Origin of the sequence: Mesorhizobium album, from assembly GCF_033977205.1 — a bacterium.
Taxonomy (GTDB): Bacteria; Pseudomonadota; Alphaproteobacteria; order Rhizobiales; family Rhizobiaceae; genus Mesorhizobium; species Mesorhizobium album.
On record NZ_JAVIIW010000023.1, the window covers coordinates 54413 to 108805 of the forward strand.

Genomic DNA, 54393 nt, shown 5'->3' on the forward strand with positions numbered 1-54393 from the left:
CGAGGCCGAAGTGAGCCGCTACGGCACTCTGCAGATCGCCGTCTGATCGGCGCACGATCTCGACCCGACCGCTCTCGGGACCGCGATAATGCCTTCCGCATTACGAATGGGGCAACCGACGGCATGGGCGGGGGGCTTTGGGGGGCCGCCGGTTACCAGCACGGGGGGCCATGGAATCAGAAAATGCATAGGCCCTAATGCATCATGCCAGCAATCCGCGTCCTTGGGAACTGGTTCCAGCTTAAAATTCAACCGCATATGGCCAAGAGTGCACGTTTGCGATGATCTTCACGCGGGCGTTGCGACAGGAACCAGATCGGCCGTGCCGCGTCATAGAGATAGGTCTTGTCGCAACCCAGGAGTGAAGTCGATGGTCAGGCTCCTTCTCGTCGTCGCGGTGGCGCTCGCGCTCGCCTGCGGCGGGACGCTGGCAGCCAGGCTGGACCTCGACACGGTCAATCAGGCCCAATTCGCCGAGGGCGAGCCCAACGGCGTCAGCCCGATGCTGGTCAAGGCGCAGGTGCTTCTCGATCGCGCCCGCTTCTCGCCCGGCCTGATCGACGGCCGCCTTTCGAACAATTTCACCAAGGCCGTCGCGGCCTTCCAGGCGGCGAACGGATTGCCCTCCGACGGCAAGCTGACCAAGCAGACGTGGGACAAGCTCACGGCCGCCTCCACCAACCCGGTGCTCGTGACCTATGAGACGACGGGCAAGGATGTGCGAGGACGCTTCACCAGGCGCATCCCGGCCCGCATGGAGCGAATGGCGCATTTGAAGCGGCTCGGCTACCGCAACGCGCGCGAGAAACTGGCGGAGCGCTTTCATGTCAGCCAGGAATTGCTCAGCATGCTGAACCCACGAGCCGGATTCAGGAAGGCCGGCAGTTCCCTGGTGGTGCCGGATGTCGGCCGCGGCGATCCCCCCACAGAGATTGCAAGTGTCGAGGTCGACAAGGCATCTCGCCGGGTCCGGGCGCTCGATCCGTCCGGCAAACCGCTAGCCGTCTATCCCGCCTCGATCGGCAGCGAGGAGAAGCCGGCGCCGAGCGGTGCGGCGGAGGTGAAGCGCGTGGTGCACAATCCGACCTATCATTACGACCCGAAATTCGCCTTCAAGGGGGTGAAGGCCAAGCGGCCCTTCACCATCGCCGCCGGGCCGAACAATCCCGTCGGATCGGTCTGGATCGACCTCTCGATCGAAAGCTACGGCATCCACGGCACGCCCGACCCCGGCAAGATCGGCACGACCTTCTCGCATGGCTGCATCCGGCTGACCAACTGGGACGCCGAAGACCTCGCCGCCATGGTCAAGCCGGGCACGAAGGTCGACTTCAAGGACGAGACCGCGCAGGACGGGCAGGCTCAGTGAAATGCAGGCCGGTCGCGAGCCCTGCATAAGCCCAATTTATCGTCACCCCTAGTTTTTCAGAACGTTACATGTCCATCTGTCGCCTGTAGCTTCGGCGGCGCCTTTGAACACGGTGTGGATTTGGTGGTTCGATGCAAGCACATGCGAGAGTGGTGATCGTCGGTGGTGGGTGCGTCGGCGCAGGCATCCTGTACGGCCTGGCCAAGCGCGGCTGGACCGACGTCGCGCTGCTCGAGCGCACCCAGCTGACCGCCGGCTCGACCTGGCATGCCGCGGGCCTGATCCCCTCCTATGCCCGCAACATCAATGTCGGCCGCATGATCAAGAAGACCATCGAGATCTACGAAGGCCTCGAGGCCGAGACCGGGCAGCCGGTCGGGTGGCACAAATGCGGCCAACTGCGCATCGCCAACTCCAGGGACCGGCTCGACGAATTCAAGAGCTATATGAGCGTGGCCGACGTCCAGGGGATCCGCGCGCAACTGCTGACGCCGGCGGAGGCCCGAGAGCTCTGCCCGCTTCTCGACAACGACCACATGCTCGGCGCGCTCTATCATCCGGATGACGGCCATATCGCGCCGGCCGACGTGACCCACGCCATGGCCAAGGGCGCGCGCGATCTCGGCAGCACGGTCTATCTGAACACCGAGGTCACCGGCTTCAAGCGGACGCCCGGTGGCGAATGGCTGGTCGAGACGAACCGGGGCGGCATCACCTGCGAGCACCTGATCTGCGCGACCGGCAATTACGCGCGCCAGACCGGCGCGCTGCTCGGCCTCGAAATCCCCGCGATCCCGATCCTGCATCAGTACTGGATCACCGAAACCGTGCCGGAGATCGTGGAGCGCAAGCGGCAGGGACGGCCCGAAATGCCGATCCTGCGCGACGAAGGTTTCGAGGGCTATCTGCGCGAAGAAGGCGACGGGTTGATGTTCGGTCCCTACGAGCGTACCGAAAACCTCAAGCTGTTCGCCGAGAATGGCGTCCCCGCCTGGTTCGGCGCCGATCTCGTCGAGGAGGATTTCGAGGCGGTGTCGTGGAACTGGGAGCAGGCGCTGCAACTCGTCCCGGCGCTGGGACGGGTAGGCATCAAGGCCAATGTGCGCGGGCCGTTCCAGATGACGGCGGACGAGCTGCCCTTGATGGGCCCGGCCTGGGGCCTGCCCAATGTGTGGCTGGCCGAGGGCGTGCCGGGCGGCATCCTGTGGGGCGGCACCATCGGCTATTACCTGTCGGAGCGGATCGTCGAGGGCAGCAACAGTCTCGACACCTCCGATCTCGATCCGCGCCGCTTCGGCGAGTATGCCAACAAGGCCTGGACGCGCGAGAAGGTCCGCGAGGCCTGGGGCACACATGCGGAGCAAAAATATCCGGGACAGGACATGCCCGCCGCCCGCCCGCAGAAGACCGCGCCGTCCTATGACCGGCTGACCGAGCTCGGCGCCGTCTGGGGCGTGCTCAACGGCTGGGAGATGCCCAATTGGTTCGCGCCGAAGGGCGTCGAGGCCAAGGACCAGTATAGCTGGCGGTGGACGCCCAAGGGCGTGTTCGTCGGCGAGGAGGTGCAGGCCGTGCGCAACGCCGTCGGCCTAGTCGAGATGACGCCGATGACCAAGTTCGAGGTGTCGGGGCCAAACGCGGCCGCCTGGCTGGACAAGATCCTCGCCAACCGGCTGCCATCGATCGGCCGGGTGACGCTCACGCATCATCTAACGGCGGGAGGCGGCGTGCAGGCGGAATACATGGTGGCGCGCCTCGCGGAAGACAGTTTCTATCTCATCTCGACGCCGCGCGCGGAGCGCTGGAATTTCGACGATCTTTCAAAACTGCTTCCGGCCGACGGCAGCGTCAGCCTGAAGAACGTCACCAACGACCGCGGCTGCTTCACGGTTGTCGGCCCCAAGGCACGCGAGGTGCTGCAGCCGCTGACCGAGATCGACCTTTCGAACGAAAGCTTCCCCTGGTTCAGCGTGAAGACCGGCGGCGTCGCGCTGGCCAGCGACGTGCGGCTGCTGCGCGTCAACTACGAAGGCGAACTGGGCTGGGAGCTCTACCATCCCCTCGCTTATCAGCGGCAATTGCTGGATGCGATCCTGAAGGAAGGCGAGAAGCACGGCATGCGGCTCATTGGGCTGCATGCGCTGGAGTCGCTCAGGCTGGAGAAATCCTATCGCGCCATGTACCGCGACATGAATCCGGAGCTCAACGCGCTGGAGAGCGGGCTCGAGCGCTTCATCCGCCTCGACAAGGGCGATTTCATCGGGCGCGACGCGGTCCTGAAATACAAGGCGAGAGGCGACCCGCGTCGGTCGGTGACGCTCAAGATTGAAACCGACGGCGCCAGCACGCTTGCCTCCGAGGGGCTCTATATCGATGGCGCGCTGGTCGGGCGCATAACGTCGGGCGGATACGCCTACGCGCTCGGGCACGACGTGGCGCTGGCGCTTTTGCCGGAGCGCTTCAGCAAGCCCGGCACGAAGCTCGATGTCGCGATCCTGGGCGAATGGAAGATCGCCGAGGTAATCGCGGATTCGCCCTACGACCCCGGCAACGAAAGGCCACGGATGTGATCGGCTAGGGCTGATCGATGCGATGGATGTCTTCGCCGAATTCGCCTACCGTCTGACGGTTCAGGCCGATGGGGACTTTGACGCCGCCGAGTGGCGCTAAGCCGCGATATAGGGAATCCGGCTTACGTCCACCTCGCGGGCCGCATGCCAGGCATCATAAGACGCCTGCATGCGAAGCCAGAGGCCGGGGCCATTCCCGAAGAGCTTCCCGAGGCGCGCCGCCATGTCCGGCGTTACCGGCTTCCGGCCCGCTAGTATGGCGTGGAACTGCTGACGGGAAATCCCGAGCATTCCGGCTACGGCCAGCTTACTCTTGCCGGCATCTTCCAACAGATCCGCCACAAGCTCGCCGGGGTGAGACGGGCAGCGCTCCGGGTCTGCCACGGCCGCGATATCGGCGGAGCCTTCCGGGCTCTTCAAAGTCGTGAAATTCATCATGACCGTATTCTCCTAGTGGTATTGTTCGAAGTCAACGCGGTAGGCGTTGCCGCCCTCGAACTCGAATGTGATGCACCACGGGCCGTTTACGTGGACGATGTAGCGGGTCGGGTCGAAACCGTTAAGGGCGTGGAAGTCGAAGCCCGGAAGATTGATGTCGGCCACCGTGACCGCCGCATCAATGGCGTTGAGCCGAACCAGAATGCGCTTGTGCATTCTGGCGTCGATGGTCGACCTGCTCTTTGACCAGAGGTTTGCGAGGGCCTTGCTTTTAAAGGTCTTGATCACGGTTGATACTGTAATCAATTTGATTACAGTATCAACTCATAGATTACAGCTAGCTCGAATTTTTTCACTTCGCAATTGCGGGCGGATCGTTCTGCCCCGCCCTGCGTTGAGTGACACGCAAGGAGGAACCAACGATGGACGACGATCGGATCGAGAAGATCAGACAACGCGCCTATGAGATCTGGCAGCGCGAGGGCGAGCCGCATGGCGACCACGAGCGGCACTGGCATCAGGCCGAGATGGAAATCGACCGAGAGGCCGCCCTGCCGCTGACGGCGGACGATGCGCTGCCCGAAACGCGCAACGTCGACAGCTCGGATCCGCTCACGGTCGAAGCTCTGGCTGCACGCACCGGGATCAGCAGCGGAGAGGCGCAGGAACTGCTCGACCGGCTGGGCAACGACCGGGCCGCGATCGAGCAAGCGGCGCGGGCCATCCAGGCGCGGAAACGGCCTTAAAGCGCGTCGCGATCTCTCAGATATGCTCCATGCGCTTTGGTTTTTTGATTTTGCGCATGTCTTTATCCTGAAACCGGTTCTTTCGGGAGACATGCTTTAACTGCAAGGCGCCAGACACCAGCCTGTTTCATACGAGACCGGCCCGGAAATCCGTGTTTCATACGAGACCGGCCCGGAAATCCGCTTGTTTGTGACACACAGCTCGATTGTACTTTCCAGAACGAAACCTTGTTTTGAGGAGGCAAGGCGATGAACTGGAAGACAGCGGCGGTTTCCTGCCTGGCGAGCTTGACGATGTGCGGCCAGGTGCGGGCCTGGGGCCAGGAGGGACATGCGGTGATCGCCGAGATCGCGCAGCACAGGCTGAGCCAAAACGCCTATGAGGTGGTCGAGCAGCTCTTGCGCTCGCACCTCAGGCTGAAGCCGCCGGCAACCGTCTCGCTGGCCTCGGTCGCGAGTTGGGCCGACGACTATCGCGCCGAAGGCCACAAGGAGACCTCGAACTGGCATTTCGTCGACATCCCGCTCGCCTCCAAGCCGGGCGACGCAACGGCCAGCAGCACGACCTACGATCCGGCGCGCGACTGCAAGGACGACGCCACTTTCGGCACCTGCCTGATGAAGGCGCTGCCGGCGCAGGAAAAAATCCTTGCCGACCCGAAGAAGAGCGACGAGGAGCGCTGGAAGGCGCTTGCCTTCGTCATCCATCTGGTGGGCGACGTCGCGCAGCCGCTGCACTGCGTCGAGCGCCTGGACGGCAATCAGGGCGACCAGGGCGGCAACACGCTGACGGTGACTTTCAACGTCTCGCGACCGAAGCCGGACGGCTCCACCTATCGCGACCTCACCACCTTCCATGCGGTGTGGGATTCAAGCCTCGTCCTGTTCAAATACTATGACTGGGGCAAGGTGGCGCTCGACATCGAGACCGATGTCATCCCGCATCTCGCGCCGCTGCCGGCCGCTGACCAGGCGCCGGAGAAATGGCTGGCCGCGTGCCACCAAACAGCGGAGGAGGCCTATCGTGCGCTGCCCAAGGGCACCTCGATCAAGGCGGACAACCCGCATGCGGTGATCCTCGACCAGGCCTATTTCGATAAATTCTCGCCGATTGCGGTCCAGCAGTTGGCGCTTGGCGGCCTGCATTTGGCCGCCGTGCTCAACGAGACGCTGGCTGTGGACAAGTAGGCGGCGCCGACTGCGGACCGGCTAGGTGCGGACGGCTGCTTGTCCGCACAGCCCCGACGGATGCATACTGCGGCACGGCAATCGCGCCTGAGGATGGGCAGAAATGGCCATGAACGACGAGAAGGACAATCCCGGCGTAGCGGTGTTCCCGCCGCTGCTGTTCCTCATGGCGCTGATCCTGATGCTGGCGCTGCGCTATGTCTTGCCGCTGGCGATCGGCGGGAGGCCGCTGACCATGGTGCTCGGCATCGTGCTTGCGGCGCTCGCGATCGCCGTCATCGCCTGGGGGCGCAGGACCATGCAGCGCGCCGGCACCAATATCGAACCCACAAAGCCGACGCTCGCCATCGTCACCGGCGGCCCCTTCCGCTTCGTCCGCAATCCGCTCTATCTCGGCCTGATGGGCCTGCTCCTCGGCATCGGACTCATGTTCGACACTTGGTGGGGCGTGCTTGCCGTCGTCCCGGTCTTCCTCATCCTGCATTTCGGCGTGGTGCTGCGCGAAGAGGCCTATCTGGAGCGCAAGTTCGGCGAGCCCTACCGCGCCTACAAGGCGAGCGTGCGCCGCTATCTCTGAGGCGATGCCCGACGTTGGGCGCACAATACCTTCAGGGCGTCAGCCCTTCATCGAATTGCTGAAGATCTGCACACCGAGCCGCTCGTTGCGGCGCCAGCGCACTACGGCGCGATAGGCAGCATCGTCGTCGGGAACAACGAGCGTGAAGCGGTCCGGTATCTCCATCTGCGGACCGACGCGCAACTCGGCGCCGTGCTCGTGCTGGTTTCGGACGGAGCACCTGATCCTGGCGTCTGCGGTGACGATCGTGGCTTCCTTCAGCACGAATTCCCGCGCATGAAGACGGCGCTCGACATGGGGAAAGGAGGTCATGGCGCACTTATCCCGGAACTTCCTCGGCGGGGCTTGGCTTCCCCGCCGCGACGCCGCACTTTAGCAGCGAGGCGTTTCCGTTCCGTTAGCAAATGCTAATCGCGCGTGGCCTGCCGGGTCTCATTTCCGCACACATACCGGCCTGGCCGGGCGTGGTGCGCCGCATTGGCGGCAGGTCGGCTGTCCCGCTTGCGCTGCGCATTTTGGGCGACATGCATTAAACCCAGTATTCGACACTGACCGGCACGGAGACATCAGCAGCATGATGCACAGCGATCAGGTTCATATCGACGCCGACATCGTTTGCGAGATGATCTCTGACCAATTCCCACAATATAGGCATGAACGGATCGAACGGCTTGGCACGATCGGGACAGTCAATGCGATCTTCCGGATTGGATCGAGCGTGGCGGCAAGGTTTCCCCTGCGCTCGGCGGACCCGATCGAGTGCGTCGATATATTGCACAGTGAGGCCGCGGCCATGGCGGAGTTTGCGGAGCATGCTCCGTTTGCCGCTCCTCAGCCGATCGGTATCGGCAGACCCGGGCCGCGCTATCCGATGCCGTGGGCGGTGCAGAGCTGGATAAAGGGAGATGTTGCCACGCCAGATGGGCTTGCAAATTCGACGACCTTCGCGCTCGACATTGCCAAGCTTATCGCGTCACTGCGCGCGGCGGACACAAAAGGCCGCCGCTTCGATCGGCGAGGAAGGGGCGGCCATCTTCCTGACCATGACGACTGGATGTCGATCTGTTTCAAGAACAGCGAGGATATCCTCAACGTGCCCCGGCTCCGTCGCAAGTGGGCGCAGCTGCGTGAACTGCCACCGTCCGGGCCCGACGTTATGAACCACGGGGATCTCATTCCCGCCAATCTCCTCGTGCGCGGTGAACGCCTTGTCGGCGTGCTCGACTGCGGCAGCTTTGGATCGGCCGACCCTGCGCTGGACCTTGTCGCCGCGTGGCATCTTCTTGATCGCGATCGGCGCGAAACCGTGCGCATTCATCTGCGATCAAGCAAGGTCGAGTGGAAACGCGGAGCGGCGTGGGCGTTCCAGCAAGCGATGGGCCTGGTATGGTACTACCAGAAAACCAACCCGGCCATGAGCGCGCTCGGCCGCAGCACGCTCCGTCGCATCTTCGATGGTCCGGAAATTTGAGCGTGACTTCGAATAAGCGCTTTCCTGCCATTTGGCGCGCCGACCGTCCCGTTCGAACTGCCAGAAGGGAGGATTGCACCGAAATGGGTTGCTCGCGAACGGCGTTACCGACCGACGACGCGCATCACAATTGCGAGAGCTGTGCTGGAGTTCCGGGGCACCAGACGTTTCCAATTAGGGCACATGTGGGGCTGAGTACAGGAGCAAACCATGTATGCACGAACCATAGCCGGCCTCGCGTTTTTGGCAGCCTTCGGAGTCACTCAGCCTGTCCTTGCGGCGCCTGACTGGAAGGCGGTGGCACAGGCGCTCGGGAAATCCGGCACAGAGGCAAAAGGGGGCGTCTACCGGGTCGGGCTGCCTCGTTCGGACCTGAAAGTTACTCTCGACGGAGTGGAGCTCAAACCGGCCTTGGCGCTCGGCTCGTGGCTCGCGTTCAAACCTATGGGCGATCACGACGCCATGGTGATGGGCGATCTCGTGTTGACCGAACCCGAGATCGGCCCGGTCATGGCGAAACTGATTGAAGGCGGCATAGAGGTCACAGCGCTCCACAATCACCTGCAGCGGGCCCAACCGGCGACGATGTACATGCATGTCCTCGGTCATGGCGATCCGGAAAAGTTGGCCACGGTGCTGCATTCGGCGCTGAGGGAGAGCGCAACGCCGCTTTCGGACGCATCTGCGGGTGCCACCACCGGCTCGACCGCCATTGATCTCGATATATCCATGGTCGACCAGGCACTTGGCCACAAAGGCAAGGTCAGTGGCGGTGTCTATCAGGTCAGCATTCCGCGTGCGGAAACCATCAAGGACAGCGGCACGGAGGTGCCGGAGGCCATGGGTACCGCGATTGCCATCAACTTCCAGCCGACCGGCAAGGACAAAGCAGTGATCACTGGCGACTTGGTGCTGATCGCGTCCGAAGTCAACCCGGTGCTACAGGCTCTGCGCGTGGGCGGAATAGAGGTGACAGCCGTGCACAACCACATGCTCGACGACGAGCCCCGGTTGTTCTTCATGCACTTCTGGGCCGATGGCGACCTGGAGAAGTTGACCCAAGGGCTGAAGATGGCGCTCGCCAAAGTGCACCTCAGGAACGGTGTTTGACCATGGGTAGCTGCCTTGCGTCAGCCGATTGATACCAATGAGTTGCCTCACGCGAAGAAAGGCGGCCGCGCCGCGGATATCTACGCGGCGCGGGCCTTTCGAGATTTTGGCGACGGCTTTGCCGCAGTGCTCCTGCCGGCATACCTGGCAGCGATCGGGCTTGGACCTCTGGAGATTGGCGTTGTCGCCACAGCCGCTCTCTTGGGTTCGGCGCTATTGACGCTGGGTATCGGGTTCCTTGCCGCGCGCGCAGACCGGCGCATCCTGCTTATGGCTGCTTCCGGCCTGATGATCGCAACTGGGCTGGCGTATACGCAGTCAAGCACTTATGCACCCATTCTACTCGTAGCCTTCCTCGGCACGATCAATCCTTCTTCCGGCAGCGTCAGCATCTTTGTCCCGCTGGAACATGCCGTCTTGTCGCGTCTCGTCGCGGATGCGGACCGCACGAAGGCTTTCGCGCGCTACAGCTTGTTGGGCGCGCTGGCGGCGGCGGTTGGCGCACTTGCCGCAACCAGCCCCGACTTCCTGGTGACGATCGGCATGTCGCGTCTGGCGGCGCTCAAGGCAATGTTTGTTCTTTATGCAATCCTGGGCGTGGTTGGGGGCCTGATATATGCGCGCATTCCAGCCGATCCGAAAACCTCTCGTCAGGACCGGCCGGCCCCGGCACTTGGGCCGTCGCGTGTCATTGTCTACAAGCTAGCGGCCCTGTTCAGCATTGACGCATTCGCCGGCGGTTTCGCTGTTCAGTCGCTCGTTGCTCTATGGCTGTTCAGCAAGTTCGGCCTTTCGCTATCGACTGCAGGGGTTTTCTTTTTCTGGTCGGGTGTCTTGTCGGCGGTTTCATTTCCGATTGCCGCGTGGCTGTCGGGCCGCATCGGCCTGGTGAACACGATGGTGTTCACTCATATCCCCTCGAGTGTCTGCCTCATCCTGGCGGCCGTAGTGCCAAGTCGTGACGCCGCCCTCGCATTTCTCCTCATACGCGCAGCGCTGTCCCAGATGGACGTTCCGACACGTTCCTCCTATGTGATGGCCGTTGTCACACCACCGGAGCGGCCTGCGGCGGCGAGCGTTACGTCGGTGCCGCGAAGCCTTGCGGCCGCCGCGAGCCCAGCGATTGCCGGCGCGCTGTTTGCTGCAGGGCTCGAAGCGTGGCCTCTCGTGATTTGCGGTACCCTCAAGATCCTCTACGACCTGGCATTGCTTTGGGCTTTCCGCCACATCAAGCCGCCCGAAGAAAGATGAGGCGGCATCTACTCGCAAGAAAGGCGGCAACCGTGAATTTGAGATTCTGAATTACTGACTGCCGGGTTTCGCGTTGGTGGTCAAACAGCGCCCCCTTCATCCATGCTCGTGGTGATGCCCCTCCGGCTCGGTCATGGCGAACTGCAAGTCCTCGCTGTCGGCGCCGGCCGCAAGGTGCAGCCTGGCGCTGAACTCGTGCGGCTCGGCCGGCGCGACAAGGCTCTGCAGGTAGTGATGGTCGCCGCCGACCGGCGACAGCGGCAGGCGCTCGACCGTGCCGCCCGGCCGCTCGATGGCAACGTTCGCTCGCAGGCCCTCGGCATGGCGCGACAGGCGCAGCCGCATGCGTTCGCCCTGCGGCGTGTCGACGATCTCCAGCAGTCCGCTCGCCAGCTTGCCCGACACACGAAACGGATCCGGCGCATGATGGTGCCCGCTCTCTGCCTGCCGCTCGGCAAACCGGACGGTGGCTACGTCGAGCGCCGGGATGTGAGCGAAAAGCTCGGCTTTCAGCGACCCGGCAATGTTGTTCGCGGCGGCGAGCAGCAGCCCGTCGTTGACGACGATCGCAGCGTCGACATGCAGCTTGTGGCCGAGCCAGCGGGCCTTCGCCTCGACCACTTTCTCGATGCCCGCGACATGTTCTGCCGCGTGGTGGATCTCGTCGATCAGGCCGGGCTCCACGCCGTCCAGCATGCGGGTCAACACCGAGCGCGCCGACTGCCAGACGATGCCGATGATGGCGATGGTGATGAAGAGGCCGATGATCGGGTCGGCGAGAGGAAAGCCGAGCCAGACGCCGATCGCGCCGACAACGACCGCGAGGCTTGTGAGCCCGTCGGTGCGGGCATGATAGCCGTCGGCAATCAGCGCGGCGCTGTTGATCCGGCGCCCGACGCGGATGCGGAACACGGCCACCGCCTCGTTGCCGAGGAAACCGATGACGCCGGCCGCGGCAAGCCAGCCGAGGAACTGCACCGGGCGAGGATTGAGCAGGCGATCGATCGCCTCGTATCCGGCGACGATCGCGCTCGCCAGGATAATGAGCACGATGGCGATGCCGGCGAGGTCCTCGACCCGGCCGAGGCCGTAAGTGAAAGTCTTTGTCGGCTTGCGGCGCGCCAACATGAAGGCGATCCAGAGCGGTATGGCGGTGGTCGCGTCGGCGATGTTGTGGATGGTATCGGCGAGCAGCGCAACGCTGCCCGAGGCCATAACAACGGCAAGCTGCAACGCGGCCGTCACCGCCAGGATTAAGAACGACCATTTGATCGCCCAGATACCGCGATCGGTGGTCGCGATCGTGGCGTCGATCACACCATGCGTATGACCATGCGGACCGTGATGGTCGTGGCCATGGTCATGACCGTGCGTCCCGAACCCGAACCAGTCCAGAATCCTATCCCACATCGAGGCCTCACAGATATTTGGTGAGCTGCTTCAGCTCCTTGAGCGTGTCCCTGGTGGGCTCGCCGCCTTCGACCAGGCAATGCTCCATGTGATCGTGGATCAATTCGCGTTTGGCATTGCCGACTGCGCTTTCTACAGCGTGGAGCTGTTGCGCGAGGTCGAGGCAGGAGCGACCCTGCTCGAACATGGTCAGCACAGCGGCGAGATGGCCGTGCGCGCGCTTGAGCCGGGCGATGATGTCGGGATGCGAGCTGTGTATCGTCATGGCGATATCCTATCCCCCAGGGTAGGATATTAGCAATGGACAACCACCCGAAGCCAATGCCTTACGGATTTGACCGTGAATCCTCGAGGCATCCGTTAGGCATCGCTTGGAAACAATCTGGAACCACAGCGTCACGCACGCCTTTCTTCTGGCAGGAGGAATTTTCCGATGTCAGACAATGAAAGCTCACGCGACGCCGCTGATCACGTCTCGATCGGCGAGGACTTCGACGTCGCCCGTTTCGCGCGGAAGTTCCAGCTTACGATCCCTGAAGCTCGGCAACTCTTTGCCAAATATGGCAATGATCGCGCGGTGCTGGAGCGCGAAGCCCACGCGCTTGGTTCGCGCGCGAACGGCAACGACACGACGGATTAGGGCGCACCTGCCTGCTGCCGGCGAAGTGCTGCGACACAGGCGATGTCGCTGCTCATTCAAGTAACCCGAGGGAATCGAATAGCAGCGGGCTTCAAAGCCTTAGTGCCGCTTGAAATACTGCACCTCGCGCTCGTGCTTCTCAGCGGCCTCGCGCGATTTGAAGGTGCCGAGGTTCCTGCGCTTGCCGGTCCTCGGATCCACTTTGCGCGAGTAGAGACGATACTCGCCGGATTTGAGCTTGCGGATCATGGCGGCCTCCTCTGCAATCTCGTAACTCTAACCCCCGACTTTAACCTCCCGCTGGCCGTACGGGTTCCGGCAAAGTCGAACGTGATCCATTTCACGGAAGGATCTGGCCGAATGTCGGAATCGACGCGGGAGCGACATAATTCGGTCGGATTATTTGCACTCAAATGACTTCCGCGACGTTATGGGTGCGTCGCGAGCGTGCCGGACTGGAGGAGGGTGAGATGGTAACGGCGAAGCTTCACGGTGTTGAACTCGTCAAGGGCCAGAAGTGGACGGTGCGCGTCACCGCCTACGGCACCACGCTGATCTTCCCCTTCGAGGCCGAGCAATATGCGCGCTCTTACGCCGACGGCCAGGCCTTCCGCCTTGGCGTCGAGGTGGTCGAGCTGAAGGACTGCGCCTGACTGTTATCGGCGCACAGACGCAACGAGGCAGGCACAAAGCCCCACATTGACGGTTGCCGCCAGCGCGAGCGTCGCCAGGACGAGATTCCCGCCGCCTGCACCCAAGAGGAGCGCTCCGATGGAGGGAGCCGCGGCCTGCATGATCAGGCTGGGCGTTGCGAGCTTGCCCATGAGCGCTGCGTATTGTTGCGGGTCGAACAGCACCAGCGGCAGGGCGCCGCGCGCTATCGTATGAATGCCGTTGCCGGCGCCATAGAGGATCAACGCCAGGGCGATGAAGGTCTGACTCGTCAGGAGCAGCCAGACCCCAGCCGCAAGCAGCGATACCGATGTCAGCATCGTCCAGATCGGATGATGGCGGTTGCGGCCGATCAGCATTTCGGCCACGCGCGCGCCGACCTGCGAGGGCCCGACCAGGGCGCCTAAGCCGACCGCGGCCGCCAGGCTGACCCCGCGCAGTTGCAGGAGGCTGAGCAGATGCACCGAGAGCATCGAGGCAATCAGCGCGGCCACCGTCTGGATGGAGGCGAGCAGGACGAAACGTGTTCGCGCCCGGCCTGTAGCTGATGCCTGCTTCCGCTCGGCCTTTGCCGGCGACGGCGCCGCGCCTGGCGGCGGCGGTATCACCCAAAGATGGAGCGGCAGGCAGATCAGAAGATGGATCGCCGCGTAGGCGACACAGGCGACGCGCCATCCTGCGTGCTCGACGAGGAAGGCGCTGAGTGGCCAGCAGACCGTGCTGGCAAAGCCGCCGAACAGCGTCAGGTTGGTGATGGCACCGCGCGCCCCCTGCCCATAGAGGCGGCCGAGCGTGGCGAAGCCGGCATCGTAGAGGCCGCTCGACATGCCCAATCCCATAAGCAGCCAGGCAAGCAAGTAAAGCGGATAGGCGGCGGCCGTCGCCAACAGCGAATGCGCGGCCGCCAGCAGCAGCGAACTGGCGGCAAGCACTGGCCGGCCGCCGTGACGCTGGATCAGCCGTCCCGTGATCGGAGACACCAACCCGGCAAGCAGAAGCCCACAGGAGAGTCCGGCCACGACCGAGGGCAGCGACCAGCCCGTGTCGGCGGCGATCGGCGCGGCAAGCACCGCAGGCAGATAGAAGGACGACCCCCAGGCGAGGATCTGCGTGACGCCAAGAGCCGAAACGAGGGCGTGGCGATTGCGGGCCGGCGTAGGCGCTTTCAATCAGCCCTGCCGCGGCACGTATGCGACCCTCTCGCCATCTTCCTTGACGAACTCGCTCACCGGATTGTCGAGCAGCGGCAGCACCGCCTCGGACGGCCGGCAGAGCCTTGTGCCCTTCGGCGTCTCGACGATCGGTCGGTTGATCAGGATCGGGTGGGCGAACATGAAGTCGATCAGCTCGTCGTCGCTCCATTTCGGATCGGCGAGGCCAAGCTCGGCATAGGGCGTCCCCTTCTCCCGCAAAAGCTCGCGCGGAGTGATGCTCATCGCCGCGATCAGTTCCATCAGCCGCTCGCGGCTCGGCGGCGTCTTCAGATATTCGATCACCACCGGGTCCTCGCCGCTGGCGCGGATCATGGCCAGCGTGTTGCGCGAGGTGCCGCAAGCGGGATTGTGGTAGATCGTGACCGTCATGGCTTTGCCTTCAGAGACTGAGATTGCTGAAAGATTCCGGGTCGCAACAGCCAGCCCATCAGCGCCAGCGCAATCAGGGCACCGAGCAGCTCGGCGACGATGAAGCCCGGCAGATCGACCGGCCTGATGCCGGAAAAAGTGTTGGTGAGCGAGCGTGCCAGCGCCACGGCCGGATTGGCGAAGGAGGTGGACGCCGTGAACCAGTAGGCGGCGGTGATGTAGAGGCCGACCAGCCATGGCACTGCCTTTTGCTCGAAGCGAAGGCCGGCGAGAATGACGGCGACCAGCCCGAATGTCGCGACCGCTTCGGAGAACCATTGCGCGGGGCCGGCACGCAGCTTCGTTGCAACTTCTAGGATCGGCAGGGCGAACATGAGATGCGCCGCGAACGTGCCGGCAACGCCGCCGATGAGCTGCGCGACCAGATAGGCCGCAAGATCGCGGACCGGCAGCGTCCTGTTCAGGCAGAACACCAGCGAGACGGCCGGATTGAAATGCGCTCCCGAAACCGGCCCGAGGATGGTGATCAACACCACCAGCATGGCGCCGGTGGCGAGCGTGTTGCCGAGCAGCGCCAGCGCCACATCATGTGTCAACGTCTCGGCCATAATTCCGGAGCCGACAACGGTTGCGACCAGAAGACCAGTGCCAAGGGCTTCGGCAACAACCCGGCGCGGAAAATCGAAGGAGATCATTGCCGGGTCCCCTCGCCCGGCTGGCAGCAAGGTGCAGCAAGCGCCGGCGCGCAGATTTCCGGGCGGCCCGAGCAGCAATCCTCCATCAGGAACCGGATCAGTCCGGACAGCGCGTCGAATTCGGCGCTGTAGACGATCGAACGCGCGTCGCGCCGCGCGGTCACCAGACCGGCGCGCTCCATTTCCTTCAGATGGAAGCTGACATTGGAGGGCGAGACCTCGACCTGGTCGGCAAGCGCACCGGCGGCGATGCCGTCCGGTCCAGCGACGACCAGCAATCGCAGCAGCCGCAGCCGCGTCTCCTGCGACAGCGCGCCGAAGGCGATCAGGGCTTGACGTTCATCCACGTTTCAATAATCCTTGAAATATCGAAATGAGGAATAGCCGACATGCTTTCCCCTGACAACCGGAAAATCGCCCCTGCCCTTCCACTGGAGCCATCCGACCTGACAATCGGCGACCTGCTCGATGCGCTGGCCGACCACAAGGACAAGCCGCTGGTGTTCCGCTATGACGGACGGCCGGTGAAGCCGGGCTACCACGTGACGGAGGTCAAGGCGGGGCAGTTCTCGGCGCTGGATTGCGGGGCAAACCCCGAATCCTGGTCGGAAATCTTCGTGCAGCTATGGGACGTCGACGAAGGCGGACCGGTCCACATGCCGGCCGGCAAGTTCGCTGCCATCATCCGCAAGGTTGCCGATCACGTGGCGCTCGACCGGTCCGCCAGGCTGACATTCGAAGTCAGCGACGGGATCCGGCCGATGGGGCTTCACCGGGCAACGCAGCCGACACTGGTCGGCGATGCCGTCGAGGTCGAGCTGTCGCCGCGGCCTGCAAGCTGCAAGCCGCGCGATCGATGGCTGGAAGAACAGAAGGCGGCGAGCGCATCCTGTTGTTCGCCCGGGATCGGCAAAGCCTGCTGTGGCTGAAATTTCGTCGTGCTCTTCGAACTCAATTGAATTTATAGCTGAAGCCGAATTGGACGGAGTCCGTCCGCAGCGCGTGGCGTTGTTCCCCAAAGATCGGGGACACTTGGGCTACCGCTTTGCCATAGTCGGCATGGCGGTATTCGACCCGCACCGACCAGTCCCTTGCAAGGGCGTACTCAAGACCGGCGCCAACGATGACTCCGGTGCGGGTTTCGGAAAATGAGAACTTGGTGAGAGGTGGCAACTCGGCCATCCAATAGTCAAATTTCGCCACGCTGACGCCGGCAGTGCCGTATAGCAGCATCCGATCGAAGGCAGCCCCCACCCGCGCCCGTGCCGAGCCTTGCCAACGCGAGGTCGCCGAGCCCCCGAACGCGGGCAAGCCACCCACCGTCTGGCTGGAAGCCTCGGCGTTCGAAAGACCCCAATCGACTTCGACGCCGATCACGAAAGGCGCGTCGATCTGCCAGTTGTAGCCCAGATGCAATCCACCGGTCACGCCGCCGCCGGAGTATGCGGTGGGGCCGAAAAAGGAGTTTCCGGGACTGCCGATATCCCAGTGTCCGGATGGCCCAAGCCAGCCTATGTCACCTCCGACATAGGCGCCGCTCCAGTCGAAAGCCTCCGGTGCGGCCTGGACGTCGGCCGCCAGGGCCGCCGACCGACCGGCAAGCGTTGCCAGCGCGCAAACGAACGCCACGCCCGAGATGAAATTTCCATGTCGCATAGAATATGTCCCCGCAGGATTTCAGAAATGACGCGACAATAGGCGACGAACCGGCGGCGGGCTTGGAACCCACACGACCGCGCCTTGGACCGGACGCGACCGGAGCTCGATGGTTGACGGAACTGTTGCGTCCGGGTGACAGGCCGAGATTCAGCGAGCGGCAAGCGCCGCCTGCCGCACGTCGGTCGGCGTCGCCCCAAAGCGGTGGCGGAAGCGGCGGTTGAAATAGGAGATGTCGGCGAAGCCGGCGTCGTAGGCGATAGCGCCCACCTCGACAGCCGCCAGGCGTGGGTCGCAGAGCGCCCGGTGGACGCTGAGCAGGCGCAGCTCGAGAAGGTAGTCGGCGAAGCTGGTTCCCTGCCCTCGGAGAAGCTTCCGGACATAGTCTGGCGTAACGCCCTGGCGCCTGGCGACATCTTCGGCCGAAAGGCCGGGCAGATGGAGATTGGCGGCGACGTCGCCCTTGATGGCCTTGAGCCGGGCCGCGCGCAGGCCCCGGCCACGGGCGATCTCCACAGCCTCGCCACTGTCGGCCAGCGTCAGCGCCAGGAGGTCCTGGATATGCGCGGCCAGCCCGAGCTGCAGTTCCGGCGATGCGAGAGCGCCGGCATTGTTGATCATGCCGGCATAGCCGATGAGAAGGCGAAGCGACTCTCGGCCGGCGTCGATCGAGCTCACCAACAGTCGGTCGAAGCCTGGCGCGATCGAGGCAAGCACCGCCCGTGGCACGTAGAGACTGAGATAGCGACCGGAATCGACCAGCGTGTGGATGGCGGGCTCACTGGTCAGCATCATCACCGCCTGGCCGGGCAGGGTCAGCGCCTCGCGGTTGCGCTGCACCGAGTGGCCGCGCCCGGCAAGCACCGCAATCAGCATGACCATGTCGCCGGCGTTCTTCAGGTGTTGCCGCCTGATCCGGTAATGGGCATTGCTGCGGGCGCCGGTCGACAGGCTGACGCCCGGCAGCGACCGCAAGGTCACCTCGGCTCGGAACGGCTCATCGCCAAACGGCTCGATCTCCAGGTTGAAGAGCTTGTGCCCATAGAATTCGAGCCAGGTGCCCAGCCTGTCGCGCGGCGGCACGCTCATAGTCGACAGATGCAAGGGCGCTCCAGGCGCAATCTTCCCGGTATCTGGCAAGCCCACCCACCCCGCCCCTCGCGGCGACACGAAACGCTGTCTATGTTTCGGCGGGATAGGCCGCCTTGTCAAACGGGTCCGATGATCTTCCCCGCCTCGCCGCGATCGCCGAACCGGCCGAAGCGAAGTAACAACGACGTCCCTGGCTGCCGAGGGGCGCGACCGACCGCCGGCCGGAACAGGTCCTGACCACACGTAATTTAGCGATCCCTTGTATTTCTTGAAAATCAGGATCATGCTCGGACATGCGCAGCGGGTTCGAAAGGGCAAAGGCGTTATGGAATATGCAGTCTGCTACGACCACAGTGGGACCGCGTTGGCGTGGTCGATCTTCCTCGATATCACGGCGTTTTTCCTGATCATGGCAGCATTTGCCGCCGCGCGGCTGATCGCGATATCGCGCGCAGATTCGGTCGAACCGCTTCAGATCGCTTAATAGCCTGAGCGTCGATCCCAGAGCGGTTCACCGTTTCACGGAGACGCCGAACCGCTCTATCTTTTTGACGCAATTCCGGACGGAAAACCGCGCCGCACTTTTCCTGGAATTGCTCTAGTCCTGGCGGGTTCGCCGGCCGGCTTCACCAAACAGCGCCGAGCAGTCGATCTCGTCGCGGAAAAGCGCGTCGGGATCGAAGACCAACCACGCTGCATGCGTGCGCAGGTACTTCAGCCTGGCGTTCTTTTCAGCGCGCACCTTGCGCTCCGCCTCGGCAAGCGCGGCAGGGGACGCCCTATCGGTCTTGTCGGGATGAGACCCCTTCGACATAGCGACATAAAACGCAGCCGCCACATCTGGCGTTCCGTCGGGAATGGCGCGGTCTCCATGCCCGCCCCGGCGACCGAACGCCGCAAGGAACTTTCCATCGGCCGGAATAGTTCCTGGATCAACGGGTGCGAACATGGGAAATGCGTCGCTTCATTTCTTAAAAGGGATGGGTTACCTGATCTCGACGGTCAGCGTCCTTCTTTTGGCGATCGTCAGCTGGTCGAGTGCATCAAAAGACCTTTTGTTGACTGCATGCCTGCTCGCGGGCGCCACGACGTCTATTGTCGGCATGTTTTGCCGTTGGCTGTCCTACGAGATCGAAAAACGACAAGAAGAGAGCGCCAACAAACCCACGATTCGACGATGAAGACACCCACGGCAGACCGTGGCGCAGGTGCTTGGAGACGGGGCCGCCCGGCCCAAATTAATTCCAGTAGCGGAACACCCTGCCCATTCTGTTGGGCATCATGAAAATCTCTTCCGCATGCGAAAACCCGGCATCCCGGCCCATGCCGAGCCATGTGTCGACGGTTTCCGGGAAATCGGCCAGAAGCATGTGCCTTTCCATCGACGCGAATTCCTCGTCGGAAACAGCCGACCATTCATCGCGCAGCAGCGAAAAGCGTGCGAGCCAGGCGGCGCGATCCTCTCCCTCGAACAGCGCCGGCTCCCAGATGGCGAACAGACCCAACCCTCCCAAGGCCCTGTGGGCGTCCCGCATCAGCCTCGCCTTGGCTTCCGCCGGAAGATGATGCAGCGACATGCCGATCCAGATAACGTCGACCGGCTCCGACCATCTCGCCAACGCCTGCGCGAAATCGCTGCAACGCAGCTCGACGGGACAAGGGAGACCGTCGAGCGTTTGAGCCGCGAGCCGAAGCGATGCCTCCGAAAGGTCGATGCCGACATAGCCCCCGATAGCGGTTGTCATCAACATCGCGGCGGAGGCGCTCGCATCTCCGCACGCCACGTCGAGGAACCGGAACGACGCGGGCGCATGCTCGACAAGCAAGCCGCGCAGAACGCGATAGACCTCGCGATGGTACATGAGGTTCGCGCCCACGATCCTGCGGTAGGTCTCGAGCTCCCTATTGAATATGTCCTGCGAGCCGGCTACCTCGTTGTCCGTCGTCACCGGCGCGTTTTCAGTCAACGCACTTGGCATGATGTCCTCCCATGGAACCTCGATGGTGCACGGCTAAGAGGCGCCGCCCGCGGCATGGAGATGCAAGGCGCGGAAGACCGCCGTGTGGCCAGGGGTCGCCACGCCCAACTTCATGCCCAGTTCGTGCATTCGCCCGGACAGCCAGGCGACCTCAATCGGCTTTCCCCTTTCGAGATCGTTGGCCATCGACGACTTTCCGTGCGGAGGCAGAGCGGCCCACCTCGTCATGACACGGTCCTCGAACCCTTCGGCCATCGGATGACCGGCTGCTGCGGCAACTGCCATGCCCTCGTCCCGCAACTGTTCGATGAAAATCCGTGCTTCGGGATTGCTGAGGATCGGACCGATCCCGGAACGCATGAGCGACGTTCCGCCGGAGAAGGCCGCGAGCGTCACGAACTTCTCCCAGAGCACGCCGTCAATATCGGCAACCGGCTTCAGCTCCAGCCCGACAGACCGATCGCAGAGTGTCTGAAGCTCCCCGATGAGAGGATCGCGGTGCCCGCCGACGAAGATATGCGGCAGCCCGCCCGCATGGACGACTTCCCCGGGGCTGCCGATAAATCCGGAAAGGTAGGTAGCCCCGCCGATCACTCTGTCGCCGGGAACATGGCGGCTAAGAATTTCGATGCTGTCGATGCCGTTTTGCAACGTCACGACGCGGGTGTTCCTGGCAATCAGCGGTCCGAGCGACGCTGCGGCCTCCTCGCTGTCGTAGAGCTTGACGACAAAGATCACGAGATCGACGGGACCGATGTCGGCCGGCGCATCGCTTGCGGACACGACAGGCAGAAAGACGTTGCCGGTACCGCTTTGAATTCGCAGGCCGCCTTGGCGCATTGCCGCAAGGTGCGCGCCGCGAGCAATAAAGCTGACGTCGCCTCCCGCCTCAGCGAGCCTCGCCCCGACATAGCCGCCGATGCCGCCCGCTCCCATCATTGCGATCCGCATGCCGTCTCCTCGACGCCAGCTGCCGCCGCCATGGGCCGCGCAACCCGGAACGCGCGAACGACCACAATTTATATTAGCAGGTCCTTTATAAATCGGCCAGCCGGCCAGAGCCGCGCCGGCAGCCCTGGCTGCGCCGGTGTATTCCCGGCTTCGTCCTTATGGATGCATTCCATTCATATTAGCAGGAGCGTATATTTCTTCGTCAGCCGGTGCCCTCTTAGCGAAGTCCCCGTACTAAGTCCCCGCCGGTCAGGCCCGGTGGCCCTTAAATCCCCAAAATCCGCAAGGCCACCGGGCCGCTCCCGTGTCAGGCTCCTCTGCTTTTCGCCAAACTTTTGACTGAAGTCGAACTGCCCAACGTGGAAGTCGCGGCTGCGCCGTTAACCCGTCCCCAGGAGGCCGGACCAAGGTCGGTGTCGCAATCGCCGCGGCTGGCCTATAATCTTTGCCGGCGGCGGGGTGAATCATGCTTATGTTCAGGGAGACATTGAAACGACTTGTGCAAGTCTGGAGCGGGCTGTCCCTGGCCTGGCAGTTCGTGATCGCCGGAGGCATCGGACTTCTGGCCGTGATGCTGGTGGTGGGTCTGTGGGTGACATCGCAGATCCGCCAGGGCGTCATGCACAACTCCGCCACCACCACCGCGCTCTATGTCGACAGCGTGATCGCGCCGCTTTTGCCGGACCTGCGCAAGAACCAGGAGCTGGACTCCACCGTCAAGCGGGCGCTGGACGAGACGCTCGGACAGGGAGCGCTCGGAAAGCGGCTGGTGTCGTTCAAGCTGTGGCGTCGCGACGGCACCGTCCTCTATTCGAAGGATTCCGACCTCATCGGCAGGCGGTTCAAGCCCAACGCCAACCTCGTCGCCGCCTTCGCCGGCAACGTCATGGTCAAATACAACCAGTTGGACGACGAGGAAAACGACAAGGAACGGGCGCTCGGCCTGCCGCTGCTCGAAATCTACAATCCGGTGCGCGAGCCCTGGTCCGGCGACGTTGTTGCCGTCACGGAGTTCTACGAGGTCTCCGACGACTTCGAGGCGAACCTAGGCTCGGCGCTGAAATGGAGCTGGCTGGTCGTGGCGGCCGCCACTGCGGCCTCGCTGGCGTTCCTTTCGGGCATCGTCTTTCGCGGCAGCCGCACCATCGTCACCCAGCGGGCGGCGCTGGAGGCCAAGGTCGCCGAGCTGCAGGCGGCGCTGGCGCAGAACTCGTCGCTGCGCCAGCGCGTGCAGCGCGCCTCGCGCCGCGCCACAGCCATCAACGAGCGCTACCTGAGGCGCATCGGCGCCGACCTGCATGACGGGCCGGCGCAGCTGGTGGCGCTCGCCGCGCTCAGGATGGACAGCCAGGCGCTGGTCGACCCTGCCACGCCGAAACCGCAGCGCGAGGCCGAGATCGCCCATATCCACAAGACGCTCGGCGAGGCGATGCGCGAGATACGCGGCATCTGCAACGGCCTGGTGCTGCCGCAGATCGAGACCCAGGCGGTGGCCGACATATTGCGGCTGGCGGTGGCCGAGCACGAGCGTCGCACGGACACCAAGGTGCTGCTGACGCTGCCCGAGCGCTTGCCGGAACTCGGCACGTCGGAGAAGATCAGCATCTATCGTTTCGTGCAGGAAGGGCTGAACAACGCCTACCGGCACGGCAAGGGCAAGGGCCAGCAGGTGAGGGCCACGATGAAGGGCGGCAAGTTGGTGGTCGAGGTGCAGGACACCGGTCCGGGTTTCGACCCCGTGAGGAGCGAAGGCCTAGGGCTCGCCGGCCTCAGGGAGCGCATCGAAAGCATCGGCGGGCAGTTCGAGACGCTCTCGGGCCCTGGAGGAACGAGACTGGTAATTACATTGTCTGTCGAGGAGCAGCCGTGACCGCACCCATCCGTATCGCTATTGTCGACGACCATCCGCTGTTTCGCGAGGGCGTGGCGCGCAGCCTCGGCGAGATCGGCGGGTTCGAGCTTGTGGGCGAAGGCGCCAGCGCCGAGGACGCCGAAAGGCTGGTTCGCGCCAGCGCGCCCGACATCCTGATGCTCGACATCTCCATGCCGGGCGGCGGCCTCAACGCGCTGGCCAGCATCCTTTCGGCGGCGCCCGAGCAGAAGATCGTCATGCTGACCGTATCCGAGACCAATGCCGACGTGGCCCAGGCTCTGAAGGCGGGCGCGCGCGGCTATGTGCTGAAAGGTGTCGGCTCCAAGTCGCTGGCCGAGATCCTTCGCGATGTCGCCAACGGCCAGAGCTATGTCTCGCCGACGCTTTCGGCCCGGCTGCTGTCCGACCTGCTGCAGCCCACCGGCCGCAAGCCCGACCCGCTCAGCCAGCTCACCGGCCGCGAGGCCGAGATCCTGAGGCTGGTGGCGGAGGGCCTGAGCAACAAGGAGGTCGCCGCCCGGCTGTCGCTGCAGGAAAAGACAGTCAAGCACCACATGACCCGAGTGCTCGCCAAACTCAACGTGCGCAACCGCACCGAAGCGGCGCTGCTGATGCATGAAGCGAAGGACAGGCAGTAGGGATTAGGCAGTTGGGGATAGGGAAAAGGACTCTACTGCCTAATCCCCACTGCCTATTCCCTAAACGCAATCACCCCCGCCTCCGGAAGACGGGGGTGACATGCGAGGGCGGGAAAAGGGGGTAGCTTCTCTCGACCCTCACAGGCTTAGCAGACGGGCCAGATCCTCCTGGGTCGCCAGGCGGTCGATGATGGTGCGGCCTTGTGCATCGGTCATCTCGAAGCGGCCGTTCGCGATCTCCTCCTTCATGCCGTTGCGGTGGACGACGGTGATCTTGTTGCCGTCGACCTCAACCGTATCGCCGGTCGCCGCATTGACATGGCTGGCATTGCGGCCTGGATTGGTGTTGCCCTTGCCGCTGTTGTTGCCGGGGCCGGCGTTGGCGTTGCCGCCTCCGGCGTTGCTGTTGCCTGAGTTGCCGCCACTGCTGTTGCCGCCGTTTCCGCCGCCGTTGCCGCCGGCATTGCCACCGCCGTTGCCATTGCCGGCATGCGCTGTGGCCGCGACGATTTTGGCCGTGCCGTCGATCGTGAATTTGCAGGGCGCGACAACAAGCGCCAGCGCGGCCGTGGCGCGCAGCGTGAGACGAGCAAGCGGTTTGAAGGCGGGTCTGCGCATGCTGTCCTTGTTATGCCGGTCCCGCCTCGGCCCTGCCGAAGTTCCGCTCTCAGCCAGGCCGAGGCGGAACCGGTGTCTTGACCGGGGAAACATTCACGGTTTGGTAAGGCTACGGAAGCGGCCCACGACCCATGCCATGTCCGGTCGGACCTTTTCTGCCGCCACTTCGGGACCAACGTCGCAACCAAAACGCGTCGCGAAAAGCCGATTCACGCGGCACGCTTTGGTCTTTGTTTTGCGCCTGTCGTGTTCCCAAAACCGCTGCCCACTTTTGGGCGACATGCTTGGAGGGAGAAGAAATTCGAACCTGAGACTGCCGCCGCGTTAACCAAATCACTTGGAAATTGGCCGACAATTCTTTAAGACTGTGCCTCGCGAGAACCGCGCGGACGCCCAAACGAGCCGCGGCATGCTGCGGGGCAGTTGTCCTCCGGGGACATAAAGAAGCGCCGTAACATTTTGATTTTGCATATGGATTGTTTCCCCGGGTCTGCGGGGCCATACGCCAAGGGTCCGCTCATTCGGCATCTGTCCCAAGGGCCCATAAAAGTACCCCCGCCAAAAGGCGGGGGCAAGGTGAGCAGCGGGAGTTCCGTCATAAGACGATCAGGACCGAAGAGACGAAGCAAAAGGTGGCAACCTGATTTTGCAGCGCTGGCCTTTGGTCCCTTAAAGATCTAATCCAGATAGAACCTCGCTCTCACAAACTCTTCAGACGATTGAGATCGGCCATTGTAGCCTTGCGCTCGACGATGGTGCGACCGAACTTGTCCTCCATTTTGAAACGTCCGTTCTCAATCTGCTCCTTCATTCCGTTCGGGTGCGTGACCGTTACACTGTTGCCGCTGACCTCGACTTTGTCCCCGGTCAACGCATTCACGTGGTCGTCGACTTCTGTGGCGCTGGCATTTGCGGTGCTGGCGCTGCTTGCGCTGCTGCCCACTCCACCGCTGTTGCTGTTGCTGCTGTTTCCGCCGCTGTTGCTGTTTCCGCTATTGCCGTTCGAGCCGCCGTTTCCGTTGTTTCCGCCGCCGTTACCGCCGCTGTTTCCACCATTTCCGCCGCCGTTGCCGCCGGAACCACCATTTCCGTTTCCACCACCGCCGCCATTGCCGCCGCCGCCTTTGCCGGCATAGGCCTTGGCCACGATAGGACCGTCGATGGAGAGATGAAGAGGCGCGACAACCAAAGCCAGCGCAGTAAGCGCTCGCAAGACATGCCTGCAGCCCATGCGCGCTAAGCGCATCCCATTCTCCCCATGCCAGCCATCCAGCCCTTCGGCCGAACTACCCCACTGGCAATGTCGCAGCATCAGCATCCCCCAATCAGCGTGTCATGGGGAAGTGGCCCACGACCCTTGTCTTGTTTGCTCGGACCTTTTTCATAAAGTCACCAGACCTAAGTCTTATCTCAACCGCCGGATGTGGTCCGGTGCGATCGCGCGCAGCTTCATTTCCCCGCGCGAATCCTTCACTCGAGCGACGGGACCGGCGCACTCGCCGTCACGGCCGCGCCGAAGGCGGCCACGATCACGGCGGCGATGCCGGCCCATTGCAGGACGCTGAGGCTCTCATGCAGGAACAGGAAGCCGATCAGCGCACCGAGCGCCGGCTCCAGGCAGACGAGCATGCCATAGACCTTGGCCGGCATGCGGGTCAGCGCCATCATCTCCAGCCAGAAGGGCAGCGCGCTGGAGAACAGGCCGACGATCGCCGCGCCCGCCATCACATGCGGGTCGGCGAGATAGGGCTGGGCGGCGGAGAAACCGAAAGGCAGCGCAAGTACCGCGGCAATCGCCATGCCATAGGCGGAGGTGCGGGCGCCGAGCTCAGCGCCGGCCTTCTGCGCGAAGACGATGTAGAGCGCCCAGCAGCCGCCGGCGGCAAGGGCCAGCAGCACGCCCGCCGGGTCCAGCCCGCGGCTGACATCGGCGAAGGGCGACAGCAGCACGATGCCGGCGAGCGCCAGCACCACCCAGACGAGGTCGACGAGGCGCCTCGAACCCAGCGTCGCGACCAGCAGCGGGCCGGTAAATTCCAGCGCCACGCAGATGCCCAGCGGAATGCGTTCGAGCGCGGTGTAGAAGAGAAGGTTCATGACCGAGACGGTGACGCCGTAGGCGGCGAGCCAGGGCAGGCCTCTGCGCGACGGCATCACCTTCCAGGGCCTCAGCACCGCTGCCAGCAAGAGGGCGCCGATGAGGAGCCTGAGCATCGTCGTGCCCTGAGCACCGACGATCGGGAACAGGCCCTTGGCGAAAGCCGCGCCCACCTGCACGGAGAGCATGGCGCCGAGCAGTCCGAGGATGGGCAATGCGCCCGCCTGAACCTCGGGTTTTGCGGTTTGCGTCGACGTCACCCTCTCCACCCCCTGCCCTTACGGTCCGAGGCGGAGATAAAGCCTGGCGATCGCGCTGTCGTGAGGCAGCCTGGCCCGGATGGTGGGACAGGCGCCCATCACGCCGCCGTCTGATTTGCTGCGCCGCACAAAGGGTTGAAATTCAAGGCTCTTTTCGCTGAACTGCCGAAGCATCGACGTTACGAATGCGTTATTCTTTCAATACCTCGAAATACCCGCTATGGTTGCCGGTATATTTCTTCAGCATCCTCCGCGGCAGATACTCTCGGAAATCAGACCAACTGCCCATGAATATATAGGACCATTGGATAGACCCGCGAGTCGTTAAATTAGTCAACTGCGACATACAACCGTCTACATCACGCCTTTATTTCAAATTCGTAAGGATTTTGTGTTGCGCTGCAACATCGGCCGCGACAATCGTTGGCCGGGGGCGTGCTCGGTGGAGGATGCCATTACATTGACCTGGACTGGCGTACCGCTGGCCGGAATTGGCGCCGTCGCCCCGGACGGGAATTCGTCAACAGGCCAAGCCGATCGATTTTGCGCGTCCAGCACCGGGTTTTGCGGCGGACGTGGCGGAAACCGCTGATGGCGAACGCGCGCGACATCCAACTGGACACGCTGCGGGCTGTCGCGGTGACGCTGGTGCTTTACGCGCATTTCCTGGCGCCCGGCGGCTCGTCCTTCCTCGGCCATCTCGGCGTGCGGCTGTTCTTCGTGCTCTCGGGCTTCCTGATCACGCGCCTTTTGCTGGAGGCGCGCGACACCGCCGAATTCGAGGCCGGACCGGCGCTGCGCTCCTTCTATGCCAGGCGGATGATCCGCATCTTCCCGCCTTATTTCGCGGTGCTGGCCCTCGTCTGGCTCACCGATCTGGAGCAATCCAGATCCTCGCTCGCCTGGCATGCGCTCTACCTCTCGAACTTCTGGTATGCGCAGCGCAACGAATGGACGCCTTGGTTGCTCTGCCATTTCTGGAGCCTCAGCATCGAGGAGCAGTTCTATCTTGCCTGGCCGCTGATCGTGCTCCTGGCGCCGCGCAGGCGCATCGAGGCGATCACCATCGGCGTCATTGCCTTCTCGCTCGCCTACCGCTTCTACTGGCCGATCGCCGCCGACCCGGCGCTGGCGCGAGACCTTTTGCCGCCGGCCTCGATGGATGCGCTTGCCTGCGGCGCCCTGCTTGCCGTCCGCCGCGCGAGAGGCGCCGACATCCCGCGCTGGATGCGGCTCGCCGCGCCGGTTTTCGCTGCGGTTTTCCTGCTCGTCGTCTGGTCGGATCCTGGGCCGGCGAGCTCGGCCTGGGAGTGGCCGCGCTGGCTCCTGGTGCAGGTGCTGCCGCCGGTGCCGCTGGTGACGGTCGTCGCCGCCTGCTCGAACGGCCTTGGCGGCGCGCTCGGCAGGCTGGCCGAACTGCCGCCGCTGCTCTTCCTCGGCCGCATCAGCTACGGCGTCTATCTCTACCACCCGATCCTGCTGGCCTATGCCGTCAAGGCGCAGCCGTGGCTCCCGCTCAACGTCTCGCAACAGGGGCCGGGCCGATTCCTGGTCGCCGGCGCCGCCACGCTGATTGCGGCCTCGCTCTCCTGGGTATTTTTCGAGAAGCCGCTCAACAGCCTCAAGCGCTATTTCCCTTATGTCGCACGGCCGCGCTCACGCGCGCCGGGCGAAGCCCGCCTGTTCGGCGCCGCCCCGGCGCTCGACCTGCAGCGAACGGAGGCGAGGCGATGATGGCGACCGCCGCTCCCTTCATCTCCGTGCTGCTGCCGGTCTACAATGCCGAGCCCTACATCGCCGCCGCGATCGGATCGATCCTGCGGCAGGATTACGGCCGGCTGGAAGTCATCGCCATCGACGATGGGTCGACCGACAGGTCGCTGCAGCTCCTCGAACGCTGCCGCCGCGACGACAGCCGCGTCTCCATCATCTCGCGCGAGAATCGCGGCCTCGTCGCCTCGCTCAACGAGGGGCTTGCGGCCGCGCGAGGCGAGCTCGTCGCGCGCATGGACGCCGACGATTTCGCCTATCCCTGGCGGCTGTCGCGCCAGGTGGCGCTGTTTGCCGCGCGGCCCGAGCTCGGCTTCTGCGGCTCGGTCGTCGATATGCTGCAGCACGGCCGCATCGCCCGGGGCAGGCTCGATCCGGTGTTCCGCCTCGACCTCCCCGTGCTGTCGAAATTCTTCACGATCTTCATGCACCCGACAGTGGTCTACAACCGCCGGGTCATCGACGACGCCGACCTCCATTACGACGCCGGCTACCGGCATGCCGAGGATTTCGACCTCTTCCGGCGGCTCGCCGACCGCTATCCGGCGGCCATGATCGAGGAGAGCCTGCTCGTCTACCGCGTCCATTCCGGCAGCGTAACCAGCCGGCACATCGGCGAGATGCGGCGCACGCATCTGAGGATCGTCGGCGAGAATCTCGAGCGCACGGGCCTGGCTGAGGACAGCGCGGACCTGCGCGCTATCGGCGAGACGGTCACCCTCGACACCGTGGCCCGGGCGGCAGCCTTCATCCGCGCGCTGGAGCAGCGGATCGCCGTGCTGCCCGCGGCGGGGCGGCCGAGCTTCGAGGCCGGCGCGCTCAACCTCTTCTATTTCCTCTACCAGCTCGTCAACGACGAGGAGCAACCGGCTTTGACGCATGAGCTTTTGACGCTTGCCGCGAAATGGAACGTCATCCGCCGCCGCGAGCAATATGCGCTGCGCCCCGGCGCCTGGGCGCCCTGGCTGAGCCAGGTCTCAATGTGGGCGGGCAAGCGCGCCGACCGGATGGCCTACCGCTTCAAATCCACGCCGGCAGCGGCGGTGCTGGCGCGCTATCGGATGGGGGCGGCATGAGCGGGTTGGGCTTGCAGGGTGGCAACGACGAACGTCGGCGGGACAGCACCCCCCTTTGTCCTGCCGGACATCTCCTCCGCAAGGGGGGAGATTGTCAGCCTCGTCGACGGCACCCACTCGTTCAACGCTGGAGATTGGCGAAAGCCGAGATGACGTCCAATCTCCCCCCTTGCGGGGGAGATGTCCGGCAGGACAGAGGGGGGTGGGAAGGATCGCGGCGCATCGAATTTATCCGCCGGGCTGACGTAGCCGCAGAGGCCCCGCCATGAACGCCGAGCGCCATCCGCCGTTGTGGCACCCGGCCCTCCCGGCCCCTCCCTGGCCCAGGCAGCGGCCGCAGGTCTCCTTCATCGTCTGCACGCGCGACCGTGCGGCGGTGCTTGAAGCCTGCATCGATTCGATCCGCGCCGCCTGCCGGGCGCATCCCGCCTTTGCCGCGGAGCTGGTGGTGGTCGACAACGGCTCGCGCGACGGCACGGCGAAATACCTCTCACGGATCGCCGCGACGTCCGACGTTGCGCTGACCGCGATCTCGGAGCCGCGTCCCGGACTGGCGGCGGCGCGCAATGCGGGACTGGCGCAGGCGCGCGGGCGCGTGCTGGTCTTCGTCGACGACGACTGCAGGCTCGACCGCAACTACCTCGTCGACCTCGAGCGGCACTATGCGAGCGGCGAGAGATGGCTGATCCGCGGCGGCCGTGTCGAGATCGGCGACGCGCGCGACCTGCCCTTCACCATCAAGCGCTGCGACAAGCGCGAGCGGCTGACGCCGTCGGTGCATCCGGGTGGATTCGTGCTCGGCTGCAACATGACCATGCATCGCGACGTCGCCGCTCGTATCGGCCCCTTCGACGAACGCTTCGGCGCCGGCGGGCCGCTGCGCTCGGCCGAGGATACCGACTATCTGGTGCGCGCCATGCTTGCCGGCATGGCGGTAGAATATGTGCCCGACATGACGATCTTCCATCACCACGGCAGGCGCGGCCGCAAGGCAATCGACCGGCTGCACCGCGACTATCATTTCGGCAACGGCGCGCTCTGCCTGAAGCACATCCGCCGCGCACCCTGGCTGCTGCGCCATTTCTACTGGGCGACGCGGGGGGCACTGCGCGAGCTCGTCGGCGGTCCGCGCTTCGACCAGGAGCTCAGGCTGTCGCACTGGCCGATCGTGCTGATGAATCTCGCGGGCGCGGCGAAGTTCGCGCTTCTGCCGCTCACCGGACGGCCGCAACAGCGGCCGCTACCGGCCAAGGAAACCGCCGAGGCCAGCGCGGAGGCCGGCGCGCGATGACTCGGCCCAAGGCCCCAGCCCTGCCGATGCTGCGGCGCGCGCTCGGCCGCCGCCAGCTCGGCCTGCTGCCGGTCGTCGTCGCGCTCGGACTTGCAAGTGCGGCGCTCGAAGGTTTCGGCATCGGGCTCATCATCCCGCTGCTCGGCATCATCATGGGGCATGGCGAGCCGACCGGCATGGCCGGCCTCTCCGCCTTGCTGCAGAAGGTCGGCGCCGGGCTCGGCGAGCGCGAGCGGCTGATCGCCATCTCGGCCGCGATCCTCGGCTCGATCCTGCTGAAAAACCTGCTTGCCTTCGCCAATTCGGTGCTGACCGCCCATATCTACGGCAAGGCCAGCCAGACGATCCGCGGTGCGCTCGCGGCGCGGCTGCTCGAGGTCGGCTATCCCTTCTTCCTGAAGGAGAGCCCGGGGCGGCTGCTCAACATCATCTCCAACGAATCCTGGCGGGCGTCGGACGCCATCCAGGGGATGCTCGGCGCCGTCGTCAGCGCTTCGGCGGCGCTGATCCTGCTTGCGTTCCTGCTGCTCCTCTCCTGGCAGATGACGCTCTTGGTGATGCTGGGACTGGCGCTCGTGCAAGTCGCGCATATGGCGCTGTCGGCGCATCTGAGGGCGCCCAGCCGCAGCGTCGCGGCGCGCAACAGCGCGCTCGCCTCGCAGATGCTGCATCTGGTGCATGCCGGGCGTCTCATCCGCATCTTCGGCCAGGAAGCGCGCGAGAAGGCGGCGTTCGAGAAGGCGTCGGACAGCGTGCGGCGGGCGGCCTTCCTGCTCTCCAGCCGCCAGGGCGCGCTGGCGCCGCTGACGGAAGTGCTGCACGCCATGCTGTTCCTGGCGGTGGTGATCGGCGCCTGGCTTGCAGGCTTGAGCTTCCCGCTGGTCGCGGCCTTCCTCATCCTGCTCTACCGCCTGCAGCCGCATGTGAGAGCCCTGCAGATGACCTGGAGCCAGTTGCAGGGGCTTTCCGGCTCGCTGGAAGAAGTGACGTGGCTGCTCGACCCCGAAGGCAAGCCCGCGCCACCCGAAGGCAGCCGCCCCTTCGCCGCTTTAAGCGAAAAGATCGCCTTCGAGGGCGTGAGCTTCAGCTATGCCAATGAGGAGCAGCGCGCGGCGGTGCTCAATGCCGTGAGCTTCGATATCCGGAGCGGCCGCTCGACGGCGCTGATCGGCCGCTCCGGCGCCGGCAAGACGACGATCGTCAACCTGCTCTGCCGCTTCGTCGAGCCGGATGGCGGCAGGATCCTCGTCGATGGCGCGCCGCTCGGCGAGATCGACCCGGCCGAATGGCGCCACCACATCGCCTTGGCCAGCCAGGAGCTGGAGCTGGTGGACGGCACGATCCTCGACAACATCACCTACGGCAAGGACACCGCCAGCGCGGAAGAGGCGCGCCGCGCGGCCGAGCTCGCCGAGGCGCACACCTTCATCGAGACGCTGCCGCAGGGCTACGCAACCGTCGTCGGCTATCGCGGCGTCAATTTGTCGGCCGGGCAAAGGCAGCGCATCGCGCTCGCCCGCGCGCTGCTGCGCGACCCGGATATCCTCATCCTCGACGAGGCCACCAACGCGGTCGACGGGCTTTCGGAGGCGGCGATCGTGGAGACGCTGAAATCGCGCGCCGGCCGCCGCACGACGATCGTCATCAGCCACCACCACTCGACGATCTCGTTCTGCGACGACCTGGTGATCCTGGAGCATGGCAGGGTGAAGAAGCAAGCGGCGTTCGCGGAACTGGCGGCGCGCAGCATGGATGAGCTGTATCAGCCGGAGTGAGGGGGTGGATCGCGGCGTATCTCCTTCGTCATCCTAGGGCGGAGCAAGGAGCGAAGCGACGCGCGCAGACCCCAGGATCCATGCCGTGACGCTAAGGCGTTGCAACGGTTCAGAATTCTGACTCGTCGCGTTCCAGGGCGAGGGTCACGGCATGGATCCTCGGGTCAAGCCGGTCAAGCCCGAGGATGACGAAGCGGTGGGGAGCCGGAGGGCCGAGCCCGCCGGCGTCAGGTCATATTCACCCCGCCATCGCCAGCGGCACGGCGCTCTTGTTGGGGATCTGAATGTCGATCTCCAGCGTCGACATCGTCGCGCCGCGGTCCATCGAGACCTGGAGGTAGTCCTGGTCGATCTGCACATGCTTGGCGATGACGGCCATGATCTCCTCGCGCAGGATGGAGACGAGGTCGGGCTGGCCGCGGCTCTGGCGCTCATAGGCGAGCAGCAGTTGCAGCCGCTCGCGCGCGACAGGGGCGCTGGTGCGCCGCTTGAAGAGGTCGAGAATGCTCATGCCGCCCTCCTTCCGAGAAGCCGTTCGAGGAAACCCTTGCGCTCGAAGGGGACGACCACCGGCAGGTCCTCGCCTTCCAGGCGTCTTGCCGCTTCGAGGTAAGCCTTGGCGGCAGCGTTGATCGGCTCCGACAGCGTGACCGGCGAGCCGAGGTTCGAGGCGCGCAGCACATCCTGGCTTTCCGGGATGATGCCGAGCAGCGGCGTGGACAGGATCTCCAGCACGTCGTCGATCGACAGCATTTCGCCGCGCGAGGCGCGCGCCGCGTCATAGCGCGTGACCAGCACGTGCTTCTGGATCAGCTCGCCCTGCTCCGCCTTCATGGTGCGGGCGTCGAGCAGGCCGATGATGCGGTCGGAGTCGCGCACCGAGCTCACTTCCGGATTGGTGACGATGACCGCCTCGTCGGCGAAGCGCATGGCGAGCTGGGCGCCGCGCTCGATGCCGGCCGGGCTGTCGCAGAAGACATAGTCGAACACCGAGCGCAGCCGCGCGATGACTTCGGCCACGCCCTCCTCGGTCAGCGCGTCCTTGTCGCGCGTCTGCGAGGCGGGGAGCAGGTAAAGCGTCTCCAGCCGCTTGTCGCGGATCAGCGCCTGCGAGAGCTTCGCAGTGCCCTGGATGACGTTGACGAGGTCGAACACCACGCGGCGCTCGGCGCCCATGATGAGGTCGAGGTTCCTGAGGCCGACGTCGAAATCGACCAGCGCCACCTTCTTGCCGGTCTTGGCCACGGCAGCGCCGAGCGCGGCCGTCGAGGTCGTCTTGCCGACGCCCCCCTTGCCCGAGGTGACCACGACTACCTTGCCCATATATCCAGCCTCCATTGGCGTTTTTATTCATGACCGTGCCGGGCACGGCGGATTCCTTGTGAGCTTCGCACGCGAAACCGGTCCGAAGCTTGCGTGATCAGCCGAGCGGCACCACGCACAACGCGTCGTTTTCGAGGAAGGCCTGCACGGCCTTGCCGCGCGAGACGCCTTCCATCTCCTCGGCCGTGGTGTACCAGCCGTCGACGGCAAGCAACTCGGCCTCGTTCTTGCGGCAGAAGATGCGCGCCGAAATATTGCCTTCCGAGCCCGCGATCGCGCGGCCGCGCAGCGTGCCATAGACGTGGATCGAGCCGCCGGCGACGATCTCGGATCCGGACGCGACCGAGCCCAGCACGATGACATCGCCATGCGGGTGGAAGATCGACTGTCCGGAGCGGATCGGCGCCTTGATCATCAGCGTGCCGGCCGAAGGCTCATGCCGCGCCGGCTCGGCGCCCTGCCCTGATCTTACCGGCTCGGCCTTGGTTGCTTCCGGCTGGGCAGCCTTCGCGCGCTCCGCATCGAGCTTCGCCAGCTCGTCCTGAGGCGCCCGCACCTGACCCGGCTGTACGTCCTCGACAGCCGCCGTCTCGACTGTGATCTCTTCCGCCTTCGCCTTGCGCGCAGCCCTGCCCAGCAAACCTTCGGCCGTCGCCTCCTTGGCGCCGGCAAGCAGCGGCGGCAGTTCGGGGCCGAGCGCGGCGCCCTCGAGCTCGATGGCATAGACGCGGATGCCGCGCCGCGCCAGCGTGCCGATCAGCGCCGCGATCTCCTCCGGTCCCGGCTTCAACGTGTTCAAATCCAGCACCACCGGGCGGCCGGCAAAATAGCCCGGCGAGTTGCCGATCCAGTGATCGAGCCCCTCCAGCCAGTCATCGATCGGCGCCTCCGGCGTCAGCGTGAAAGCGACGAAAGAGCGGGCGCGGAAGCGGATGGATTTGTTGTGCAAAGGGGCGGCGAAGGTCACGACCAGGCGAATCCTTACTCAATGGTTAAAGGGTGCCGGGCCAATGGTTAACAAAAGGTTAATTTTAGAGGTTAGGCACGTTAAGGAACTGGCGCGGCTAAGTTTTGTGGCGGGGCGGCCACAATGGCTGCCGCCTTTAGACCCAGGCCCGCACGAGTCGGGCATGTGACCATAGAGGACCCGCCGGGCGAGACGACGCACCGGACCGCCGAAATGACGGCGGTGGCTCAGGAGCCTGCTTTGCCGCCGGTCCTCATCGGGCGGCGCCCGGAGAGGGCTTCGACCGCCTCTTCGATGCCGACGACCTGCCGTTCGACATCCTCCAGGTAGAGCCGCCCGGCAACGATCTTGCCATCGACGATCTCGAACAGCGTGACCCCGCGCGCCTCGAACGGCTGGCCGTCGCGGCGGGTACCCGACCAATGCCATTCGCTCCAGGTCGTGTCAGCCTCTTGGACCGAGCCCGTGACCGTAGCGTGGAAGTCGGGTATTCCCGCGAACATCGCCTCCCAGTTGGCGCGCATTTGTTCCCGCCCAACGAAAGCCCTGCCCGGGTGCACAGGCTGCACGCTGCGATACTTCTCGTGAATGAGAGCGGTCATAGCCTCGAGATCATGCGAGTTCATCGCCCTCACAAGTTGTTCGATCACTTCACTCATCGAAATGTCCCGGCTTATGAGGCGCCAATCCGGGGCGCCGATGGCCCAGCCCGCCGATCGGTTTGCAGTCTCAGAACTTTAGCTGACTGGTCCGGGGCAGTCCACGATTGCCATGCGGCACCGGCGATCAGGAAACGACCAGCTTCACCGATTGGTATTGGATCGCCTCGCCGCCGCCGGAGAGCGACTGCCATCCATCGCCTGAGGCCGCCCAGTACAAAGCCCGTCGATAATATTATTCCGCCCCGCCTTGCCGCATCCTCGATTGAGCGCTATGTTTTTCCAAATCGATCTTGTTGAACGAATGTTGTTTCCGCGCCTTGGCGCCCTGACGATCTTCCCTCTCAATTTCGAAGACTGCGACGTTTGGCATGAAGCCAGGCGGCGATGATTTGCGTCGATTTGAAAGGAAATCGTATGACTACTGGAACCGTGAAGTTTTTCAACACCACCAAAGGCTTCGGCTTCATCGAACAGGGCAACGGGCAGCCGGACGTGTTCGTTCACATCTCCGCCGTGGAGCAGGCCGGAATGCGCTCCCTTGCGGAGGGCCAGAAGGTGAGCTTCGACATCGTGACGAACCAGCGGAACGGCAAGAGCTCGGCGGAGAATCTCCAGGCGGCCTGACGAACGTGCATCCATGGCCTTTGACCACGGATGTACCGGCACTGGTCTTGGAGCATTAGGAGGAGGTCGGGCGTGCCCGGCCTTCTTCGTTTCAAGCAGCGAGGTAGAAAAATGGCCGAAACGGGTTTGTTCAAGCCGAAGGGCGACGCCAAGAGCGAAGCCACCGCGAAGACGGCGCGCGCAATAATCGAGGGGGAAGCGGCAGCGCGGCAAGCAAAGACGGAGCGGCTGCGCGCGGCCAGGCTCGCGCGCGGGCCGGTTGAAGCACCGCCAAAGAAGAAGCCGGCAAGGCGAAAATAGCGGCGGAGGCACGACGCCGACCTCCCCACTTGTGGGGTAGAAAGCGATTTCAACATCTTGGCCGCAGGCTAAGTGGTAGAAATCGCAAGAGAGGGATTTCGTGGGGCGCGCAGGGATTCCACTGAGACGCCGGCGGGACAGCACCCCCCTCTGTCCTGCCGGACATCTCCCCCGCAAGGGGGGAGATTAGCAGGTCCACTGCCGGCGCTCTTCCTGCAACGCTGGCGATTGGCGAAAGCCGACGCGACATCCAATCTCGTCGTCCGTGAAGAATGCGACTTCCCAGCGTCAGTTGCGGAAGGCGCACCGTTGGAGCGGGCTATACCAGCTGGGCTGCGTCGTCAGGCTATTCGCGGCCGGAGGGGTGGCGTTGCTGTGGTTGCGAGCATCGCCAGGATGAAGGCGCACAAAAGCCCCAGCCAGTTGAGCAGGAGGCTGAAGTTGTAACCGACGGCGGCGAGCACGGCGTTGTTGGCGTCGCCTTGGGCGAAGGCCAGGAAGTTGCGGCCCATGCGGTGATCGGTCTTGAGATGGCCGATGACCGGCTCGATGGCGGCCCGCCGTCGCAGCGCCCGTTTGACGGCCTTGGTGAGGCCGCGCTTGTAGCCGGCGACATGGACCTTGAAGGTCTTGTCTTTCGGGGCGTTGTGGCCGCGATAACCGGCATCGGCGACGATCTTGCCGAGGTTGGCGCCGATCGAGCTCTCGATTGCCGGAAGGATGGTGGCCAGCGTGTGGCCGTCGTAGGGATTACCGGGCAGCGCCTTGACGTGGGCGACGAACTGGCCGCCGCGGCTGCGCTTGAGCGGCGTGGCGACCGAGACCTTGACGCCGAACTCATAGGGCTTGTGGGCCTTGCCCTTGCCGATGCACTCCACCTCCGGAGCGTGCAGGGAGTAGACCTTGCGGCCCCGTTCGCGCTGGCGCTGGTCCCTGACACGGCGAGCCAGCGACAGCGACAGGCCGAAGACCTGCATCAGGCCCGGCTGCCCGGCGATCTTGCGGGCGATGTCGCGGATCACCGCGCCCAGCATGGTGCGCAGCCGCTTGAGCTGCCGGTTGGCGCGCTTGAACTGCTTGGCGTGGGCATAGCGCTGGTGCTTGATCAGCGCGAACTTGCCCACCCGCGCATAGGACTGGCGCAGCATGACGCCATGCTTCTTGGCCAGCTTGACCAGTCGCTCGCGGGCCCGCTGCATCAGCTTGGCGTCGGTCGGGAAGGTGATGGCCTTTTCCTGCACGGTGGTGTCGACGATCACGCAACGGAAGTCGGCCGGCTTGGCCGCGCCCAATCGGGTCGCCGCCGCCAGGCTCTCCTGCAGCAGCGCCATCAGCCGCTCCTCACCCATGCGCAGGCGCCAGCGCGTCAGCGACGTGCGGTCGAAGACCAGGCGGTGCTGGAAGAACTCCTCGCCGCAGAACAGCTGGTAATAGGGGTTCTCCAGCCAGCGCTCACACAAACCTTCATCGGACAGGTTGTGCATTGATTTCAGGATGGCCAATCCTGCCATCAGTCGTGTCGGTAGCGGCGGTCTCCCGGGATCGTCGTCATAGACCTCGCCAAGCCGCTCTTCGAGAAAGCGCCAGTCGATCGCCGCCGCCAGCTTCACCAGCGCATGATCCATGTTGAGGATCTGGTCGAGCCGAGCCCGCAACAGGTCAGTCTGGCCGCCGTCTCGTCGTTCCTTGGGCCGCATCGCGTGCTCCCTCGCGTCAAACCAGCCGAATCACGCGTACAGGCACGGTTACAATTTGCCAGAAATCGCCCCCCAAGACCACGATTTCCGGCAAACTCAAACCCAAAATCAGGGGAAAATCCTAAATTGAATCAAAGCCTTCCGTGTTCTTCACGGACGACAATCTCCCCCCTTGCGGGGGAGATGCCCGGCAGCGCAGAGGGGGGACGGAGTGCGACGCTGCTCCAGTTTGGATTCTTCCCCCGGAAGCCCCCTAAGCCGTCATCGGCGTCGACGCCGCCGGCAGGGCCTGCCGGACGGAGCTCGGCGCGAAGCCGAACATGCGGCGCGCCGTGCGGCTCAGATGCGCGGAGTCCGCGAAATTCGCGGCATGGGCGGCCTCGGTCCATGACGTGCCGGCGTAGCTGAGCTCGAGCGCCCGGTTGAGCCTGGTCCAGAGAAGATAGACGCGGAAGGAAATGCCGGTTTCGGCGACGAACAGGTGCCTGAAGCGGCCGGCGGAGAGGCCGACGTGGTCCGCCACGGTTTCGAGATCGAGCGGCTCGGCCAGCCGCGCGGCGATGAAGGCCGTGGCGCGGAGGACGCGCGGATCGACCTCATTTACAGGTGTGGTTCCGGAAAGGGCGTAAAGCACCTCAAGCGCTGCGGCCTCGAGCTCTTGATCCTCAACGCCGTCGTCGAATTTTGAACGCAGCCGCCGCGCATGCGGCGCGATCTCGGCCGGCGGCACGCCGACGATGCGGCCACGCCCGAAGCGGTCGATCAGGCTGCGGCCAAGCGCGGATTCCGGCGCGCAGAAAAGATGCGCCACGATCCTGCCCGGCGCCTGGAAAGTGTGCGGCAGGTCCGGCGGGATGACGGCGGCGGCATAGGCTTGCCATGGCGCGCTGTCGCTTGTCCGGAACTCGACGCGGTCCGTGAGCGCGATGCCGACCTGCACGGCGTGGTGGGCGTGCAGTTCGCTCGGTCCGAGGGCCTGCCCGATCCACAGGCTGCCGCCCGCCCAGAAGATGATCCTGCCGATGCCCGCAATCCCCATCGTCTTGGTATGGCATGAATCGCGGATAGGGACAGCCCTTACGTTCAATCCAGCGAAGACCCGGGCAGATATCTGGCGCGCCACTCAGGAAATGGAGCCAAGAAATGTCGACCAACCGCCTTACAGAACCGTCCCCCAGCCCGCGCAATCTACTCGGCTTCTCCTCCCGGCTGCTGCTTGCCGGGCAGATCCTCTACATCGCCGTCACGCAGTTCCACGCCGGCGGCGATGCCAACGACCATCATCACATCTTCGCCACCTATGCCGAAAACGCGATCTGGACGGCCGTTCATCTTGGCCAGTTCGCCGGCATAGCGATGCTGCTCGCGGGGCTGGTCACGCTGTCCTTCGTATTGGACGACGAGGACGGAACGGCGCGCTGGCTCGGTCGGGTGGGCGGCGCCGTGGCCGTTGCCGCACTCGCGCTCTACGGCGCGCTGCAGGCCGTCGACGGCGTGGCACTGAAGCAGGCCGTGAATGCATGGGCAAGCGCGCCGGAAACCGAGAAGGCGGCGCGCTTCGCCGGCGCGGAAGCGATCCGCTGGCTCGAATGGGGCATGCGCAGCTACCAGGATTTTGCAATGGGGCTTGCCTTGCTTTTCTTCGCGGCCGCGCTCGCCCGCACCGCCTGGATTACGCGGCCGGCCGGCTGGCTGATGGGCCTTTGCGGCCTTGCCTATCTGGCGCAGGGCTGGGTGGCCGGCACGCAAGGTTTTGCGCCGGCGCAGTCGGTCGCGATCGTGCTTTCCTGGGTGCTCGGCCTGGCGTGGATGATCTGGCTGGCCGTCGCCGCGCGGAGGCGTGGCGCGGCGTCTTCCGCCGCATGAAGATGGCGGCAAGCCAAGACGGAGAGGGGGAACTCGTTACGAAAGCCCCCTCTCCGTCTCGCTACGCTCGGCCCCCGCTTTCGCGAGGGCGAGGAACTCAACCGAGAGGCTGGCGGGACAGTACCCCCCTCTGTCCTGCCGGACATCTCCCCCGCAAGGGGGGAGATTGGCAGTTCCACCGCCGCCTTCTCCCTTGCGGGCTTGGAGATTGGCGAAGTCGGCGGGATATCTGATCTCCCCCCTTGCGGGGGAGATGTCCGGCAGGACAGAGGGGGGTGTGAAGGAATGAGGCGCTATTCCAGCCTGGATTCCTCGCCCTCAGCCGCATCTCGTCACGCCGCCAGCTGCACCTCGCGGGCGGCCGCGATCATCACACCGGCGAGTAGGCCGTAGGCGGCAGCCCAGGCCTCGCGCACCTCTTGCGTGAAAGCCTCGCCAAGGCCGGCCTCGAGCGTCTCGATTAGCGCCTGGCCGACGATCGGGTAATGGTGCTCCTCGACGCCGTAGCCGACGTGGCGCCTGGCAAGATCCTGGACGATGGGCAGGATGGTTTCGGCGCGGGATAGCCCATGCACGATGTAGCCGAGGGCCGCCATCAGCTCGGCGCCCTGCTTGTTCATGTCGGTCGCGCGAAACAGCGCCTTGAGGCTGCCGTCGATCGCAAACAGCTTCTCGTAGAACAAGGCGGCGGCCGCCGTCTTGATCGGCACGACCTCGCGAAAACTATCCTGCACAAGCTTGATCTGGTCGGGTGTCATCGGCGCGCTCCTCCGAGTTTTTGGCCTGCGCGAGGATCACGCCCCGACGTTTCGCAGGCATCCCGCCTGTGACGTCGATGTGTTTCAATTTTGTTTCAGGTTGCGTTCGATTTAGTTCGGTTTCTTCCGGTTGTGCCTAGCCGGCGGGGGAGATGATCGGCAGACCAAAGGGGGTGCTGTCCAGCCCTTCAGCGGTTCCTCCCCGCTGCGCACCCGCTGCGCGGACAAGGACGCCCTATTCGCACTGCCGGCGCGGGCCGCCGTCATAAGGCTGGTAGGTGTTATCCTGCGGATTGTAGGTGCGGTAGCGGCTGAAGCAGTTGTCGATGTGGTCGCCCGAAAACTGCGGGCCCAGGAGCCGATCCCTAGGACGCTGTTCCTCCGGCGAAATCTCTTCCGGCGGGCCGCCATAGGTGGTCGCGTAGCCGTCCCGTGTCGTCGCGTAGCCTTCCATCTCGGCCTGGTCGTCGGTCATCGCGCCTTGATCGTTCATTGCGGGTTGATCGGATTGGCCGGGCTGATCGGATTGGCGTGCATCGGTCGAGGCTGTGCTGTCGCCGCCCGGATCAAAATAGGGCGAGACGCAGGGGCGTAGCTCGCCGCTGTAGGAGCGGTAGCTGTTTTCTTCCGGGCGATAGCTGCGATAGCGGTTGGCGCACCATTCGAGATGCGCGGCAGGCAATTGTGCCTGCTGTTGCTGCGCCGGCGCCTGCTGCGGGTCCGCATTGGCGTCCGGCGCGGGTTGGCCGGGCTGGGAGAAGCCGGGCAACGGCTGCAACTGGCGCGGCGGCGCGGGCGGCGGTGTCGCAAGCGCGGTGGTCTGCGTGCCGGGATCCGCCTTGGCCGTCTCGTCGGGCTTGGCGGGCGCGCCGGCCGCCTGCTGGGCGGGAATGCGTTCGAGAGCCTGGTTTTTCGGATCGACGGGCTGAGCGTCCTTGGTCCAGAGTTCGGAGACACCGATCGCCGGTGTTGCCTGACGCACCGGCTTGGCGGCCAGCAGCCAGGTGGCGAAGGCGAGCCCGCTGGCGAACACGGCCAATGTCAGCACGAAGCCGCCGACAATTCCCAACAGAGCCTTCACGCGGCATCTCCTTTAAGGCCCCCGCTATAGAATGTGGGACACGGGATGGAAGTTCCTCGCTCCCAGGAAACGGAGGAGAGGAACTAGTCTCTGAGAGGTCGGCGGGACAGAGGGGCGCGCGAAGGATGACGGCGCCGCTCGGCTTGAGGTCTCTCCTACCCGACCACCTCCGTATACGTCCTCACCTCCCCGTCCTGCCCGCGAATCCGCCATGTCTCGCCTTCCCGCGCCTCGATGTGGCTCGGGCCGAGCGGCACCTTGCCGCCGCCATAGGGCAAATCGATGACATAGGTCGGATTGCAGATGCCGGAGAGGCGCTGGCGCAGTTCCGCGACCAGCGCCTGGCCTTCGGCAATCGTCGTGCGGCGGTGCGCCATGCCGCGCGCGAGGTCGCCATGGTGGAGGTAATAGGGTTTGACGCCCAGCCGATACATCAGCTCGCGGCAGAGCTCCTCCAGCACCTCGACATCGTCATTGACGCCTTTGAGCAAAACGCTCTGGTTGAGCAGGACAAAACCCGCCTGCCGCATCGTGCGGCAGGCCGCCTCGGCGGCCGGCGTGATCTCGCGGGGATGGTTGAAGTGGGTCACCACCGTCACCATCAGCCTGCCCTGCAGGGCAGCCACCAGGCCGTCCGTGATGCGCGACGGCAGCGCCACCGGCACGCGGGTGTGGATGCGCAAGAGCCGCACATGCGGGATCGCCTCGATACGGGCGCGGATTTCGGCCAGCGCCTTGTCGGGCAGCGACAGCGGATCGCCGCCGGTCAGGATCACCTCGCGGATCTCGCTGTGCCCGGCGATATAGGCCAGCGCAGGCTCCAAGGCTTCGCGCGTGTAGCCGCGGCCGATCGCGGTCAGCGACTCTTTGCGGAAGCAGAAGCGGCAATAGACCGCGCATTGATAGGTGGGGAACAGGAGCACACGATCGGCATGGCGGTGCGTCAGCCGCGGCACCGGGCTGTAGTCATGGTCGCCGATCGGATCGTCGAGCTCGCCCTCGGCGGTGACAAGCTCTTGCGGCGAAGGGATCACCTGAGCGCGGATCGGGTCGTTCGGGTCGTCCCAGTCGATCAGGTCGAGATAGGCTTTCGGCACGCGCACCTTGTGGCCGGCGGCGGCTTCCTGCGCGGCGGCGCGCTGGGCCGGCGAAAGCGGCAGCGAAGCGAGGTCGCGCACATGACGCACGCCGGCCCGGACGTCGTCCTGCCAGGCGGCGTCGGGATCGCGTGGCGAGATGGCAGGTTCTTTGAGGTCTGAGGTCATCAAAGGATCTCTGATAGTTTTGCGCGGGATATCGGCCGGATGGATGGCCGGGTCAACCACTTGGTTGCCCCAGACCGGTGGAACGTCGCGCGAGACCGGTTGAGCATGGTGCTCGGCTTGTCTCGTAGCTTTGAGCGCAACAAAATTGGGGCTAACTTGGCGCGGGCTTCGGGGCGACACGAATGGATTTCAGCGCAGGCCATGGCTACCTTCTCATCGGCGGGCTCATCCTGGTCGGCGCCGGGCTGCTGATCCTTTCGCTGATCGTCAATCTTCATGTGGCGCACAGCGTGCGCGACGACATACGCCATCGCGAAAGGCTGCTGGAATATTACCGCAACATCTTTTCGCAGCTGGGCGTGATCCTCATCGGCATCGGGGTTTCGCTGTTCATCTTCTTCTTCCAGCAGAGCTATCAGGACCAGCGCAAGCGCGAGACGGAGCTGCAGCAGGTTCTCGCCAAGCTGGCGGCGCGTGTTGCCCGCGGTGCCCCCGTCATCGAAACGCTGGGTGAGTTCGACGAGGTTCTGGATGAGGGCGGCGCTTATGTCAGTCCCGAACTCGGCGGCAACAACGCCGCGATCAGCGCCAAGGGAGCCGAGCTCGGCAAGCAGGTCGAAAAGATCCTGCTGGTCGAACGTGATGTCGATGTTCGAGATTTTGACATCCTGAACCTGTCGCGGGACCTCGAAGCCACCTTTGTCGTCAACGAGCTCGATCCGACGCTGTGGTTCAACATTGTGCGCGACGAGAACGAGATCAAATATGCCACGACGCAGCTCGGCCTCGACTACAAGGACCTGCATGACGCGATCGGCGACGAGCCCGTGGAGACGGCGGTCGCCAAGCCCGACAAGGAACAGAAGATCAAGCATGAGATGCTCGACGTCCTCTATGACGCCGACCTCCTGCGCCAGCGCAGCAGGCGGTTTCTCGGCCGCGCCTGCTGGCTCTTCAGCAAGGGGCAAGGCTTCGTCGCTCGGCCACCGGCCGACGCGATCGAGGCCGACGCCAAGTCGCAGCAGGAATGGATCGACCGCTCGAAACCGGTGCTGACGCAGTCGAAGTCTGGCAGCAGCGACTGCTTCAAGCTGCTCCACTACGGCCAGGGGTCGTGAGTGGGCTGCGCTAAAGCGCGTCGCGCTGAAACGGGCGACGCCGACTTTCGCCGCAATCGACCAACGTGGTGTTTTCGGGCAATCTCTCATCAACCCACGCCATGCGGATGTAGCGTGCGGCCGAGGGAGGATTGCCATGACCGAAATGTCAGCGGCGCTGCCGCGCTATGAGGACGCCGTGCGGCGCTTCCGCATCGAGGACGAGATCGCGCGGCTTAACGGCGATCCGGCGAACGGCATCAACGCCTATGTCGAATGCTGCGGCCGCTATACGGGACAAAACCGGCTGGCGCTGCGCGCGATCTCGGCCGGCGGCGAGTTGCGCGAATTCACCTTCGACGATCTCGCCGACATGTCGGGCCGCGTCGGCAACATGCTCAGGGATTTGGGCGTCCGCCCCGGCGATGTGGTGGCCGGCATGCTGCCGCGCATCCCCGAACTGGCGGCGCTCATCCTCGGCGCCTGGCGCATCGGCGCGGTCTACCAGCCGCTGTTCACCGCCTTCGGACCGAAGGCGATCGAGCACCGGCTGGGCTACAGCGGCGCCAAGCTGGTGGTGACCAATCCCGCAAACCGCGGCAAGCTCGACGAGGTCGAGAACCATCCGCGCGTCGCGACCATTCTCGGCACCGGCGAAGCGCATCCCGCCGGCGATATCGACTTCCGCGCCGCACTTGCCGCCGCCTCCCCCGATTGCCCCCCGGTGATGCGCAAGAGCGACGACCTGTTCATGATGATGTCGACCTCCGGCACCACGGGACACCCGAAAGGCGTGCCGGTGCCGCTCCGCGCCCTGCTCGCCTTCGGCGCCTATATGCGCGACGCGATCGGCCTTCGCCCCGACGACGTGTTCTGGAACATCGCCGATCCCGGCTGGGCCTACGGGCTCTATTACGCCATCACGGGACCCTTGCTGCTCGGCATCGCCACCACCTTCTACGAGGGCGCCTTCAACGCCAGGAGCACCTACGACATCATCGAGCGGCTGGGCGTGACGAGCCTTGCCGGCTCGCCCACCGCCTATCGCCTGCTGATGGCGGAAGGGCCGGAGGCGGCCGCCCGCATCAAGGGCAAGCTGCGCGTGGTGAGCAGCGCCGGCGAGCCGCTCAACCCGGAGGTGATCCGCTGGTTCGACGCCCACTTTGCCGCCCCCATCCACGACCATTACGGCCAGACCGAGAACGGCATGATGGTCAACAACCATCATGGGCTCGCGCATACGGTTCGCACGGGCTCGGCCGGCTTTGCCATGCCGGGCTACCGCATGGTGGTGCTCGACGATGCCGGCAACGAGCTCGGCCCCAACCAGCCGGGCGTCCTTGCCGTCGATATCGCGAATTCGCCGTTGCGCTGGTTCGACGGCTACCACCAGGCGGAGACGCCGGCGATATCGGGCGGCTATTACCGCACCGGCGACACGGTGGAGTACGAGCCGGACGGCTCCGTCTCCTTCATCGGCCGCGCCGACGATGTGATCACCTCGTCCGGCTACCGCATCGGGCCCTTCGACGTCGAAAGCGCGCTGATTGAGCATCCAGCGGTCAACGAGGCGGCCGTGGTCGGCGTGCCCGATGCGCAGCGCACCGAGATCGTCAAGGCCTTCGTGGTGCTGGCGCCAACCTACCGGGGCAGCGAGGCGCTCGCCGAAGAGCTCGCCCAGCATGTGAAGAAGCGGCTTTCGGCGCATTCCTATCCGCGCGAGGTCGAGTTCGTCACCGAGCTGCCGAAGACGCCGAGCGGCAAGATCCAGCGGTTCCTGCTGAGGAAGGCTGAGGTGGAGAAGCGGAAGGGGTGACGGGCACCGATCTCCGCTCTCGAGGGGGAGATGTCGCCGAAGGCGACAGAGGGGGTCGTCTCACATAGAGCGCCAACGTCGTCTCGCGCCGCGAAGGCCTCGGCGCTCCACACGCGGCGCCCCCCTCTGGCCTGCCGACCATCTCCCCCCTCAAGGGGCCACAAGGGGGAGATTCGCGGCGTCGACGGTCCGGTCTTTTTTTGGCCCGATCTTGTCTTCAAATGTGCGTATGTCATTGGGGCAGAACGCAGCGCGGGAGGTTTTCATCATGAGGCTGGTCTGGACGCTTCTCTTTGCGCTCGCAAGCGGCACGGCCTTGGCGGCCTCGCCGGAGGGCGACTATATCGCGGCGCGTGACAAGGCGATTTCCGACATCGCGGCGCTGGAAACCTCGAACGCTGAGGTGGAAACGCTCGATGCCGCGAATAGCAAGGCGCTGGCCGATCTCGAAGGGCGTCTTTCCGCCATTCTCGGCCCGCTGGCGGTCGAGGGTTTTCCAGCCACCGGAAAGATCAATCTCGAAAGCCTCAGCCCCGCCGATATCGGTTTCGGCATGCTCGACGGGCTGCGCTATGCCAAGAGCGACGAAGGCCCGAGCATCGTGGCGACGACGCGGGGGCTCACCGAGCGCTGGCTGCAGTCCAAGGCCAACGAAGAGGATGAAAGTCTGAAGCTGCCCGCCGGCATCGGCGAAGCCTTGAAGCTCGATGCGTTCTACACCCAGGCCATCGGCAGCGACGCCGCTTTCGTCAAGACGCTCGACTTTGCGCTGAAGAAGCCGGAAGGCGCCGACATCGCCATCGCGCGGCTCGGCGGCTGGACGCAGGATGTGGGGCCGATCTACAACCAGCAGGTCGTCGTCGCGGTGGTCAAGGGCGATCGCGTCCTGATCGCCGAAGCGCCCGCAACACCGCCCGCGCCGAAAATCGCGGCCTGCGAGGCCCTTTGGACCGCGGCGGACGCGACCGCCCAGAAATTCCAGGAGACCTATCAGGGCTCGGACCTCAAGGACCAGCAGGCCTATGATTCCGCCAACGCCGCCTGGGAAAAAGGCGACGCCGACTATCGCGCCTGCATGGGCGAGCGCCTGCCGGGCGACCCGATCTTCCCGGCGCTGCTTGCCGAGGCGCAGACGCTTGCCGACCACATGGCCGGCAAGTAGGCACCGGGGCTGCCGACGTTCAGCTTGCGTTAGCGCGGATGTTGCGCCGGCTGTTGCGCCGCGCGGTCGGGCGCACAGCCTCCGCGATGATCCCGTTTGTCACGGGCAGAACGTCCTTGCGCGACCGCGCATCCGTCACCCTGTGCAGCCGCTCATAAGGCAGCAACTCCTGGATGCGGGCATTGAGCGTCACGATCTCGGCGCGCAGATCCTCGCATTCCTGCTTCTGGATATCGAGCTGGATCTGCTCGGATGCCTGCTGCAATGAAAGCTGCGAGAGGTTGGTGCTGACCACAGACAGGTTCTTCCTGTCGATCTCACTCTCGTTCCGAAGGACGGCAAGCCTTTCCTCCGCAATCTGCCGTTCGGTCACGGCATCGTTCAACTGCGCCTTGAGCCTGGTGGTTTCGGCCGCGGCTTCGCTCTTGTCGTTCGAGGCCTGCTCAAGCCGCGATTGCAGCTCCTGGATCTCGGAGCGCAAGCCGCGCAGCTCCGCCTGGCTGCGCGCCAGCTCGGACGCGGCATCGCTTTCGGCGATGCGGGCTGTCTCGGTTACCTCGGCAAGCTTGGCCTGCGTCGTCTCCAGCGACTTCTGCAGCCGTGCCTCCTCCTTCTCATGGCTGCCGATCTGGGCCATAAGCTCGGCAATGCGCGCGGTTTCGTTGGCGTGGGTCGCCGCGAACTCGTCGAACTTGTGCCGGGCTTCGGCCTCGTGCTTCTGCGCCTGCTCCAGATCGACCGAAAGGCCGACCTGCTTTTCACGCAGCAGCTTGTTCTCGGCAGCGCGCCTGTCGGCCTCGACGGTCTTGGCGGTCAGAGCCTTGACGATCTCGCCGAATTCCGCCTCACGCCTGGCGCTCTCATTGCCCATCTCGACCAGCTCGAGCCGCACCGCCGCGAGCGACTCGCGCAGCGACTCCCGATCCTGGACAAGGCTCGCCTCGCGCTGCTGCCAGGCCTCGGCCGCGCCGTCGCGCTCGCGCTGCTTTCTCGCGGCATCCAGCAATTGTTCCGACAGGTTCTTGTGTTCCGTGGCCAGAGCGGCGTTTGCCAGCTCCAGCTCATTGGCCCGCAGCGTGTCGCGATGCAGGACATTCAGCACCTCGCGCGTCATCTGATGAGCGGTGGCGATCTCGGCCAGCCTCGCCTCGATCTCCTCCAGATGGCCCTGCCCGTCGCGGAAAAGCCCGGCCACGGCCTCCAGGGCGGCCAGCCGCGTCTGGGTGTGCGGCGTCAGCCGCGATGGCGTCGCATCAGGCTGGCCTTCGACGGGCGGATCCTCGCCGCTTGCCGCCGACGCCTCGTCGGCGTCCGCATATTCCACCAGGGATGTCTGTTCGTCAGCCGCAAGACATTCCTCGAAGGCTTCCGCAAGATCCGATTGAAGCTCTTGAAATTCCTTGTCTACGTTCTCGGCCCGCTTGATCAGGGATTTGAAATTCATAACGGCACACCTCTTACGCGCACACCCGCCGTATTACTTAACGAATTGCTAATCTATCCCTTTACCTTCCGCGCGGGAACCCTCTCCAAAAGAAGGAAGAAATTAAGGTTATCGCGGGTTTCCAGAGGGTTGCGCGATGTTCCGCCAGCGTCACCTCTGCCAAGCGCGATAAGTGCCTTCCCGATCTCGCGCAGGCATCGATTCAGCGCGCGGGTGCCGGAGGTCCAGGCGAGAGAAGATCGCCCGCTTCTCGTGAAGATCGACCGTGTCGTCCCTCAGCACGTCGTCCGCGTGTTTGAAATGCCTCGCCACGAAGGCGCCAGGTCCGGTCGCGATTGCGAGCCTCCGGGATCGAATTATGCGCATGTTTTCAGGGGACTAGCTCGGCCATAGCGGACCGAAAAATTTTCTGCGGCCTCTTGAAACCCGAAAGGGCAAAACCAAATCCACATGCGCGACGCCGAAAGGATCGCGAGCCCCGCTCCGGTCCTTCCGGTCCGGAGTGGAGGAACCTCTCAAAATCTGTTTGTCCCGAAGGAGAACGATATGACGTTCCGTCCATTGCACGACCGCCTGCTCGTCCGCCGGGTCGAATCCGAATCCAAGACCGCCGGCGGGATCATCATCCCGGATACGGCGAAGGAGAAGCCGCAGGAGGGCAAAGTCATCGCCGTCGGTCCGGGCGCCCGCGACGAGAGCGGCAAGCTCATTGCCCTCGACGTCAAGGTCGGCGACCGCATCCTGTTCGGCAAGTGGTCCGGCACCGAGATCAAGCTCAATGGCGAAGACCTGCTCATCATGAAGGAAGGCGACGTGATGGGTGTGATCGAGCGGACATCCGCGTTGGAAAAAGCGGCCTGAGCCGGCCAGCTCGATCCGGTCAATGAAAGCTGCCTGCTGAAGGAGTGTTCCAATGGCTGCCAAGGACGTGAAGTTCCATTCCGACGCCCGTGATCGCATGCTGCGCGGCGTCAACATCCTCGCCGACGCGGTGAAAGTCACCCTCGGTCCGAAGGGCCGCAACGTCGTCATCGACAAGTCGTTCGGCGCCCCGCGCATCACCAAGGACGGCGTCACCGTCGCCAAGGAGATCGAGCTCGAGGACAAGTTCGAGAACATGGGCGCGCAGATGGTGCGCGAGGTCGCCTCGAAGACCAGCGACGTCGCCGGCGACGGCACCACCACCGCCACGGTGCTTGCCCAGACGATCGTCAGGGAGGGAGCGAAAGCGGTTGCCGCCGGCATGAACCCGATGGATTTGAAGCGCGGCATCGACAAGGCCGTCGAGGCCATCGTCGCCGAGCTGAAGGCCAATGCCCGCAAGGTGACCAGGAATGACGAAATCGCCCAGGTCGGCACGATCTCGGCCAATGGCGACGCCGAGATCGGCCGCTTCCTGGCCGAAGCCATGCAGAAGGTTGGCAACGAAGGCGTCATCACCGTCGAGGAGGCCAAGACCGCCGAGACCGAGCTGGAAGTCGTGGAAGGCATGCAGTTCGATCGCGGCTATCTCAGCCCCTATTTCATCACCAACCAGGACAAGATGCGCGTCGAGCTCGAGGAGCCCTATGTGCTGATTCACGAGAAGAAGCTCGGCAATCTCCAGGCCATGCTCCCGGTGCTGGAGGCCGTGGTGCAGTCCAGCAAGCCGCTGCTGATCATCGCCGAAGACGTCGAGGGCGAGGCGCTGGCGACGCTGGTCGTCAACAGGCTGCGCGGCGGCCTGAAGGTCGCCGCCGTCAAGGCTCCGGGCTTCGGCGACCGCCGCAAGGCGATGTTGGAGGACATCGCCATCCTCACCGGCGGCCAGGTCGTTTCCGAGGATCTCGGCATCAAGCTCGAGAATGTCACGCTGGACATGCTCGGCCGCGCCAGGCGGGTGACCGTGGAGAAGGAGAACACCACCATCGTGGACGGCGCCGGCCGCAAGGAGGACATTCAGGGACGCGTCGCCCAGATCAAGCAGCAGATCGAGGAGACCACCTCGGACTACGATCGCGAGAAGCTGCAGGAGCGTCTGGCAAAGCTCGCCGGCGGCGTCGCCGTCATCCGCGTCGGCGGCTCGACCGAGATCGAGGTCCGGGAGCGCAAGGATCGCGTCGACGATGCGCTGCATGCCACCCGCGCCGCGGTCGAGGAAGGTATCCTGCCCGGCGGTGGCGTGGCGCTGCTGAGGGTCGCCAAAGCGCTCGACGCAGCGGTCGCCGATAACCCCGACCAGAGAACCGGCATCGAAATCGTGCGCCGTGCGCTGGAAACGCCGGTACGGCAGATCGCCGAGAATGCGGGCGCCGAAGGCTCGATCATCGTCGGCAAGCTGCGCGAGAACGCCGAATTCTCTTTCGGCTGGAATGCGCAGACCGGCGACTTCGGCGATCTCTATGGCCAGGGGGTGATAGACCCCGCCAAGGTCGTTCGCACGGCGCTGCAGGACGCCGCCTCGATCGCCGGCCTGCTGGTGACCACGGAGGCGATGGTGGCCGAGAAGCCGAAGAAGGAAGCTGCACCCGCCATGCCCGCCGGCGCCGGCATGGACTACTAAGACACTGACGAGGGGCACGGCGCTGCCAATCTCCTCCCACTGGGGAAGATAGCCGGACCACCCTCCGCAGCTGCTGCGGAGGGTGGTCCGGCTAGAGGGGGGCGAGGGACGCCAACCTTCTGAATTGACAAGAACTGGAAAAGCGAGAAAGCACTCCGCGACAGATCGGCTGGCGGGACAGCTTCTCTGTCCTGCCGGACATGTCCGCACTGGGGGAGATCGGCAGCTTCCACGCGCTGCGGCGCGACGGGCAAAGTGATTACGTGGGAAGATTCTGAATGACGACGGATACGAAAGCGACTGAAACCAGGACATTCGAGGCGGACGTCTCGAGGCTGCTGCACATGATGGTGCATTCGGTCTATTCCGACCGGGACGTCTTCCTGCGCGAGCTGATCTCCAACGGCGCCGATGCCTGCGAGAAGCTGCGCTTCGAGGCGATCACCCGCCCCGAATTGCTGGGCGAGGACGCAAAACCGCGCATCACCATTTCCGCCGACCCGGACAACAAGCAGCTCGCCGTCGAGGACAACGGCATCGGCATGGGCCGCGACGAGATGGCCGAGGCGCTTGGCACCATCGCGCGGTCCGGCACGCGCGCCTTCATCGAGCGCGTCGAGGCCGGCAAGGCGACGGAGGACTCGCAGCTCATCGGTCAGTTCGGCATCGGCTTCTACTCAGTCTTCATGGTGGCCGATCATGTCGACGTGATCAGCCGCCAGGCCGGCAGCGAGGAAGCCTGGCGCTGGTCGTCCGACGGCAAGGGCACCTACGAGATCGCATCCGTGCCGCTTGCCGCGGCCCCCAAGCGCGGCACGCGCGTCGTGCTGCACCTGATGGAGGATGCGACCTCCTACACTACGCCCTACCGGCTCGAAGGGCTGGCGAAGTCGCACTCCGGCCACGTGCCGGTGCCGATCACGCTCGTCGAGAAGCCGGGCGCCGAACCGCGCGATATCGCCGACGGCACAGCGCTTTGGGTGAGGCCGAAGAGCGAGATCAAGCCGGAGGAATACATCGACTTCTACCGCAGCATCGCCGGCCAGTATGACGAGCCGGCCTCGACGATCCACTTCCGCGCCGAGGGCCGGCAGGAATACAGCGTGCTCGCCTTCGTGCCCGGATCGCGTCCGTTCGACCTCTTCGACCAGGACCGCAAGGGCCGCATGAAGCTCTATGTGCGCCGCGTCTTCATCACCGACGATGCCGACGTGCTACCGCGCTACCTGCGCTTCATGCGCGGGCTGGTCGATTCCGCCGATCTGCCGCTCAACGTGTCGCGCGAGATGATCCAGCAAAGCCCGCTGCTTGCCGCGATCCGCAAGGGCGTGACCAATCGCGTGCTCGGCGATCTCGCCAAAACAGCCGAGCACGATAGCGAAGCCTACGCCAAGATTTGGGAGAATTTCGGCGTCGTGCTTAAGGAAGGGCTCTACGAGGACTACGAGCGGCGCGACCAGTTGCTGAAGCTCGCCCGCTTCCGCTCGACGGCTTCCGGCGAAGATTTGCGCAGCCTCTTCGACTACGTCGCGGCGATGAAGGAGGGCCAAAAGGCGATCTTCTTCATGGCCGGCGACGACCGCGCCCGGCTCGAAGCCTCGCCGCAGCTCGAAGGGTTCAAGGCGCGCGGCATCGAGGTGCTGCTCCTGACCGATCCGGTCGACAGTTTCTGGACGACGATGGCGCCGGAGTTCGACGGCAAGCCGTTCAAGTCGGTGACACAGGGCGCGGCCGACCTTTCGGAAATCCCGCTGCCTGACGCTGCGGCGAAGCCGGACGCCGAGACGACGGCGGAGATCGACAGCTTCCTGGCTTTCGTGAAGACGGCGCTGGGAGACGAGGTCTCGGATGTGAAGGCCTCCGACCGCCTGACCGAAAGCGCGGTCTGCCTGGTCGCGCCGGAGCACGGCCCCGGCCGCCAGTTCGAGCGCCTGCTCAACGCCGCCGGCCGCCTCGACAAGGCCGCGAAGCCAATCCTCGAGATCAACCCGCGGCACGAGCGCGTCGCGGCACTGGCGAAGCTCGGCGACGACGAGCGGAGCTTCAAAGAAGACGCCGCGCATCTCCTCTATGACGAGGCGCGCGTGCTCGATGGTGACAAGCCGGCCGACGCCAAGGCGTTCTCGGCGCGCCTCGCGAGGTTGATCGAGCGCGGGTTGGCGAGGAGGTGACCGCATCGGCGCTCACCCGCATAGAGGCTGCGCCTTCCCCTACTCTCTCAGCGCCGGCGCTTCCTGGCCGGTGCGGGCGACATTATTCGGTGTAGCCACCGCCATAGATGTTGGGGGGTGAGTTCCAGCACGTGGATTGGAGAGCGCAGCCAGGAAAGTGGCGGTCGTGCGGCATCGTGGCTTGATCCCGATTGGCATCACTACGGATGCGAAGCCGTGCACCGGCACAGAGCCGGGCATTGCGTTCCGCCGCTTTCGCCAGGATTGGACATTGGCGAACGGCAGCTTCCGCCCCTTCTCCGACATTCGCAGAAAGGGAATTATCTCGCCAAATGCGTACAACTCATCGAGCGAATCCGATGCTTGCGATCCCAATTCCCCCCACCAGGATCAGGCTTACGGCCCACACAATATCGAGATTGAACCAGCTTTGTGAGATGAATTTGGGTCCGAGCCATCGATAGACGGCAATGGCGATAACGCCGCCGCTTGCAATCATGGCGGCTGTATGGACCATGGAGACGGCAATGGCCGTGATGAGATTACCGGCCGCGAGCGTGGAGGCCGCTTGGTGTCCAACATCACGTTCCCCGGTTTGGCACAGGCCCAGATAAATCGGCACCAGCATCAGCCCAGCACCATGGACGGTGGCGGCCGCGAAGGACCACAAGGCGAGTTGCGCCGGCGGGATACGGACAAGAACACGCGGGTGGCGCCGGTTGATCAGGAGATAGATCCCGGCCGCGACCACAATCAACCCCGCCGCGATACGGATCTGTCGTTCCCAGGCAATCAGCGTCAGCATCGCGCCGAAAGGCAGC

At 64.5% G+C, this 54393-nt stretch carries 58 protein-coding genes (2 of these 58 only partly in view); 29 read left to right on the plus strand and 29 right to left on the minus strand.

Features of this window, described 5'->3' with window-relative positions:
• The 3 genes from RFN28_RS19835 to RFN28_RS19845 form a co-directional block, all read left to right on the plus strand.
• Positions 1-46 carry the 3' portion of a LysR family transcriptional regulator gene (locus tag RFN28_RS19835; RefSeq protein WP_320289012.1) on the plus strand. Its footprint begins 845 nt before the window's first position, so 46 of the gene's 891 nt are visible here — the last part of the coding sequence; its start codon lies beyond the left edge, outside the window; its stop codon occupies positions 44-46.
• Between the two features lie 324 nt (positions 47-370).
• Positions 371-1369: a L,D-transpeptidase family protein gene (locus RFN28_RS19840; RefSeq protein ID WP_320289013.1), complete on the plus strand. Its 999-nt coding sequence runs from the start codon at positions 371-373 to the stop codon at positions 1367-1369.
• Between the two features lie 131 nt (positions 1370-1500).
• Positions 1501-3939: a GcvT family protein gene (locus RFN28_RS19845; RefSeq protein WP_320289014.1), complete on the plus strand. Its 2439-nt coding sequence runs from the start codon at positions 1501-1503 to the stop codon at positions 3937-3939.
• Positions 3940-4035: 96 nt separating this feature from the next.
• Here the strand turns inward: RFN28_RS19845 and RFN28_RS19850 are convergent, their stop codons facing one another.
• Positions 4036-4377, minus strand: coding sequence for a HigA family addiction module antitoxin (locus RFN28_RS19850; protein ID WP_320289015.1), 342 nt, complete (start codon positions 4375-4377; stop codon positions 4036-4038).
• A gap of 12 nt (positions 4378-4389) precedes the next feature.
• Positions 4390-4665, minus strand: a complete 276-nt coding sequence (locus RFN28_RS19855; RefSeq protein WP_320289016.1) for a type II toxin-antitoxin system RelE/ParE family toxin — start codon at positions 4663-4665, stop codon at positions 4390-4392.
• 134 nt (positions 4666-4799) lie between these two features.
• On the opposite strand from RFN28_RS19855, the gene RFN28_RS19860 reads away from it, so the two are divergent.
• From RFN28_RS19860 to RFN28_RS19870, 3 genes are all read left to right on the plus strand, one after another.
• On the plus strand, positions 4800-5123 hold the full coding sequence (locus RFN28_RS19860) for a DUF2934 domain-containing protein (protein ID WP_320289017.1): 324 nt from the start codon (positions 4800-4802) through the stop codon (positions 5121-5123).
• 249 nt (positions 5124-5372) lie between these two features.
• Complete coding sequence (locus RFN28_RS19865; RefSeq protein WP_320289018.1) at positions 5373-6311, plus strand: S1/P1 nuclease; 939 nt, start codon at positions 5373-5375, stop codon at positions 6309-6311.
• A gap of 103 nt (positions 6312-6414) precedes the next feature.
• On the plus strand, positions 6415-6888 hold the full coding sequence (locus tag RFN28_RS19870) for a methyltransferase family protein (protein ID WP_320289019.1): 474 nt from the start codon (positions 6415-6417) through the stop codon (positions 6886-6888).
• A 39-nt stretch (positions 6889-6927) separates the two neighbouring features.
• Here RFN28_RS19870 and RFN28_RS19875 read toward each other — a convergent pair whose 3' ends face one another.
• On the minus strand, positions 6928-7200 hold the full coding sequence (locus RFN28_RS19875; RefSeq protein ID WP_320289020.1) for a PilZ domain-containing protein: 273 nt from the start codon (positions 7198-7200) through the stop codon (positions 6928-6930).
• 262 nt (positions 7201-7462) lie between these two features.
• Between RFN28_RS19875 and RFN28_RS19880 the strand changes: the two genes are divergently transcribed.
• The 3 genes from RFN28_RS19880 to RFN28_RS19890 all read left to right on the plus strand — a co-directional run bounded on the left by RFN28_RS19880 (position 7463) and on the right by RFN28_RS19890 (position 10720).
• Positions 7463-8359 (plus strand): phosphotransferase, encoded by an 897-nt coding sequence (locus RFN28_RS19880; RefSeq protein WP_320289021.1) that lies wholly within the window; start codon positions 7463-7465, stop codon positions 8357-8359.
• A gap of 210 nt (positions 8360-8569) precedes the next feature.
• On the plus strand, positions 8570-9469 hold the full coding sequence (locus tag RFN28_RS19885; protein WP_320289022.1) for a DUF1259 domain-containing protein: 900 nt from the start codon (positions 8570-8572) through the stop codon (positions 9467-9469).
• Between the two features lie 42 nt (positions 9470-9511).
• The gene (locus tag RFN28_RS19890) at positions 9512-10720 is read left to right on the plus strand and encodes an MFS transporter (RefSeq protein ID WP_320289069.1); all 1209 of its coding nucleotides are present in this window, start codon (positions 9512-9514) and stop codon (positions 10718-10720) included.
• Positions 10721-10816: 96 nt separating this feature from the next.
• Here the strand turns inward: RFN28_RS19890 and RFN28_RS19895 are convergent, their stop codons facing one another.
• Both RFN28_RS19895 and RFN28_RS19900 read right to left on the minus strand, forming a co-directional pair.
• Positions 10817-12130 carry a cation diffusion facilitator family transporter gene (locus tag RFN28_RS19895; protein WP_320289023.1) on the minus strand — a complete coding sequence of 438 codons (1314 nt, stop codon included), beginning with the start codon at positions 12128-12130 and terminating at the stop codon, positions 10817-10819.
• Between the two features lie 7 nt (positions 12131-12137).
• Complete coding sequence (locus tag RFN28_RS19900; RefSeq protein ID WP_040973109.1) at positions 12138-12395, minus strand: metal-sensing transcriptional repressor; 258 nt, start codon at positions 12393-12395, stop codon at positions 12138-12140.
• A 168-nt stretch (positions 12396-12563) separates the two neighbouring features.
• On the opposite strand from RFN28_RS19900, the gene RFN28_RS19905 reads away from it, so the two are divergent.
• The gene (locus RFN28_RS19905) at positions 12564-12770 is read left to right on the plus strand and encodes a DUF3606 domain-containing protein (RefSeq protein ID WP_320289024.1); all 207 of its coding nucleotides are present in this window, start codon (positions 12564-12566) and stop codon (positions 12768-12770) included.
• 99 nt (positions 12771-12869) lie between these two features.
• Here the strand turns inward: RFN28_RS19905 and RFN28_RS19910 are convergent, their stop codons facing one another.
• Complete coding sequence (locus tag RFN28_RS19910) at positions 12870-13019, minus strand: hypothetical protein (protein ID WP_095770090.1); 150 nt, start codon at positions 13017-13019, stop codon at positions 12870-12872.
• 221 nt (positions 13020-13240) lie between these two features.
• Here RFN28_RS19910 and RFN28_RS19915 point away from each other — a divergent pair, with 221 nt between their 5' ends.
• Positions 13241-13423 (plus strand): hypothetical protein, encoded by a 183-nt coding sequence (locus RFN28_RS19915; protein ID WP_320260849.1) that lies wholly within the window; start codon positions 13241-13243, stop codon positions 13421-13423.
• A 3-nt stretch (positions 13424-13426) separates the two neighbouring features.
• Here the strand turns inward: RFN28_RS19915 and RFN28_RS19920 are convergent, their stop codons facing one another.
• The 4 genes from RFN28_RS19920 to RFN28_RS19935 are packed head-to-tail and all read right to left on the minus strand — an operon-like array spanning position 13427 to position 16067.
• Complete coding sequence (locus RFN28_RS19920) at positions 13427-14611, minus strand: MFS transporter (protein ID WP_320289025.1); 1185 nt, start codon at positions 14609-14611, stop codon at positions 13427-13429.
• Positions 14612-15025: an arsenate reductase (glutaredoxin) gene (gene arsC, locus RFN28_RS19925; protein ID WP_320289026.1), complete on the minus strand. Its 414-nt coding sequence runs from the start codon at positions 15023-15025 to the stop codon at positions 14612-14614. It abuts the gene before it with no gap.
• Positions 15022-15720, minus strand: a complete 699-nt coding sequence (locus tag RFN28_RS19930) for an aquaporin (RefSeq protein ID WP_320289027.1) — start codon at positions 15718-15720, stop codon at positions 15022-15024. Before RFN28_RS19930 ends, arsC begins: the two co-directional genes overlap by 4 nt.
• Complete coding sequence (locus tag RFN28_RS19935) at positions 15717-16067, minus strand: ArsR/SmtB family transcription factor (protein ID WP_320289028.1); 351 nt, start codon at positions 16065-16067, stop codon at positions 15717-15719. The genes RFN28_RS19930 and RFN28_RS19935 overlap by 4 nt, the downstream gene beginning before the upstream one ends.
• A gap of 42 nt (positions 16068-16109) precedes the next feature.
• Between RFN28_RS19935 and RFN28_RS19940 the strand changes: the two genes are divergently transcribed.
• On the plus strand, positions 16110-16649 hold the full coding sequence (locus tag RFN28_RS19940) for a DUF6428 family protein (protein ID WP_320289029.1): 540 nt from the start codon (positions 16110-16112) through the stop codon (positions 16647-16649).
• Positions 16650-16671: 22 nt separating this feature from the next.
• On the opposite strand, the gene RFN28_RS19945 is transcribed toward RFN28_RS19940, so the two are convergent.
• Together RFN28_RS19945 and RFN28_RS19950 are read right to left on the minus strand one after the other, a co-directional pair.
• A complete protein-coding gene (locus tag RFN28_RS19945; protein WP_320289030.1) occupies positions 16672-17376 on the minus strand; it encodes an outer membrane protein in 705 nt (234 codons plus the stop codon).
• Positions 17377-17526: 150 nt separating this feature from the next.
• Positions 17527-18480 carry a helix-turn-helix domain-containing protein gene (locus tag RFN28_RS19950; protein WP_320289031.1) on the minus strand — a complete coding sequence of 318 codons (954 nt, stop codon included), beginning with the start codon at positions 18478-18480 and terminating at the stop codon, positions 17527-17529.
• A gap of 271 nt (positions 18481-18751) precedes the next feature.
• On the opposite strand from RFN28_RS19950, the gene RFN28_RS19955 reads away from it, so the two are divergent.
• Positions 18752-18952, plus strand: coding sequence for a hypothetical protein (locus RFN28_RS19955; RefSeq protein ID WP_320289032.1), 201 nt, complete (start codon positions 18752-18754; stop codon positions 18950-18952).
• A gap of 114 nt (positions 18953-19066) precedes the next feature.
• Here RFN28_RS19955 and RFN28_RS19960 read toward each other — a convergent pair whose 3' ends face one another.
• Positions 19067-19306, minus strand: coding sequence for a hypothetical protein (locus RFN28_RS19960; protein WP_320289033.1), 240 nt, complete (start codon positions 19304-19306; stop codon positions 19067-19069).
• 109 nt (positions 19307-19415) lie between these two features.
• On the opposite strand from RFN28_RS19960, the gene RFN28_RS19965 reads away from it, so the two are divergent.
• Complete coding sequence (locus tag RFN28_RS19965; protein ID WP_320289034.1) at positions 19416-19649, plus strand: hypothetical protein; 234 nt, start codon at positions 19416-19418, stop codon at positions 19647-19649.
• 57 nt (positions 19650-19706) lie between these two features.
• On the opposite strand, the gene RFN28_RS19970 is transcribed toward RFN28_RS19965, so the two are convergent.
• Positions 19707-20447 carry a class I SAM-dependent methyltransferase gene (locus RFN28_RS19970; protein ID WP_320289035.1) on the minus strand — a complete coding sequence of 247 codons (741 nt, stop codon included), beginning with the start codon at positions 20445-20447 and terminating at the stop codon, positions 19707-19709.
• 33 nt (positions 20448-20480) lie between these two features.
• Positions 20481-21383, minus strand: coding sequence for a ketopantoate reductase family protein (locus tag RFN28_RS19975; RefSeq protein ID WP_320289036.1), 903 nt, complete (start codon positions 21381-21383; stop codon positions 20481-20483).
• Between the two features lie 487 nt (positions 21384-21870).
• On the opposite strand from RFN28_RS19975, the gene RFN28_RS19980 reads away from it, so the two are divergent.
• Positions 21871-23268 carry a sensor histidine kinase gene (locus RFN28_RS19980; protein ID WP_320289070.1) on the plus strand — a complete coding sequence of 466 codons (1398 nt, stop codon included), beginning with the start codon at positions 21871-21873 and terminating at the stop codon, positions 23266-23268.
• Positions 23265-23909: a response regulator gene (locus tag RFN28_RS19985; RefSeq protein WP_320289037.1), complete on the plus strand. Its 645-nt coding sequence runs from the start codon at positions 23265-23267 to the stop codon at positions 23907-23909. Before RFN28_RS19980 ends, RFN28_RS19985 begins: the two co-directional genes overlap by 4 nt.
• Positions 23910-24047: 138 nt before the next feature.
• Here RFN28_RS19985 and RFN28_RS19990 read toward each other — a convergent pair whose 3' ends face one another.
• The 3 genes from RFN28_RS19990 to RFN28_RS20000 form a co-directional block, all read right to left on the minus strand.
• Positions 24048-24527, minus strand: a complete 480-nt coding sequence (locus RFN28_RS19990) for a hypothetical protein (RefSeq protein WP_320289038.1) — start codon at positions 24525-24527, stop codon at positions 24048-24050.
• Positions 24528-25227: 700 nt separating this feature from the next.
• Positions 25228-25845, minus strand: coding sequence for a hypothetical protein (locus tag RFN28_RS19995; RefSeq protein ID WP_320289039.1), 618 nt, complete (start codon positions 25843-25845; stop codon positions 25228-25230).
• Between the two features lie 152 nt (positions 25846-25997).
• Positions 25998-26840, minus strand: a complete 843-nt coding sequence (locus RFN28_RS20000) for an EamA family transporter (RefSeq protein WP_320289040.1) — start codon at positions 26838-26840, stop codon at positions 25998-26000.
• Positions 26841-27476: 636 nt separating this feature from the next.
• On the opposite strand from RFN28_RS20000, the gene RFN28_RS20005 reads away from it, so the two are divergent.
• From RFN28_RS20005 to RFN28_RS20020, 4 genes are all read left to right on the plus strand, one after another.
• Positions 27477-28619 (plus strand): acyltransferase family protein, encoded by a 1143-nt coding sequence (locus RFN28_RS20005; protein ID WP_320289041.1) that lies wholly within the window; start codon positions 27477-27479, stop codon positions 28617-28619.
• Complete coding sequence (locus tag RFN28_RS20010) at positions 28616-29731, plus strand: glycosyltransferase family 2 protein (RefSeq protein WP_320289042.1); 1116 nt, start codon at positions 28616-28618, stop codon at positions 29729-29731. Before RFN28_RS20005 ends, RFN28_RS20010 begins: the two co-directional genes overlap by 4 nt.
• 265 nt (positions 29732-29996) lie before the next feature.
• A complete protein-coding gene (locus tag RFN28_RS20015; RefSeq protein ID WP_320289043.1) occupies positions 29997-31022 on the plus strand; it encodes a glycosyltransferase family 2 protein in 1026 nt (341 codons plus the stop codon).
• A complete protein-coding gene (locus RFN28_RS20020; RefSeq protein ID WP_320289044.1) occupies positions 31019-32797 on the plus strand; it encodes an ABC transporter ATP-binding protein in 1779 nt (592 codons plus the stop codon). Before RFN28_RS20015 ends, RFN28_RS20020 begins: the two co-directional genes overlap by 4 nt.
• Before the next feature lie 238 nt (positions 32798-33035).
• Here RFN28_RS20020 and minE read toward each other — a convergent pair whose 3' ends face one another.
• The 4 genes from minE to RFN28_RS20040 form a co-directional block, all read right to left on the minus strand.
• On the minus strand, positions 33036-33308 hold the full coding sequence (gene minE, locus RFN28_RS20025) for a cell division topological specificity factor MinE (protein WP_040973218.1): 273 nt from the start codon (positions 33306-33308) through the stop codon (positions 33036-33038).
• Positions 33305-34120: a septum site-determining protein MinD gene (gene minD, locus RFN28_RS20030; RefSeq protein ID WP_040973219.1), complete on the minus strand. Its 816-nt coding sequence runs from the start codon at positions 34118-34120 to the stop codon at positions 33305-33307. Before minD ends, minE begins: the two co-directional genes overlap by 4 nt.
• 97 nt (positions 34121-34217) lie before the next feature.
• The gene (gene minC / locus RFN28_RS20035; protein ID WP_320289045.1) at positions 34218-35087 is read right to left on the minus strand and encodes a septum site-determining protein MinC; all 870 of its coding nucleotides are present in this window, start codon (positions 35085-35087) and stop codon (positions 34218-34220) included.
• Between the two features lie 227 nt (positions 35088-35314).
• Positions 35315-35746, minus strand: a complete 432-nt coding sequence (locus tag RFN28_RS20040; RefSeq protein WP_320289046.1) for a nuclear transport factor 2 family protein — start codon at positions 35744-35746, stop codon at positions 35315-35317.
• A gap of 417 nt (positions 35747-36163) precedes the next feature.
• Between RFN28_RS20040 and RFN28_RS20045 the strand changes: the two genes are divergently transcribed.
• Together RFN28_RS20045 and RFN28_RS20050 are read left to right on the plus strand one after the other, a co-directional pair.
• A complete protein-coding gene (locus tag RFN28_RS20045) occupies positions 36164-36373 on the plus strand; it encodes a cold-shock protein (protein WP_320289047.1) in 210 nt (69 codons plus the stop codon).
• A gap of 111 nt (positions 36374-36484) precedes the next feature.
• Positions 36485-36673, plus strand: coding sequence for a hypothetical protein (locus RFN28_RS20050; RefSeq protein ID WP_320289048.1), 189 nt, complete (start codon positions 36485-36487; stop codon positions 36671-36673).
• Between the two features lie 341 nt (positions 36674-37014).
• On the opposite strand, the gene RFN28_RS20055 is transcribed toward RFN28_RS20050, so the two are convergent.
• Together RFN28_RS20055 and RFN28_RS20060 are read right to left on the minus strand one after the other, a co-directional pair.
• Positions 37015-38370 carry an IS5 family transposase gene (locus tag RFN28_RS20055; RefSeq protein WP_320289049.1) on the minus strand — a complete coding sequence of 452 codons (1356 nt, stop codon included), beginning with the start codon at positions 38368-38370 and terminating at the stop codon, positions 37015-37017.
• A gap of 253 nt (positions 38371-38623) precedes the next feature.
• Positions 38624-39409 (minus strand): helix-turn-helix transcriptional regulator, encoded by a 786-nt coding sequence (locus RFN28_RS20060; protein WP_320289050.1) that lies wholly within the window; start codon positions 39407-39409, stop codon positions 38624-38626.
• 104 nt (positions 39410-39513) lie between these two features.
• Between RFN28_RS20060 and RFN28_RS20065 the strand changes: the two genes are divergently transcribed.
• Positions 39514-40236 carry a hypothetical protein gene (locus tag RFN28_RS20065; RefSeq protein ID WP_320289051.1) on the plus strand — a complete coding sequence of 241 codons (723 nt, stop codon included), beginning with the start codon at positions 39514-39516 and terminating at the stop codon, positions 40234-40236.
• Positions 40237-40568: 332 nt separating this feature from the next.
• Here RFN28_RS20065 and RFN28_RS20070 read toward each other — a convergent pair whose 3' ends face one another.
• From RFN28_RS20070 to RFN28_RS20080, 3 genes are all read right to left on the minus strand, one after another.
• Positions 40569-40994, minus strand: coding sequence for a globin family protein (locus tag RFN28_RS20070; RefSeq protein WP_320289052.1), 426 nt, complete (start codon positions 40992-40994; stop codon positions 40569-40571).
• A gap of 235 nt (positions 40995-41229) precedes the next feature.
• A complete protein-coding gene (locus RFN28_RS20075; protein ID WP_320289053.1) occupies positions 41230-42075 on the minus strand; it encodes a BA14K family protein in 846 nt (281 codons plus the stop codon).
• Between the two features lie 155 nt (positions 42076-42230).
• On the minus strand, positions 42231-43340 hold the full coding sequence (locus tag RFN28_RS20080; protein WP_320289054.1) for a KamA family radical SAM protein: 1110 nt from the start codon (positions 43338-43340) through the stop codon (positions 42231-42233).
• Positions 43341-43522: 182 nt separating this feature from the next.
• On the opposite strand from RFN28_RS20080, the gene RFN28_RS20085 reads away from it, so the two are divergent.
• From RFN28_RS20085 to RFN28_RS20095, 3 genes are all read left to right on the plus strand, one after another.
• A complete protein-coding gene (locus tag RFN28_RS20085; RefSeq protein ID WP_320289055.1) occupies positions 43523-44458 on the plus strand; it encodes a hypothetical protein in 936 nt (311 codons plus the stop codon).
• 136 nt (positions 44459-44594) lie between these two features.
• Positions 44595-46253, plus strand: a complete 1659-nt coding sequence (locus RFN28_RS20090) for an acyl-CoA synthetase (protein ID WP_320289056.1) — start codon at positions 44595-44597, stop codon at positions 46251-46253.
• Positions 46254-46521: 268 nt separating this feature from the next.
• A complete protein-coding gene (locus RFN28_RS20095) occupies positions 46522-47415 on the plus strand; it encodes a hypothetical protein (RefSeq protein WP_320289057.1) in 894 nt (297 codons plus the stop codon).
• Between the two features lie 19 nt (positions 47416-47434).
• Here the strand turns inward: RFN28_RS20095 and RFN28_RS20100 are convergent, their stop codons facing one another.
• Entirely contained in the window at positions 47435-48859 is a 1425-nt protein-coding gene (locus RFN28_RS20100; RefSeq protein ID WP_320289058.1) for a coiled-coil domain-containing protein, read from the minus strand.
• Positions 48860-49405: 546 nt separating this feature from the next.
• Here RFN28_RS20100 and RFN28_RS20105 point away from each other — a divergent pair.
• The 3 genes from RFN28_RS20105 to htpG all read left to right on the plus strand — a co-directional run bounded on the left by RFN28_RS20105 (position 49406) and on the right by htpG (position 53572).
• Entirely contained in the window at positions 49406-49720 is a 315-nt protein-coding gene (locus RFN28_RS20105) for a co-chaperone GroES (protein ID WP_320289071.1), read from the plus strand.
• Between the two features lie 52 nt (positions 49721-49772).
• Positions 49773-51401, plus strand: coding sequence for a chaperonin GroEL (gene groL, locus RFN28_RS20110; RefSeq protein ID WP_320289059.1), 1629 nt, complete (start codon positions 49773-49775; stop codon positions 51399-51401).
• A 278-nt stretch (positions 51402-51679) separates the two neighbouring features.
• The gene (htpG, locus tag RFN28_RS20115; RefSeq protein ID WP_320289060.1) at positions 51680-53572 is read left to right on the plus strand and encodes a molecular chaperone HtpG; all 1893 of its coding nucleotides are present in this window, start codon (positions 51680-51682) and stop codon (positions 53570-53572) included.
• A gap of 343 nt (positions 53573-53915) precedes the next feature.
• Here the strand turns inward: htpG and RFN28_RS20120 are convergent, their stop codons facing one another.
• On the minus strand, positions 53916-54393 hold the 3' portion of the coding sequence (locus RFN28_RS20120; RefSeq protein WP_320289061.1) for a hypothetical protein. Its footprint extends 188 nt past the window's final position; the window shows 478 of its 666 coding nt (coding positions 189-666); its start codon lies off the right edge, out of view; the stop codon is at positions 53916-53918.

What these genes read in the sequence shown, in the direction of transcription:
- RFN28_RS19840 (WP_320289013.1), top strand. Translation starts at nt 371, where the DNA reads ATGGTCAGGCTCCTTCTCGTCGTCGCGGTGGCGCTCGCGCTCGCCTGC.
- RFN28_RS19845 (WP_320289014.1), top strand. Translation starts at nt 1,501, where the DNA reads ATGCAAGCACATGCGAGAGTGGTGATCGTCGGTGGTGGGTGCGTCGGC.
- RFN28_RS19850 (WP_320289015.1), bottom strand. Translation starts at nt 4,377, where the DNA reads ATGATGAATTTCACGACTTTGAAGAGCCCGGAAGGCTCCGCCGATATC.
- RFN28_RS19860 (WP_320289017.1), top strand. Translation starts at nt 4,800, where the DNA reads ATGGACGACGATCGGATCGAGAAGATCAGACAACGCGCCTATGAGATC.
- RFN28_RS19865 (WP_320289018.1), top strand. Translation starts at nt 5,373, where the DNA reads ATGAACTGGAAGACAGCGGCGGTTTCCTGCCTGGCGAGCTTGACGATG.
- RFN28_RS19870 (WP_320289019.1), top strand. Translation starts at nt 6,415, where the DNA reads ATGGCCATGAACGACGAGAAGGACAATCCCGGCGTAGCGGTGTTCCCG.
- RFN28_RS19875 (WP_320289020.1), bottom strand. Translation starts at nt 7,200, where the DNA reads ATGACCTCCTTTCCCCATGTCGAGCGCCGTCTTCATGCGCGGGAATTC.
- RFN28_RS19880 (WP_320289021.1), top strand. Translation starts at nt 7,463, where the DNA reads ATGATGCACAGCGATCAGGTTCATATCGACGCCGACATCGTTTGCGAG.
- RFN28_RS19885 (WP_320289022.1), top strand. Translation starts at nt 8,570, where the DNA reads ATGTATGCACGAACCATAGCCGGCCTCGCGTTTTTGGCAGCCTTCGGA.
- RFN28_RS19895 (WP_320289023.1), bottom strand. Translation starts at nt 12,130, where the DNA reads ATGTGGGATAGGATTCTGGACTGGTTCGGGTTCGGGACGCACGGTCAT.
- RFN28_RS19900 (WP_040973109.1), bottom strand. Translation starts at nt 12,395, where the DNA reads ATGACGATACACAGCTCGCATCCCGACATCATCGCCCGGCTCAAGCGC.
- RFN28_RS19905 (WP_320289024.1), top strand. Translation starts at nt 12,564, where the DNA reads ATGTCAGACAATGAAAGCTCACGCGACGCCGCTGATCACGTCTCGATC.
- RFN28_RS19910 (WP_095770090.1), bottom strand. Translation starts at nt 13,019, where the DNA reads ATGATCCGCAAGCTCAAATCCGGCGAGTATCGTCTCTACTCGCGCAAA.
- RFN28_RS19915 (WP_320260849.1), top strand. Translation starts at nt 13,241, where the DNA reads ATGGTAACGGCGAAGCTTCACGGTGTTGAACTCGTCAAGGGCCAGAAG.
- arsC (WP_320289026.1), bottom strand. Translation starts at nt 15,025, where the DNA reads ATGACGGTCACGATCTACCACAATCCCGCTTGCGGCACCTCGCGCAAC.
- RFN28_RS19930 (WP_320289027.1), bottom strand. Translation starts at nt 15,720, where the DNA reads ATGATCTCCTTCGATTTTCCGCGCCGGGTTGTTGCCGAAGCCCTTGGC.
- RFN28_RS19940 (WP_320289029.1), top strand. Translation starts at nt 16,110, where the DNA reads ATGCTTTCCCCTGACAACCGGAAAATCGCCCCTGCCCTTCCACTGGAG.
- RFN28_RS19945 (WP_320289030.1), bottom strand. Translation starts at nt 17,376, where the DNA reads ATGCGACATGGAAATTTCATCTCGGGCGTGGCGTTCGTTTGCGCGCTG.
- RFN28_RS19955 (WP_320289032.1), top strand. Translation starts at nt 18,752, where the DNA reads ATGCTCGGACATGCGCAGCGGGTTCGAAAGGGCAAAGGCGTTATGGAA.
- RFN28_RS19965 (WP_320289034.1), top strand. Translation starts at nt 19,416, where the DNA reads ATGGGAAATGCGTCGCTTCATTTCTTAAAAGGGATGGGTTACCTGATC.
- RFN28_RS19970 (WP_320289035.1), bottom strand. Translation starts at nt 20,447, where the DNA reads ATGCCAAGTGCGTTGACTGAAAACGCGCCGGTGACGACGGACAACGAG.
- RFN28_RS19975 (WP_320289036.1), bottom strand. Translation starts at nt 21,383, where the DNA reads ATGGGAGCGGGCGGCATCGGCGGCTATGTCGGGGCGAGGCTCGCTGAG.
- RFN28_RS19980 (WP_320289070.1), top strand. Translation starts at nt 21,871, where the DNA reads ATGTTCAGGGAGACATTGAAACGACTTGTGCAAGTCTGGAGCGGGCTG.
- RFN28_RS19990 (WP_320289038.1), bottom strand. Translation starts at nt 24,527, where the DNA reads ATGCGCAGACCCGCCTTCAAACCGCTTGCTCGTCTCACGCTGCGCGCC.
- RFN28_RS19995 (WP_320289039.1), bottom strand. Translation starts at nt 25,845, where the DNA reads ATGCTGATGCTGCGACATTGCCAGTGGGGTAGTTCGGCCGAAGGGCTG.
- RFN28_RS20005 (WP_320289041.1), top strand. Translation starts at nt 27,477, where the DNA reads ATGGCGAACGCGCGCGACATCCAACTGGACACGCTGCGGGCTGTCGCG.
- RFN28_RS20010 (WP_320289042.1), top strand. Translation starts at nt 28,616, where the DNA reads ATGATGGCGACCGCCGCTCCCTTCATCTCCGTGCTGCTGCCGGTCTAC.
- RFN28_RS20015 (WP_320289043.1), top strand. Translation starts at nt 29,997, where the DNA reads ATGAACGCCGAGCGCCATCCGCCGTTGTGGCACCCGGCCCTCCCGGCC.
- RFN28_RS20020 (WP_320289044.1), top strand. Translation starts at nt 31,019, where the DNA reads ATGACTCGGCCCAAGGCCCCAGCCCTGCCGATGCTGCGGCGCGCGCTC.
- minE (WP_040973218.1), bottom strand. Translation starts at nt 33,308, where the DNA reads ATGAGCATTCTCGACCTCTTCAAGCGGCGCACCAGCGCCCCTGTCGCG.
- minD (WP_040973219.1), bottom strand. Translation starts at nt 34,120, where the DNA reads ATGGGCAAGGTAGTCGTGGTCACCTCGGGCAAGGGGGGCGTCGGCAAG.
- RFN28_RS20040 (WP_320289046.1), bottom strand. Translation starts at nt 35,746, where the DNA reads ATGAGTGAAGTGATCGAACAACTTGTGAGGGCGATGAACTCGCATGAT.
- RFN28_RS20045 (WP_320289047.1), top strand. Translation starts at nt 36,164, where the DNA reads ATGACTACTGGAACCGTGAAGTTTTTCAACACCACCAAAGGCTTCGGC.
- RFN28_RS20050 (WP_320289048.1), top strand. Translation starts at nt 36,485, where the DNA reads ATGGCCGAAACGGGTTTGTTCAAGCCGAAGGGCGACGCCAAGAGCGAA.
- RFN28_RS20055 (WP_320289049.1), bottom strand. Translation starts at nt 38,370, where the DNA reads ATGCGGCCCAAGGAACGACGAGACGGCGGCCAGACTGACCTGTTGCGG.
- RFN28_RS20060 (WP_320289050.1), bottom strand. Translation starts at nt 39,409, where the DNA reads ATGGGGATTGCGGGCATCGGCAGGATCATCTTCTGGGCGGGCGGCAGC.
- RFN28_RS20065 (WP_320289051.1), top strand. Translation starts at nt 39,514, where the DNA reads ATGTCGACCAACCGCCTTACAGAACCGTCCCCCAGCCCGCGCAATCTA.
- RFN28_RS20070 (WP_320289052.1), bottom strand. Translation starts at nt 40,994, where the DNA reads ATGACACCCGACCAGATCAAGCTTGTGCAGGATAGTTTTCGCGAGGTC.
- RFN28_RS20080 (WP_320289054.1), bottom strand. Translation starts at nt 43,340, where the DNA reads ATGACCTCAGACCTCAAAGAACCTGCCATCTCGCCACGCGATCCCGAC.
- RFN28_RS20085 (WP_320289055.1), top strand. Translation starts at nt 43,523, where the DNA reads ATGGATTTCAGCGCAGGCCATGGCTACCTTCTCATCGGCGGGCTCATC.
- RFN28_RS20090 (WP_320289056.1), top strand. Translation starts at nt 44,595, where the DNA reads ATGACCGAAATGTCAGCGGCGCTGCCGCGCTATGAGGACGCCGTGCGG.
- RFN28_RS20095 (WP_320289057.1), top strand. Translation starts at nt 46,522, where the DNA reads ATGAGGCTGGTCTGGACGCTTCTCTTTGCGCTCGCAAGCGGCACGGCC.
- RFN28_RS20100 (WP_320289058.1), bottom strand. Translation starts at nt 48,859, where the DNA reads ATGAATTTCAAATCCCTGATCAAGCGGGCCGAGAACGTAGACAAGGAA.
- RFN28_RS20105 (WP_320289071.1), top strand. Translation starts at nt 49,406, where the DNA reads ATGACGTTCCGTCCATTGCACGACCGCCTGCTCGTCCGCCGGGTCGAA.
- groL (WP_320289059.1), top strand. Translation starts at nt 49,773, where the DNA reads ATGGCTGCCAAGGACGTGAAGTTCCATTCCGACGCCCGTGATCGCATG.
- htpG (WP_320289060.1), top strand. Translation starts at nt 51,680, where the DNA reads ATGACGACGGATACGAAAGCGACTGAAACCAGGACATTCGAGGCGGAC.